The following is a 55,799-nucleotide window of genomic DNA, read 5'->3' as shown; positions in this document are numbered from 1 at the left end:
CGCAGAACAATGACGGCATTATAAAAACGCCCCGCCTGTCGGGGCGGCAGCGGCCACGCAGCTTCGGCCTTATCTCTCGTTATCCACCGTAGGCGGCGCGATGCTGGCCGGTGCGATGCCGGGCGGCGCCAGCGCGGGCGGGGTGAATTGCGGCAGACGGGGTGCGACGCTGGGGAAGCCGATGGCTCCGACCTGAGCGCCCTGCGGATCCATTTTGAGCTCCTCACGCACGCCGTCACGTTCCAGCCAGACCATTTTGTAGCCGGTGGCGCGCAAAATCACGCCCGGTGCGATGGCGTCTCCCACGCCGACGGCGCGGGGCGGTTGGCCGTCGATGCCAATCAGCGCCGAGCCGGTATCGCCCCCGGCAATCACCCCGTACAGCCGAAAGCGGCTGGGTGCGGCGGGGGCGCTGGCCGCGCCCACCGGTGTGGCGCCAAACAGGCGCGCGGCCTGCTGCGCGGCCTGCTCGGGCGACAGCGCGCCGATGAGTTGGGCATCAGCGGGAACCGTTTGCGGCGAGGCGACCAGTCGCAGCACCCAGGTCACTGCCAGCGCTGCGCAGGCGAAGGCGAGAACGACGCTCAGCAGCGCCGCGGCCCGGCGGCTGCCGCGGGTAGAAACGCCACTGGGCGCAGGGAATGAGGGTGAGGTGCGCAACATGAGACACTTATTATCCGCGCAGAACGTGTCTTCGCGCCGTCTTGTTGCAACGAGTCATCAGCAAGGCGGAAAAACCGAGGGCGCGCCCGGCGCTTTTCAAAAGGTGGAAGTCGATGAATGATGGTTTGAAGGGGGTTTCATCCGAGGTGCTGCGCGTGCCCGCGGCCCGTCGCAAAGCGCGCGGTTTCACGCTGATCGAGCTCATGGTGGTGCTGGTCATCATGGGCGTGCTGGCGGCGCTCATCGTGCCCAACATCATGGGCCGCACCGACGAGGCGCGGCAAACGGCCGCCAAGACGGATATCGCCACCATCATGCAGGCGCTCAAGTTGTACAAACTGGACAACGGCATTTACCCCACCCAGCAGCAGGGCTTGCAGGCGTTGGTGGTCAAGCCCACCACGCCGCCGATTCCCAACAACTGGAAGCCCTATCTCGAAAAGCTGCCGACCGATCCGTGGGGCAACCCCTATCAATATCTCAACCCGGGCGTGAAAGGTCCGGTGGATGTGTTCAGCTACGGCGCAGACGGCAAACCCGGCGGAGAAGGGGCAAATGCCGACATTGGCAGCTGGCAATAAGCCCGGCTGCGTCCTGAGGGCAAGGCCGCCGCGCCAGCGGCGAGCGTGGGGGTTCACCCTACTCGAAATGCTGGTGGCGCTGATCATCGTGGGCATGGTCACGGCGATGGCGGCTTTTGCCTTGCCGCCTTCCGAAAATGCGCAGATGCAGCGTGAAGCGCAGCGGCTGTCGGCTTTGTTCGACGCCGCACGTCAACACGCCGCCGAAACCGGCGTGCCCCTGGCCTGGGCCAGCGGGCCGAGGGGCTATGCCTTCGTGCAGATCGGGCCGCAGGGCTGGGAGCCGGTGGACTCCGATCTGCTGCGTCCGCGGCTCTGGCCCTGGGTGGGCGGCGGCCGCGAAATTCCCCCGCAGGATTGGCGCGCCGCGCTAGGCGGCGAGCCGCGCGAGGCAGCCTACTCGCCAGGTACGGTGTCGGTGAGTCTGAGCGAGGGTGGGGTGCGCAGTCTGGGCACGCCGCCGAGTTGGTTGCTGTTCGGCTCCGAGCCGGTGGGCGGCCCGATCCGCCTCGTGCTGTCTGATGGCGCAGAGCGCGACAGCATCGAAACCGACGGCTTTGCGCCTTTTGTCGTAAGTCGAAGCCGATCATGATGTGCGGACCCCTTCGCGTTCCAGCGCCCCCATTGAATAGGTCGGCCCAGCCACCGGGCCGCCCCAAGGCTGGGCCAGCCCCCTCGGGGGGCAGCGCCGCCGCGTCAGCGGCAAGCGTGGGGGCAAGTTCCCGCGGATTCACCCTGCTCGAAGTGTTGGTGGCTTTGGCGGTGGTGGCCATTGCGCTGCTGGCGGCCATGCGTGCCGCAGGCGGCGTGGCCGACAATGCGCAGCGCTATCGCATGACCGTTCTGGCCGAGCAGTGCGCGCAGAATTTTCTGGTCGATCAACGCCTGAGCAAGACCTTTCTCGCAGTGGGACAGAGCACCAGCGCCTGCACGCAGGCGAATGTGCCGTTCACCGTGGCGGTGGATGTGATGCCCACGCCCAACCCCAACTTCCGCCGCGTGCAGGTCAACGTGCTCGATGCCAGCGGCTGGAGCGCGTGGCAGGTGGTCACCATCATCGGGAATCTGTAAGTGAACCGGGCGCTTGTTTCGGCACAGCGGGGTTTCACCCTGATCGAGCTGCTGGTCGCGGTCACCATTCTCGCGGTGGTGGCGGTGCTGGGCTGGCGCGGGCTCGACGCGGTGGCGCGCAGCCGCGACGACGCCAACCGCGCGTTCACCACCAGTTCGCGTCTGGCCGACGGCATGCAGCAGCTGGGCGACGACCTGCGCCATGCGGTGTCGCAAGGGCCCGGACTGCCTGCGGTGAGCGTGCTCGGCGGCGGGCTGTTCATCGTGCGCCGTCCCGCGCAACCCTTGGGCGGCGATGTGCGCGCCGATGTCGGCGCGGGCGTCGGCCTGCCGCCGAATGCGGGCGAACTGCAGGTGGTGCGCTGGACGGTGCAGGACGGCGCGCTCAAGCGCAGTGCCAGCGCGCCCACCGATAGCCGCGCCGTCTTGCAGGCGGCCTTGCAAAACTCCACCGCGCCTTTGCTGACCATTCTGCCTGGCGTGGTGAGCATGCAGATCCAGTTCTATCGCTACGCCGGTATCGGGCTGCTGCAGCAATCGGGCGCCTGGGTCAATGCCGGTACGGCGGCCAATGCGGCTAACGCCAGCAGCAACACGCCGGCCGCATCGGCCAGCGCCGCGGCGGCCGCAGCCAACACGCTGGCCGCCAACGCGACGACCCCGGCGGCCGTGCGCCTGCAACTGCAGTTCGCCGACAAGCCGCTGACGGGCGATTTGCAGCGCGACTTTTTGCTGGATGACCGCGAATGAGCGCTCCGCACGGCCGCTCCGAAGGAGCGCTCAACTCCCTTGGGGAGTCGAGCCTAGCGAGGAGGGTGGTCCAGTGAGGCGCGCAACCCAGTATCAAGCCGGGCATCAAAGCGGCGCGGCGCTGATCACCGCCATGCTGATTGCCGCGCTGGCTGCGGTGATGGTCTCGGGCATGTTCTGGAGTCAGTGGAGCGCCATCGCCCGCGAGCAGACCGCGCGCGAACAGACGCAGGCGCGCTGGATTTTGCGCGGCTCGATCGACTGGGCGCGGCTGATTCTGCGCGAAGACGCCATGACCTCGACGGCCGATTACCTCGGCGAGCCCTGGTCGGTGCCGCTGGCCGAGGCGCGGCTGTCGACCTTTCTCGCCGCGCGCGGGCAAGACAGCGCGGGTCTGCCCGACGCCTGGCTCGAAGGGCGCATCGTCGATGCGCAAAGCCGTTTCAATCTGCGCGATCTGGCTCCGGCCGGGACGATCGATCCGCAGGCGCTGCTGGCCTTCCAGCGCCTGTGCGCCGCGTTGCAACTGCCGTCCAATGTGGCGGCCACCATCGCCAATGGCGTGGCGGCGAGCAACCCCATCGGCGCTGCGGCGCTGACAAATGTTGCAAATTCGCCACTGCCGCTGCAGCAATTGCAGGATTTGGCGCGGCTGGGCCCCACCGTGGCGCAGGCCCTGCCCAAGCTCGCCTCCGCCGTCACCCTGCTGCCGCAGGCCACGCCGGTCAACGCCAACACCGCCAGCCCGGAGGTGCTCGCTGCCGTGCTCGGGGTGAGTGCCGATACGGCGCAGGCCTTGGTCGAGGCGCGCAAGCGCGCGTATTTTCGCAATCTGGGCGATATTTCAACCCTGCTGCCGCAAGGCGCAACCGTCAATCCGCAACTGGTGAGCGTGGCCACCGGCTACTTCGACGCCATTGCCCGTGTGCGCATCGACAAGCTGGAATACGCCGAACGCGCGCTGATTCAGCGGGCCGGGGTGTTTTCGCAAGTGGTGCGCATCCAGCGCGTGCCCCCCTGGTTGGCGGCTGCCCCTGAGGTCGAACAGGGAGCAAACTGATTTCTCTCGCAAAACGCGATTGAAGAATGCATTCCAACATCGCGTATTTCCTGTACCTTTACTGCAACAAAGCCTCTCTACAATCGCCGCCATCATGCAAACCCTGGTTCTCCGCCTGCCGCCTCTGGCTACCGCGCACCCGCTGCCGGAGCTGGAGTACGTGCTGCTGAGCGCCAACGGCAAACTGCAATCGGCCGGCCGGGAGCAAGTTGCGCTGCTGCCGCGTGGCGCCCGGGTGGTAGCCGTGGTCGATGCGCTCGACGCCTCGGTCATGGCGGCGACGCTGCCCGCCATGGCGCCTTCCCGGCTGCAGGCCGCACTCAACGGGGCGCTCGAAGACCGTCTGCTGCAGGACGCGGGGCAACTGCATTTGAGTGTCGGGCCGCTCGCCGAAGACGGTAGCGTCACGCTGGCCTGTGCGGTGCAAAAGGCCGCGCTGCAGCAGGCGATTGCCGATCTCGCTCAGGCCGGGCAGGAGCCGGAGAAAATCGTTCCCGAAGCCGCCTTGCTGGCACCGGGCGACGCGCTGCTGCAAACTTCCGGGCAAGGCCCGCGTCTGCTGTGGCGCGACCTACAGGGCGAGGCGGCCTGGTTGCCTCTCATTCTCGCGGCTGACGCCGCCGCGCCGCAGGCGCTGCCACTGCCCGTCGCGCCCGAACATCTCTGGGTGCAAGATCAGGCGCAGCCCCAACTCAGCTGGCTCGATCTGCCGCCCGGACTCACACCGGCCACGCTCAGCGACGCCGGCTGGATGGCGCGGGCAGCGCAGTCGCCGTGGAATCTGCGGCAGTTCGACCTGGCGCCCAAACACGCGCTGTCGCGAGGTTGGGCCGGGGTGATGGAGCAACTCACCACACCCGCCTGGCGACGTGTCGGTGCCCTGCTGGGGCTGCTGGCGGTGGTGCAGTTGGTGGGCATGAATGCCGCCGCGTTCAAACTTTCACGGCAGGAAAGTCAGTTGCGACAAAAGCTCGACGCCACGGCGGCCGAGGCGCTGCCCGGTGTGCCCGCCATTCTCGATGCGCGCCTGCAGGTGCAGCGCGCGCTCAACGACGCGCGCCTGCGCACCGGCCGTCCCGGAGACGGCGATCTCGACGTGCTCATGGGGCGCGCCAGCGTGGTGGTGCCGCCGGGCATCGTGCCCACGGTGCTGAAATTCAGCCCGGGCCAGTTGCAGCTCAGTCTGCCGGGTGACGCGGCCGCGCAGGCGGCAGCAAGGTGCACTCCGGCCGGCCTGTCCTGCGTGGCGCAGGGCGATGTGCTGAGTGTGACGGGAGCGGCGCAATGAGCGCGACGCAAGGCGGCCGCATGGCGACGTTGTCGGGGCTCTGGTACCGGGGCCTTCCTCAGACGGTGGCGCTCGGGCGTCAGCGCTGGGCCGCCATGTCGCCGCGCGAGCGCGTGCTGATCGGCTCTGCCGCAGTGCTGGTGCTGGTTGCGCTGCTGTGGCTGCTGGCGATCAAACCCGCTTGGCATACCCTGCAAACCGCGCCGCAGCGCATCGTCAGCCTGCAGCAGCAGTTGCAAACCCTGCAGCAGGACGGTCAGCAGATCGCCGCTCTGCGCAGTGCGCCTTCCGCCCCGGCATTCAGCGGCGATCTGCAGGCGGCCATCGTGGCCTGGTTCAAGCGTGTCGATCCGGGCGCCAAGGTTCAGGCGCAGGTGCTGCCAGGCGAGGTGACTCTGGATCTTTCGGCATTGCGACCAGCCACTCTGGCGGCACTCGCGCAAACGGCGCGACGCGACTGGTCGGCACAGGTGGACGGCGCCGATCTCAAGCGCGGCCAGGACGGCGCGCTCAGCGGCACGGTGCATCTGTCGCGGCAAGGATCGGGTGGCGGATGAATGGCCAGCGCACCCAAATCCACCGACCCGGCGCGCGCTGCGGCGTCTTCCGGCAAACGCTCGTCCAAGTCATTGTCACGCGGGCGTTCATCATCCCGCAAACCGGTCAAACGCCAACGCGCCTTCAGCCGCCGCTGGTTGTGGCTGGCGGCTTTGCTCGGCGTGCTGTGGGCGCTGCTGTGGCAGGCACCGGCCAGCTGGCTGAGCGCGGCGGTGTGGAAGGCCAGCGGTCAGCACGTCTTGCTCGCTCAGGCGCAAGGCACCTGGCGCGACGGCTCGGCGCTGCTGGTGCTCGAAGGCGGGGCGGGCAGCCGCGGCGCCACCGTGCTGCCCGGCACCTTGCACTGGAGCATCGGTCTGGGCAATCTCTGGCGCGGCCGACTGCTGGCGCAGATCGACTGGCCCAAGGTCTCGCCGCAGCCGCTGCAGATCAGCACCCAGCTCGGCTGGTCGCAGACCACCGTGGCGCTGCGCCCGGCGGGCGGCGCGCCGGATGCCCCCTGGCAGGGCATGCTGCCGCTATCGGTGCTCGACGGGCTGGGCACTCCCTGGAATACCGTTGCGCTACGGGGACAGGCGCAATTCACCTTGCGTGGCCTGCTCCTAGAATCGGTCGCCGGGCGGATGCGGATCGGGGGGCAGGTGCAGATCGATCTGCCGGATGTGGCATCCCGCCTGAGTGTGGTGGCGCCCATCGGCAGCTATACCCTGAGCATCACCGGGCAGGGCGCCGATGCGCAAGTCGAGTTGCGCAGCGACAAAGGGCCCCTGCTGTTGCAGGGCAAAGGGGTCTGGAACGGTCAGGCCCTGCAGTTTCTCGGCACCGGCCGGGCGGCGCCCGGCAACGAAGCGGCGATGGCGAATTTGCTGTCGCTCCTCGGACGTCGCGAGGGTGACCATGTGCGAATCGCCATTTGAATTCGACTGAATTCGACGACACTCCGACCGCCACAGAACACGACAAGAATCAAGGAACGCCGTGATGCATCCCGACTTGAACCCCAACTCTCATGCCCGCAGCGGGATCAGCCGCAGGATCGGCCGCGCGGTGGCCTTGCTGCTCGTTCCTTTGCTCATGCTGCAACCGGTGATGGCGCAGGCGCCCTCGGGCATGGCGGGCAAGACCGATCAAGCCAAACGCAGCGCCAATGGGGATCTCACCATCAACCTGGTCAACGCCGACATCGCCAGCGCGGTGCAGGCGGTGGCCGCGGCAACCGGGCGCAACTTCATCGTCGATCCGCGGGTGAAGGGCCAGGTCACTATTCAATTCGAAAAACCGGTGCCGCCGCAGAAAGTCTTCCAGGCGCTGCTCACGCAGTTGCGCCTGGCCGGCTTTGCCGTGGTGGAGCATGACGGCGTGTTTCAGGTCGTGCCCGAGGCCGACGCCAAGCTGCAGAGCGGGCCGGTGGGCGTCGGGCTGGCGCCTTCTCACATTCCCGGTCGTGGCGATCAGGTGGTCACGCAGATCTTCCAGTTGCGCAATGCCTCGGCCAGCAGCCTGCTGCCCGTGTTGCGGCCGCTGATCTCGCCCAACAACACCATCAACGTCAGCCCCTCCGGCAATGCGCTGGTCGTGACCGACTATGCCGACAACCTCAAGCGCATCGCGCGCATCATCGCCGCGCTCGACGTGCCCACCGGCACCGAAGTCACCGTCGTGCCGCTGACCTACGCGGTGGCCAGCGATCTGGCGCCCACGTTGCAAAAGCTCATCGACATGCAGACGGTCACCTCGAGCGGCCCGGGCACCCCCGGTGTGCAGGCAGCCGTCGCTGGCAGCGGGGCCATGCGCGCAGTCATCCTGCCCGAGTCGGCCAGCAACTCGCTGATCGTGCGGGCCACCAATGGCGCGCAACTCGCCGAGATCGAGCAGATGATCCGCCGCCTCGACCGGCCGCAAAATGATCAGGACAACATCCATGTGGTCTATCTGCGCAATGCCAATGCGGCCGATCTGGCGCGCACCCTGCGCGGGGTGCTGGCCGCGCAAGGCACGGGCAGCGCCGCGGGCGGGCAGTCGCAGACCAAGCCGCAGGGGGGATCGCAGTCGATGAGTGGCGGCAGCAACAACAGCAACTCATCTTCTTATGGGTCGTCCGGCGCCACCAGCCCGGGGCTGGGCCAGGCGCCGGAATTCGCCGCCACCAGCAACGACTCGACGGTGACCTTGCCGCAGGGCGGCACGGTTTATGCCGACAACTCGCTCAATGCCCTCATCATCAACGCGCCGCAGCCGGTTTACATGCAATTGCGCCGGGTGATCGAGCGGCTCGACGTGCGCCGGGCGCAAGTTTATGTCGAGGCGCTGATCGCCGAGGTCGACGCCAACAAGGCGGCGCAACTCGGTATTCAGTGGCAGGCCATCGCCGGCAGCGCGGGCAATCAGAATGCCATCATCGGCGGCAGCAATTACGGCACTGGCGGCTCGAACATCATCAATCTGCAGGCGGCCATTTCCGGCGGCGGCAGTTCGGCGGCAACGGCGCTCGCCAGCGGTTCGCTGGCCATCCCCAATGGTCTGAACATCGGCATTCTGCACAACGTGGCGGGCATGGCCACGCTGGGTCTGCTGGCGAACTTTCTGCAGACGCAGGACGGCGCCAACATTCTTTCCGCGCCCAACCTGATGACCCTCGACAACGAAGAGGCCAAGATCGTTGTCGGCCAGAACGTGCCCTTCGTCACCGGCCAGTATGCGCAAACCGGATCGAGCGCCACCGTCACGCCGTTCCAGACCATCGAGCGCAAAGACGTCGGCCTGACCTTGAAAGTGCGGCCGCAGATCACCGCGGGCGGCGCGATCAAGATGGATGTCTATCAGGAGGTGTCGAGCATTTCCAGCACCACCAACGCGGCGGGCATCATCACCAACAAGCGCTCCATCCAGACCGCCGTGCTGGTCAACGACGGCCAGACCATCGTGCTCGGGGGGCTGATGCAGGACAACGTGAGCCAGAACAACAGCAAGATTCCGGGTCTGGGCGACATTCCCGGGCTGGGCGCGCTGTTCCGCTCCAATTCGCGCACGGCGCAGAAGACCGATCTGATGGTGTTCCTGCGGCCTATCGTGGTGCGCACCGAAGATCAGGGCAACGCGCTGAGCCAGCAACGCTACGACACCATGCGCGGCATGCAGGACAGGGCGCAACTGCCCGCGCAGTTCGGCATGCCCGAGATGCCGGGGCCGGTGCTGCCGTCCCTTCAAGGCGATACGGGGGCAGCGCCCACGCCCCCCATGTCGCTGGGCGCAGCCAGCAGCGCTGCTGCGGCGCCCTCTACCTCTACCTCGCCCACGTCCCTCGCCATGCCACCCGCTGCGCCCGGTGCAGCCAATGCCCTGCAGAGCCTTCAGGCGAAGAGCAAGGCTGACGCGACCGTGGTGGAACTCGGCTTTTCTCAGCCCCTGGCCGCCCCGCCCACCGCATTCACCTTGAGCGATCCGATTCGGCTGGTGCTCGATTTTCAGGGCGCCCATTCGCAGCTCAGCAGCAAGAGCCAGAGCTTTGATCTGGGGCCGCTGCAGTCTGCCAGCGTGGTTGATGACCAGGGCAAGACCCGGGTGATTTTCAACCTGACTCAGACCACGCGCTACGTCACCGAGGTGCAGGGCAAGCAACTGCGCGTCATCCTCACGCCGCAGCACTGAACGACCGCTCGCCATGTCCGTGCGTCATCCCTTGCCCTATACCTTCTGCCGCGACCAGGCGGTGCTGGCCGAAGACGACGGCCAGGGCGTCGAACTCTGGATGTGCGAGGCCACGCGGCCCGCGGCGCTGGCCGAGGTGCAGCGCCAGCATGTGCTGTGCGCGGTGCACCGCACCACCGCTGAAGACCTGCAGGCGCGCATCGGCGCGGCCTACGCCGCCCGCGATGGCAGCGCCGCCTCGGTCATCAGCGAAGTGGAGGGCGACGTCGATCTAGGCCGGCTGATGCAGGACATTCCCGCGGTGGAAGACTTGCTCGAAGCCGCCGACGACGCGCCCATCATCCGCATGCTCAATGTGCTGTTCACTCAGGCCGCGCGCGAAGGGGCTTCCGACATTCACATCGAGCCCTATGAAACCGCTTCGGTGGTGCGCTTTCGCGTGGACGGCACGCTGCGCGAAGTGGTGCGGCCCAACAAGGCGCTGCACGGCGCGCTGATTTCGCGCATCAAGATTCTTTCGCAGCTCGACATCGCCGAAAAGCGTCTGCCGCAGGACGGCCGCATCGCCCTGCGCATCGGCGGCCGCACCCTCGATGTGCGCGTGTCCACCCTGCCTTGCGCGCATGGCGAACGCGCCGTGCTGCGCTTGCTCGACAAATCGGCGGCGCGGCTGAATCTGCGCGCCGTGGGCATGGCGCCCGATATGCTCGACCACTTCGATGCCCTCATTCGCGCGCCGCACGGCATTTTGCTGGTCACCGGCCCGACCGGCAGCGGCAAGACCACCACGCTTTACTCGGCGCTGAGCCGGCTCGATGCCAGCACCACCAGCATCATGACGGTGGAAGACCCGATCGAGTACGACCTGCCTGGCATCGGCCAGACGCAGGTCAACGCCCGCATCGACCTCACTTTTGCCCGCGCTCTGCGCGCCATCCTGCGGCAAGATCCCGACGTGGTGATGATCGGCGAAATCCGCGATTTCGAAACCGCGCAGATCGCCATTCAGGCCTCGCTCACCGGCCACCTGGTGCTCGCCACTCTGCACACCAACGACTCCGTCTCGGCCGTCACCCGCCTAACGGACATGGGCGTCGAGCCCTTTCTGCTTGCCTCTTCGCTGCTGGGCGTGTTGGCGCAGCGGCTGGTGCGCCAGCTCTGCCCGGCCTGCAAAGTGCCGTCGCCTGATGGCCAGGGTTTCGTGCCCGTGGGTTGCCCCGCGTGCAATCACACCGGCTACACCGGGCGTACCGGCGTGTTCGAGCTGTTCGAAGTGGACGACGGTCTGCGCGCCGCCATTCACGCCCGCGCCTCCGAGGCCGAGTTGCGGCGCCTGGCCCAGGCCACGGGGATGCGCAATATGCGCCAGGACGGGCAACGCTATATCGACACCAGCATCACCAGCCTGGCCGAGTTGCTGCGCGTGACGCGTGATTGAATTTCTGCTCCACCATGCCCGCCTACCGTTTCACCGCCCTTGACACCGCAGGCGCCGAACAGTCCGGCGTGCTCGAATCCGACAGTGCCCGCGGCGCCCGCACCCTGTTGCGCAGCCGCGGGCTCATTCCGTTGCAGGTCGAAGGCATTCACGAAGAAGCGGCGCAGGCCAGCGGCCGCCGGTTTGCGCGCCGGGTGTTCAACAACCAGGAACGCACCCTGTTCACCCGCCAGATCGCGGGCCTGTTGGTGTCTGGCCTGCCGGTGGAAAAAGCCCTTGCCGCCCTGGCCGAAGATGCTGACCGAGCCGAAATCGGCAATCTGCTTTCCAACCTCAAAAGCGAAGTCTCCGCCGGACACAGCCTGGGCGACGCGCTGGCTCAGTATCCGCGTGAATTCAAGCCCATCTACCGCGCGCTGGTGAGTGCTGGTGAAGACAGTGGCGACCTGGGTCTGGTGATGGAGCGGCTGTCCGACTACCTCGAAGACCAGCAGGCGCTGCGCGGCAAGCTGGTGCAGGCCTTTGCCTATCCGGCCATCGTGGTGCTGGTGGCCGTCACCGTGGTGGTGCTGCTGCTCACCTACGTCGTGCCGCAGGTGGTCGGCGTGTTTCAGGGCGCGCACCAGAAGTTGCCGCTGCTCACCCTCGGCCTCATCGCCGTGTCCGATTTCATGCGGGCATGGGGCTGGCTGATTTTGATCGTGCTCGCGGTTGGCGCCGTCGTGTTCGCGCAGGCCATGAAGCTGCCGGGACCGCGTCTGGCGTTCGACGCCATGATGCTGCGCAGCCCGCTGTTCGGACGGCTGATCCGCGGCATCAACACCGCGCGTTTCGCCAGCACCTTGGGCATTCTGGGTGCGGCGGGCGTGCCCATCCTGCGCGCGCTGCAGGCCGCTGCAGACACGCTGAGCAACAGCCTGCTCAAGGCCGACGCCGAAGAGGCCATCGCCCTGGTGCGCGAGGGCGCAACGCTGGCGCAGTCGCTGGCGCTGCACAAGCGCTTTCCGCCCGTGCTCATCACCTTCATCCGATTGGGCGAGCAGACCGGCACGCTGCCGCAGATGCTCGACCGCGCCGCCGTGCAGCATGCGCAGGAAGTGCAGCGCCGCGCCATGACCCTGACCACCATTCTGGAGCCGCTGCTCATTCTGGTGATGGGCGGCATGGTGCTGCTCATCGTGCTGGCCGTGATGATGCCCATCATCCAGATGAACAACCTGGTGAAATAAGTCATGCCTGCCGATTTGAACGACCGCCTGGTGGTGGCGATTTCCTCCCGCGCCCTGTTCGATTTCGAGGAGGAGAACCGCGTGTTCGAGCAGGCCGACGACGCCGCCTACATGCGGCTGCAGCTCGACCGGCTGGAGCGCCCGGCGCAGCCCGGCGTGGCGTTCCAACTGGTACGCAAGCTGCTGGCCTTCAACACCAGCGACGCCCAGCGCGACCGGGTGGAAGTGGTGCTGCTGTCGCGTAACGACCCGGTGTCCGGGTTGCGGGTGTTCAATTCCGCCAAACACCACGGCACGCCCATCGAGCGCGGCGTATTCACGCGGGGCCGCGCGCCCTATCAATATCTACACGCTTTGCAGGCCCATCTGTTTCTGTCGGCCGAGCCAGACGATGTTCGCGCTGCGCTGCACGCCGGGTATCCGGCGGCGCAGGTTTACCCCGAGTCGGCGCGTGCGTCCGAGGCGCATCCCGATGAAGTGCGCATCGCCTTCGACGGTGACGCGGTGCTGTTTTCAGACGAAGCCGAGCGTGTTTTCCAGACCGAAGGTCTGCCCGCCTTCCAGCAGCACGAAGCCCGCAAGGCCGCGCTGCCGCTGCCGCCGGGGCCATTCAAGCCTCTGCTCGAAGCCCTGCACCGCCTGCAAAGGGCCAGCGCCGATGGCTCCACCCCCATGCGCCTGCGCACCGCGCTGGTCACCGCGCGCAGCGCTCCGGCGCACGAGCGCGCCGTCCGCACCCTGATGCACTGGAACATCACCATCGATGAAGCCATGTTTCTCGGCGGGCTGGATAAGGGGCCGTTCCTGCGCGAGTTTCAGCCCGATTTTTTCTTCGACGACCAAGCTGGGCATGTGCAATCCGCCGCGCGTCATGTGCCCTCGGGGCAGGTGCACGCCGCAGTCACGCGCAAGTCCTGAAGACCGCTCGGCCCGAGCAGCCGCCGCCTGAAAAAAAGTCGCTGCGCCTCTACCATGCCAAGCTCTGTCACTCGCTGACGACACCTCGAAGGAGACTCGCATGGCCACCACCCATCTGCAGGGCAACCCCGTTCCCACCAGCGGCGAATTGCCCGCCAAAGGCAGCAAAGCCCCCGATTTCCGCCTGACCGACAAAGACCTGGCCGACCGCACCCTGGCCGACTTCGCGGGCAAGCGCAAGGTGCTCAACATCTTCCCGTCCATCGATACGCCCACTTGCGCGCAGTCGGTGCGCACCTTCAATGCACGGGCTAGCGACAAGGCCGACACTGTGGTGCTGTGCATTTCGGCCGATCTGCCCTTCGCCCAGGCCCGCTTCTGCGGCGCCGAGGGGCTGGACAAGGTGGTCAACCTCTCGGAAATGCGTGACCGCAGTTTCGCCCAGGCCTACGGCGTGGGCATCGCTGGCGGCCCGCTTGCCGGGCTGTGCGCCCGCGCCGTGGTCGTGCTCGACAAGGACAACACCGTACTGCACACCGAGCTGGTGAACGAAATCGCCCACGAGCCCAACTACGACGCGGCGTTGGCGGCGCTGTAAGGCAGCCGACTCCGCGTGGCGTGTGTTTGCCGCGCGGAGTTTCTAGAATGGTTCTTTTATTCTGCGGAGACAACACATCATGGTCATGCCCACATCCATGTCGGATCGCGACGGAAAAATCTGGATGGACGGCCAGTTGGTGGAGTGGCGTGATGCCAAAGTCCACGTTCTGACCCACACCCTGCACTACGGCTGCGGCGCCTTCGAGGGCGTGCGGGCTTACAAGACCGACAAGGGCACGGCCATCTTCCGCCTGCGCGATCACACCGAGCGCCTGTTCAACAGCGCCAAGATTCTGCGCATGGAGATTCCTTTCACCATCGAGCAGGCTATGCAAGCCCAGATCGACGTGGTCAAGGCCAACGGTTTCGACTCCTGCTACATCCGCCCGCTGACCTGGATCGGCGACAAGAAGCTGGGCGTTTCGCCGCGCGGCAACACCATTCATCTGATGATCGCAGCGTGGCCGTGGGGCGCCTATCTCGGCGAAGAGGGGCTCAAGCGCGGCATTCGCGTCAAGACCAGCAGTTACACCCGCCACCATGTGAACATCACCATGTGCAACGCCAAGGCGGTGAGCAATTACACCAACTCCATTCTGGCGAATCTGGAGGTCACGGGCGACGGCTACGACGAAGCGCTACTGCTCGACCCGCAGGGCTTTGTGAGCGAGGGCGCGGGCGAGAATATTTTCGTCGTGCGCGAAGGCGTGCTCTACACCCCCGATTTGTCTTCGGGCGCGCTCAACGGCATCACGCGCAAAACCGTGTTCGCCATCTGCGAAGACCTTGGCCTGACCATCAAGGAAAAGCGCATCACCCGCGACGAGGTTTACATCGCCGACGAAGCCTTCTTTACCGGCACGGCGGCCGAGGTCACCCCCATCCGCGAGCTCGACGGCATCACCCTCGGCCCCGGGTATCGCGGCCCGATCACCGAGCGCATCCAGAATGCTTTCTTCGACATTGTCGGCGGCCGCAATCCCAAGTACGCAGGCTGGCTGTCTGCGGTTTGACGACGCAATCCCTCACTGATCGAGACCCGCCTATGAGCGCCATTCCCAAGCCCGACATGCCCGTGGTCGAACTCAAGGCCAAGGACCTGCCCGCGTATTGCCCCAACCCCAATATGCCGATCTGGAGCAGCCATCCGCGCGTATTCATCGACGTGACGCACGGCGAAGCGGCCTGCCCTTACTGCGGCACCCGCTACCGTCTGGCCGAAGGCGAAGTGGTGCACGGCCATTGAGTGCGCATCCGGCATGACCCGTGTTCTGCTGATCGCCCCGCAGTGGATCGGCGACGCGGTGATGGCCCAGCCCTTAGTGGCTTTGCTGGCCGCCCGAGGCGAAGAGATTAGCGCGCTAGGGCTGCCCGGCGTGGCTCCGGTATTGCGGGCCATGCCGGGGGTGAGCGAGGTCATCGAGGCGCCGTTCGCGCATGGTCAGCTCGATTTCGCGCTACGCAGGCGCATCGCAAAGCCATTGCGTGGTGCGGGTTTCCAGCGGGCCTACATCCTCGGCAACAACCTCAAGTCGCGCCTGGTGCCGTGGCTGGCACGCATACCGCAGCGCATTGGCTATACCGGCGAAGCGCGCGGACTGCTACTGACCGATCGGGTTGAGGCTGACGAGCCGGCTCGGTTGAGGCCAGTCTCCGAGCCAATGGCGCTGTCGCCCGTGTCCTGCCGCGTTCCCCGGCCGCAGAGTCAGGGCCGACCGGACATGCGCCAACATTACGCCGCGCTGGCGCAGGTTGACGGCGCGTCCAGCCCGGTTTCGATTCCAGAGCCGACCCTGCACATTTCTCCCGACGAGGCCGAGGCGGCGCGCCGCCGGTTCGGTCTGCCGCCGCGCTGGATTGCCCTCTGCCCCGGCGCGGAATACGGCCCGGCCAAGCAATGGCCGGTCGCGCACTATGCCGCCCTGGCCATCCAGGCGCAACAAGCCGGTTATGCCGTTGCCGTGCTTGGCGCCCCGCGGGATGCTGCGGCCGGAGCCGAGATTGCCGCGCAGGCGCCGGGCAGCGTGAATCTTTGCGGCGCCACGCGGCTGGCAGACGCCATTGCCCTGCTTGCCAGTTGCAGCGGTGCGGTGAGTAACGATTCCGGTTTGATGCATGTGGCCGCCGCACTGCAGCGCCCGACCGTGGGGGTGTACGGCTCGACCGATCCGCGCCACACGCCTCCTGCGGCACATCACAGTGCAACGCTCTGGCTGCACCTCGATTGCAGTCCGTGTTTTCAACGCACCTGCCCGCTTGGGCATCTGGACTGCCTCAATCACATCTCGCCCGATGCGGTCTGGTGTGAGCTGGCGCGACTGATGTCTGCTGCCGCACCCCATTGAGCGCTCAGGCGCTCAATGCCAGAGCAGCACAACCGCAATCGCAATCCAGCCCAGCGTAAAGTTGAACACCACCAAGGGGTGAATCTGCTCCAGCGCGCGGCCCAGCGCGGGCCAGTCCTGATGGGAGGAGGCCCGGCGTGCGCGGCGGAACGGTGCAAAGTAAATATGCGCAAAGACCGCCATCATCACCAGGCCGATGCCCAGCATCGCATGCCAGCCCACGGGCGCCTGGGCGAAACCGACCTGCAGCATGATGATCAATCCCGAAATCAAAATCACCGCGATGCTGAGCCAGACGAGAGGGAAGAAGCGCTGCAGCGTCGCCAGCATGAACTGCGGGCGCACAGGCGGTTGAAGCAGGGCGAAAGCGGCGGGCCGCATGGCAAACAGAATGAACGCCATACCACCCATCCAGATGACCGCGGCGACAAGATGTAAAAAGACCAGCAGAGCCGTCATGAAAGTTCCCGAAATTGGATGAAATGCGCGTTTGCACAAATTGAGGTCAGTGGCGACGCGGCTGTCAAGCGAAATGACAGAACGTTGACTCGACACAATGTTAGATGCAGCCGCACGAAAAAAGCTGGTGCTGTATCGACTTTCCCCTATACTTTCGCCGTTTGACCTTCACGCCAATTGTTACCCGTCGCAACAACCGCCGCTGCAATCCGCAGCGGGCTGCGCAGATTGGTGGAAGCGTTTTAACCCAAGTTCAACTCGTGGACTGGCGATACGGCCGTCCACAAAGCTGACCAGAGTGTTTTTGCCTTGAACCCAACTGTGCCATCCATAGACCCCTGGAAAGACGAGCAAGACGTGCCGTCGGCTGCGCCCATGACGCGCGCCGAAGTGCAGAGCTTGCTTCTGCGCAAGCCGCAGGTGTCCGTTTGGCGCGTGGTGGCGCTGCAGGCCGTGGTCGGCCTGGCCGTGGCCTTGGTGAGCGGGTTTTTTGCGGCGGGCAAGCTCTCGGTCGTGTGGTCTGCGCTGTATGGCGCGGCCATCATCGCCGTGCCCTCCGCGTTGTTCGCACTGTCCATCCAGCTCTGGCTGTCCAAATTGAAGCCCGGCGTGGCGGTTTACGGTTTTGCGCTGGGTGAGTTGTTGAAAATCGGTTTGACCATCGTGCTTCTGTTTTTTGCGCCGCGTATCGTGCAGCCCCTCAGTTGGGCCGCGATGCTGATCGCCGTCGTCGTGACCTTGCAGGTGTACTGGGTCGCCCTGATTCTGCGCGGCAAGAAATCGAGTTGCGCAGCCTGATCCATTCCAGTCGTGCCGCGCAGGCGGCCTTCCTCAAAATAGTCGACCATGTCCGCAGAACAACACACCATCACCGCAGGCGAGTACATCGTTCACCACCTGACGCAATGGACCAGTGGTCCGCGTACCGGGGTGGTTGACTTTGGCATCGTCGACATCGATTCCCTTTTCTTCTCCGTGCTGCTGGGCGTGATTGCGTGCTACGTGCTTTGGCGCGTCGCAAAAAACATGACCAGCGGCAAACCGGGCAGGCTTCAGGCTGCGGTCGAATTTCTGGTTGAGTTCGTCGACGAGCAGGCGCGCGGCATTGTGCGCAATGCCAAGTCGCGCGAATTCGTGGCTCCGCTGGCGTTCATCTCGTTCGTCTGGATCGTGATGATGAACCTCATGGATCTGCTGCCCGTCGATCTGTTGCCCCGCCTCTGGCAAACCGCGGGCGCCGCGACCGGCCACGACCCGGAGCATATGTATTTGCGTGTGGTGCCTACGGCCGACCTGTCGATCGCCCTGGGCATGTCGATCACCATTTTGTTGCTGAGCCTGTACTACGGCATCAAGGTCAAGGGCATTGGCGGCTGGGTGCATGAGTTGTTCACCGCGCCGTTTGGCAACCATTTCCTGCTCTGGCCGCTGAACTTCGCCATGCAGTTGCTCGAATATCTGGCGAAAACCCTCTCGCACGGCATGCGGTTGTTCGGCAACCTTTACGCCGAAGAAATTCTGTTCATGATCATCGCGCTCATGGGGGCTGCCGGCCTGAGCAGCCTGACGGGTTGGGCACTGTTCTTCGGCAACATCGCAGCCGGTCTGGCCTGGTCGATCTTCAGTCTGCTGGTCATCGTGCTGCAGGGTTTCATTTTCATGATGCTGACTCTGGTTTACATCGGTCAGGCGCATGATCACCATTGATCGGTTTTGATCACTTTCGTTTTTTTCTGATTTCTTTTTTCTTCACCACTTCAACTCACTAGGAGCAAGCATGGAACACGTTCTCGGATATGTCGCACTGGCCGCGGGTCTGATCATTGGTCTGGGCGCCAACGGCGCTTGTATCGGCATCGGCATCATGGGCAGCAAATATCTCGAATCCGCCGCACGTCAGCCCGAGCTGATGAACGAACTGCAAACCAAGATGTTCCTGCTGGCCGGTCTGATCGACGCGGCCTTCCTGATCGGTGTCGGTCTGGCCATGATGTTCACCTTCGCCAACCCGTTCGTACTGAAGTAAGCCACGCTTGACTCCAGCAACGATCTGTTCACCCATCTGAAGCAAAGGTTAGCGCCATGCATCTGGACGCAACACTCATTGCGCAGATCATCGTTTTCTTGCTGCTGGCGTGGTTCACGAAGAAATTCGTGTGGCCCCCCATCACCAAGGCCCTCGATGAACGCGCAACAAAAATCGCCGACGGTCTGGCTGCCGCCGATCGCGCCAAGTCTGAACTCGCCTCGGCCAATCGCAAGGTCGAGGAAGAACTTGCCCGCTCGCATCAAGAGAGCGCGGGACGCCTGGCTGACGCCGAGCGTCGTGCGCAGGCCGTGATCGAAGAGGCGCGCAAGAAGGCCGAGGAGGTCGCAGCCAACATCGTGGCGCAGGCCAAGTCAGAGGCTGATCAGCAAGCGGTCAAGGCGCGCGAGCAATTGCGTGACCAGGTGGCAGCGCTGGCAGTCAAGGGTGCCGAGGCCATTCTGCATCGCGAGATCAATCCGCAGGTGCATGCCGATCTGCTGAACCGGCTCAAGGCCGAGCTGTAATCGGAGTGCGCCATGGCTGAACTCGCCACTATTGCCCGTCCTTACGCCGAAGCCGCTTTTGCCGCTGTGCGCGAATCCGGTACTCCGCCCGCGCAAGCGGCAGACGCCCTGGACCAGATTGCCCAGATTGCTGCAGATCCCGCTTTGCGCGAGGTGATGGGCAGTCCGAAAGTTTCCGCACGGCAACTTGCTGATCTGGTTCTGGGTGCTCTGCCGGGAACCGTTGCTCCGGTGCTGAAAAATCTGGTCGAGATGCTCGCCGAAAACCGGCGTTTCGCCGCAGTCGGGCAGATCGCCGAGCAGTTCCGTGTGCTCAAGGACGAGGCCGAAGGCAAGGTCGAGGCCGTGGTGTCCAGTGCGTTCCCGCTGGAAGGCGAGGCGCTCGAAAGCTTGCTGCAGGCGCTCGAACGCAAATACGGCCGCAAGCTGCACGCCACTGTGGAAATCGATCCGTCGCTCATCGGGGGGGTGCGTGTCGCTGTAGGCGACGAAGTGCTCGACACCTCGGTTCGCGCCCGGCTGGAGCAGATGAAAGTCGCTCTCACCGCTTAAAGTCTTAGAGGCTCCCATGCAACTCAATCCCGCAGAAATTTCCGAACTCATCAAGAGCCGCATCGAAGGTCTGGGCGCCAGCGCCAATATCCGCAACGAGGGCACGGTCGTGTCCCTCACCGACGGTATTGCGCGGGTGCACGGCCTGTCCGACGTGATGCAGGGCGAAATGCTCGAATTCCCGAACAACACCTTTGGCCTGGCGCTCAACCTCGAGCGTGATTCGGTCGGGGTGGTGATTCTGGGCCCTTACGAGCAAATCTCAGAAGGTGACACCGTCAAGTGCACCGGCGAAATTCTTTCCGTGCCCGTCGGCCCCGAGCTCATCGGCCGCGTGGTCAACACCCTGGGTGTGCCCATCGACGGCAAGGGCCCGGTGGAAACCAAGCAACTCGATCCGATCGAAAAGATCGCCCCTGGTGTGATCTGGCGGCAATCCGTGTCGCAGCCGGTGCAGACGGGTATCAAGGCGATCGACGCCATGGTGCCCGTCGGTCGCGGCCAGCGCGAGCTGATCATCGGCGACCGCCAGACCGGCAAGACCGCGGTGGCCGTCGACTCGATCATCAGCCAGAAGGGCAAAGACCTGATCTGTATCTACGTGGCGATCGGCCAGAAGGCCTCGACCATCGCCAACGTAGTGCGCAAGCTGCAAGAGTTCGGCGCGATGGAATACACCATCGTCGTCGCGGCCTCCGCCTCGGACTCCGCCGCCATGCAGTACCTGGCGCCTTACGCCGGCTGCACCATGGGCGAATACTTCCGCGACCGCGGTCAGGACGCGCTGGTGATCTATGACGATCTGACCAAGCAGGCCTGGGCCTATCGCCAGATCTCGCTGCTGCTGCGCCGTCCGCCGGGCCGTGAAGCCTACCCTGGCGACGTGTTCTACCTGCACAGCCGCCTGCTGGAACGCGCCGCCCGCGTCAGCGAGGCGTATGTCGAGAAGTTCACCAACGGCGCGGTCAAGGGCAAGACGGGTTCGCTCACCGCTTTGCCCATCATCGAAACCCAGGCTGGCGACGTGTCCGCCTTCGTGCCGACCAATGTGATTTCGATTACCGACGGCCAGATCTTCCTCGAAACCGATCTGTTCAACGCCGGTGTGCGTCCCGCCATCAACGCGGGTGTATCGGTGTCGCGGGTGGGTGGTGCGGCGCAGACCAAGATCATCAAGAAGCTCTCGGGCGGTATTCGTACTGACCTGGCCCAGTACCGTGAACTGGCTGCGTTCGCGCAGTTTGCTTCCGACCTAGACGAAGCGACCCGCAAGCAGCTCGAGCGCGGCCGCCGAGTGGTCGAATTGCTGAAGCAGCCTCAGTATCAGCCGGCGCAGGTCTGGCAGATGGCGGCATCGCTCTACGCGGTGAACAACGGCTATCTTGACGACATCGAAGTCAAGCAGGTTCTGCCGTTTGAAAAGGGCCTGCACGATCATCTGCAGACCAAGCACGCCGCCTTGGTGCAAAGCATCGAATCTTCCAAGGATCTGTCCAAGGATGATGAAGCCAAGCTCAAGGAAGCGATCGCCGAATTCAAGAAAAACGGTGCGTACTAATTCATTCCACGAAAACGGACGGAGCTGGGCAAGGATGTTTTGCCCAGACTGACCCAGGAGTAATTCAATGGCTGGAATGAAAGAAGTACGCGTCAAGATCAAGAGCGTGCAAAACACGCGCAAGATCACCAAGGCGATGGAAATGGTGGCGGCCTCCAAGATGCGCAAGGCGCAGGAGCGCATGCGCGCAGCCCGCCCGTATGGAGACACGGTGCGTGTCATCGCGGGTCACCTGCGGCAGGCGAATCCGGAATACACCCATCCTTTCCTGATCAAACGTGAGCCGATCAAGCGCGTGGGTTTGATTTTGGTGACCACCGACAAGGGTCTGTGCGGAGGGCTGAACACGAATATCACCCGCATGGCTCTGGGCAAAATCAAGGAATGGCAGGCCGATGGCGTGCAGATCGAGTGCTGCGCCATTGGCAACAAGGGCCTGCAATTCCTGCAGCGTTTAGGCATGAATCTCACGTCGCACGCGGTACAGCTTGGCGACAAGCCGCATCTTGAAAAGTTGATCGGCCCCGTAAAAATCATGCTCGACGCCTACCAAGACGGCAAACTCGACGCGGTGTATCTGGGCTTCAGCCGCTTCGTCAACACCATGAAGCAGGCGCCGGAAATCGAGCCGCTCGTACCGCTCCCCGCGCATGCGCTGACGGCCAAGGCTGGAGATGAAAAGTCCCATAGCTGGGATTACATCTACGAGCCCGACGCCAAGCCGGTGATCGATGCGCTGTTGGTGCGCTATATCGAGGCACTGATTTATCAGGCGGTGGCAGAGAACATGGCGTGCGAGCAGTCCGCCCGCATGGTGGCGATGAAGTCCGCCTCGGACAACGCCAAGAGCGTGATCGGTGAGTTGCAGCTCGTCTACAACAAGAGCCGACAGGCAGCCATTACCAAAGAACTTTCGGAAATCGTGAGCGGAGCCGCCGCGGTGTGAACCCCGGCTAACCGAATTGAAACCATTGGAGAGCAATATGACGACGGCTCAAGCGCAAGGCAAAATCGTTCAGTGCATCGGCGCTGTGATCGATATCGAATTTCCCCGCAATGCCATTCCCAAGGTGTACGACGCCTTGGTGCTGGCGGACAACAACGCCAGCAGTCTGGCAGAAAGCGGCCTCACTTTCGAGGTGCAGCAGCAGATCGGCGACGGCGTGGTGCGCACCATTGCCATGGGCTCCAGCGATGGCCTGCGTCGGGGCATGCTGGTCAACAACACCGGCCATTCCATTCAGGTCCCGGTGGGGCCGGCGGTGCTGGGTCGCATCATGGACGTGCTGGGCCGCCCCATCGACGAAGCCGGCCCCATCGCCACCGACGAGCGCCGCTCGATTCACCAGTCGGCGCCGAAGTTCGATGATCTGTCTCCTTCGGTCGATCTGCTCGAAACCGGCATCAAGGTGATCGACCTGGTCTGCCCGTTCGCCAAGGGCGGCAAGGTCGGCCTGTTCGGCGGCGCCGGCGTGGGCAAGACCGTGAACATGATGGAGCTCATCAACAACATCGCCAAGCAGCATAGCGGCCTGTCGGTGTTCGCCGGTGTGGGTGAGCGCACCCGCGAAGGCAATGACTTCTATCACGAAATGAAGGACTCCAACGTCCTAGACAAGGTGGGCATGGTGTTCGGTCAGATGAACGAACCCCCGGGCAACCGCCTGCGTGTGGCGCTGACCGGCCTGACCATGGCCGAGCGTTTCCGCGATGAGGGCCGTGACATTCTGTTCTTTGTGGACAACATCTACCGCTACACCCTGGCGGGTACCGAAGTGTCCGCGCTGCTGGGTCGTATGCCGTCTGCCGTGGGCTACCAGCCGACGCTGGCCGACGAAATGGGCAAGCTGCAAGAGCGCATCACCTCCACCAAAACCGGCTCCATCACCTCCATCCAGGCCGTGTACGTGCCGGCGGACGATTTGACCGACCCGTCGCCCGCAACCACCTTCAACCACCTCGACGCCACCGTGGTGCTGAGCCGCGACATCGCCTCGCTGGGCATCTACCCGGCGGTCGATCCGCTGGATTCCACCAGCCGTCAGATCGACCCCAACGTCATCGGCGAAGAGCACTACTCCACCACCCGCGCGGTGCAGGGCATTCTGCAACGCTACAAGGAACTGCGCGACATCATCGCCATTCTGGGCATGGACGAACTCTCGCCGGAAGACAAGCAGGCTGTGGCCCGCGCCCGCAAAATCCAGCGTTTCCTGTCGCAGCCCTTCCACGTGGCCGAAGTGTTTACCGGTTCGCCGGGCAAGTATGTGCCGCTGAAGGAAACCATCCGCGGCTTCAAGATGATCGTCAACGGCGAATGCGACGCCCTGCCCGAGCAGGCGTTCTACATGGTCGGCACCATCGACGAAGTCTTCGAGAAGGCCAAGAAACTCAACTAAGCCAGCGAGCTTGAAGCGATCCAATCCGGCCGATGACGCAAAAGACCGTCGGCTGGAGCCTGAAACCGCATCACGTTCCGGATTGAAGCCATGAACACCATCCATGTCGACGTCGTCAGCGCCGAAGAATCCATCTTCTCCGGTGAAGCCCGTTTCGTCGCCCTTCCGGGCGAGTCAGGTGAACTGGGCATTCTGCCCGGCCACACCCCCTTGATCACCCGCATCAAGCCGGGCTCGGTGCGAATCGAGTTGGCCGAAGCCAACGCCACAGGCGGCAAGGAAGAGTTCATCTTTGTCGCAGGCGGCATTCTTGAAGTGCAGCCCAAGAGGGTGACCGTGCTCGCGGACACCGCCATTCGGGGAAAAGATCTCGACGAGGCCAAGGCCAACGAGGCGCTCAAGGCCGCGCAAGACGCGCGCGCGCATGCCAAAGAAGTGCAAGACGTCGCTGTGGTGGAGGGTGAACTCGCCATGCTGGCCGCCCAGCTTGCGGCGATCCGCAGGCTTCGCGGCCGAGCGCACTGAGAGCCCCCAGGGCCGGGCTGCGCCCAGCCCGCCCCCCGTGGGGGGGTCAAGGAAACTTGAGACTGCCCTACGTTTCCTTGAGTTCTCTTGGGTCAACCGTTGCAAAAGAACAGCCCGCTCTTGCGGGCTGTTTTGTTTTGCGCTTCGCCGCCGTTACGATGAACTGGACGTGAGCAATGTGGAGTCGGTGAATGAGCGCAGGTGGGGGCGTATGGACGACAGCCCAAGGAGGTCGGGACAGCAGGCAGCGCCTGCCAGGATCTGCGCTCGCCGTTGCACTGTTGCTGGGTTTGGCCTTAGGGGGCTGCGCCAGTGCGCCGCAGCGCAGCGCCACAAGCGGGGCGCCGGTCAATGCGCAAGAGGGGTGCCACGCGCCACCGCCCAATCTGCGTGCAGCCTACAACCGCCCTTATACCGTGCGGGGCCGCAGCTACAGCCCCTTGCGCAACGCTGACGGTTACGACGAAGTAGGCATCGCCTCCTGGTACGGCTGGGAGTCGGGCACCACCACGTCGATGGGCACGCGTTTCAACCCGCGAGACTTTTCGGCCGCCAGCCGCGTCTTGCCGCTGCCAACCTGCGTTCAGGTGACCAATCTCGACAACGGTCTGAGCGCCCTGGTGCTGGTCAATGATCGGGGTCCGTTTGTCAGCGGACGTTTGCTCGATTTGTCGATGGGCGCAGCGCAGGCTCTGGGCGTGACCCGAACGGGCACGGCGCGCGTGCGCATCGTGGCCCTGCCCGAGGGGGCCAACGCCCCCTTGCAAATCGCGCAGGCGGCCACGCCGCAGCCGTCGCCGCAAACCGGGTCGGCGCCTGTCGTGAGCCAGCCGTCTACTTCCTTGTCGGATCAGCCCGCGTTTGCGCCGCAGCAGTTCGCTGCGGCGCCCGTCACGCAGGTGCCGTCGATGCCAACGCCCGGGGCGAGCTTGCCCCCGCAGGCGCCAGAGCCTGCGCCCATCGAAGTGCAGACGCTGCCGCCGCTTACGCCCGCCTCATTGTCAACCTCTGTGCCGGCCGTCTCTGACCCACAGGCTGCGTTGCCTGCCGCTGCTGCCAGCACTCAGCCGCCAATGCCGCAGCCCGCGTTGAACCTGCCCGCAAACTCCGCCTCACCGCAAAACTATGTGCAGACTGGCGCATTCACGCTGCAAGCCAATGCCGAGGCGGAAAAAGCGCGTCTGCAGGCCGCAGGCATCGACGACGTATTGGTGGTGCCCGGCTATATCCGGGGTCAGACGTTCTACCGTGTGCAGATCGGACCGATCACAGGCGCCGCACCGGATGCCACGCTAGTGCAGAAATTACAGGGACTGGGATTGAGCGGCTACTCCGTGGTGCAGCAGTAGCGACACACTTCCTGCCTCCAAGACCACAAATGAAAAACGCACCCGAAGGTGCGTGCAAACCGCGTGCAAGCGTTTGAATTACTTCTTGCGCAGGCATTCGCTCATGAATTTTTTACGCTCTTCGCCTTTCATGCCTTTGGCCTTGGCATCTTTGCTGCAGAACGACATCTTCTCTTGCTGCGGGGTCAGCTTCTTTTCGCCGGCAGCGGCTTTTTGTTCTGTCTTGCGTTCGGGCTTGGCGGCTTCTTTGCTAGCAGGCTTGGCAGTTTCGGCCGCTGCGGCGGGCTTGCTGGCCAGGCACTCTTTCATGAAGGTCTTGCGGGCCTCGCCGGTCTTGCCGGTGGCTTCCTTGTTGCATTGGGCCATGCGGCTTTGCTGCGGTGTGCCTTGCGCTTGAGACAGCACAGGCAGGGCCATCAGGCCCAGGGCGAGACCGAGGGTGGCGATCAGTTTTTTCATCATTCCTCCAAGTTGTGTTGTGACCGGACCGCAGTAGGCGGTTGTGCGATCAAGCCGTGCAACGAAAGGTTGCAAACCGGCAATTCATTACACCATAGGGTTGTGCGGGCGCGAAGAACGGCAACAGACCCATAAAATGCCGACTTTGCGTCTTCACAACATTCCCATAATGATCGAATTCACCGCGCGGTTGACCACGGCGCTGCAACAAGCGGCAACGGCCTTGCAGCCCGAGTTTTCAGGCTCTATCGAACTCAGCCGTCCGCGCAGCGACGATCATGGCGAATTGGCCAGCAATCTGGCGATGCAACTGGCCAAACCGCTCAAACGCAATCCGCGCGATGTCGCTCAGCAAATCATCGATGCGTTGAGCACAAATGCTGACTTGGCCGAGGGCATCGCCCGCACTGAAATCGCCGGGCCCGGATTCATCAACTTTCACCTTCATCCTGCGGTGCTGCAGCAGGTGATTGTGGAAGTCGAGCAGGGTGCGGCGAAGTTCGGGCATTCCCGTGCGGGGCGCGAGCAGCCCATGCTGGTGGAGTTTGTTTCGGCCAATCCGACCGGGCCGTTGCATGTGGGACATGGTCGCCAGGGGGCGTTGGGCGATGCCATTGCCGCCGTCTTGACCACTCAAGGCTGGGCGGTGCAGCGCGAGTTTTATTACAACGACGCCGGGGTACAGATCCAGACGCTCGCGCTGTCGGTTCAGGCCAGGGCGCGTGGGTACAAGCCGGGCGATGCGCAATGGCCCGAGTCGGCCTACAACGGCGACTACATCGCCGATATCGCGCGGGACTTTCTGGCGTGTGAATCGGTACCAGACGACCAGGGTCAGCCCATCGTGGCCAATGGTCAAGCCGACGATCTGGACAATATCCGCCGTTTTGCCGTGGCCTACCTGCGCCGCGAGCAGGATCTCGATCTCAAGACTTTCGGCATTCGGTTCGACAACTATTACCTCGAATCCAGCCTCTACACCGATGGCCGGGTGGAAGACGCGGTGCAGCGCTTGCAGGCCTCGGGCCACACCTACGAGCAGGACGGCGCGCTGTGGCTGCGCACGACGCAATACGGTGACGACAAGGACCGCGTGATGCGCAAGTCCGACGGCACCTACACCTATTTCGTTCCCGATGTGGCCTACCACCTGGCCAAATGGCAGCGCGGGTTTCATCGCGCGGTGAATATTCAGGGCTCGGATCATCATGGCACCATCGCGCGGGTGCGCGCCGGGCTGCAGGCGCTCGACCTCGGCATACCCACCGGCTATCCCGACTATGTGCTGCACAAAATGGTCACGGTGATGCGGGGCGGGCAGGAGGTGAAAATCTCCAAGCGCGCAGGCAGCTATGTGACCGTGCGCGACCTGATTGAATGGTCGGGCGGCGTGCGCGACGACATGAACGACGACGAGCGCCAGGCGGCTTTGCAGCGAGGGCGAGACGCCGTGCGCTTTTTTCTGGTCTCGCGCAAAGCCGATACCGAATTCGTGTTCGATGTCGATCTGGCCCTGGCGCAAAGCGACGAAAACCCGGTTTACTACGTGCAATATGCCCACGCCCGGGTGAACTCGGTGTTCGAACAATGGGCCGCCCGAGCCCCGCAAGAGGCCGCGCAGCCCGCGCTCATCGAGCAAGCCGACTTGTCACTGCTGATCGCCCCGCGCGAACGAGCGCTGCAACTCACGGTGGCGCGCTATCCGCAAGTCCTGGTCGCAGCGGCACAGGAACTGGCGCCGCATCAGGTGGCCTTCTATCTGCGCGATCTGGCTGCCGATTTCCACGCTTTCTACAACGCCGAACGCGTGCTGGTCGACGAACTTCCCCTGCGGCATGCGCGCCTGCGGCTGCTGCGTGCCGTGCGTCAGGTGATGCACAATGCACTGGCCGTGCTCGGCGTGAGCGCGCCGCAGCGCATGTAAGCGCACGGCGCGTCCGCAGGGCTCCATCGACAACGCACACTTCTGTCTTCCATGTCTAAACGCACCACACTCCGCGGCCAGTTCGGCGGCACCGTGATCGGCCTGATCGTCGGCCTGGTCATCGGCCTGGGTATCGCCCTCGGCGTTGCCCTCTACATCACCAAGGCGCCGCTGCCCTTCATGAATCGATTCCAGGAGCGCCCCGCCAGTGCGGCTTCCGGGGCCAGCAACTGGAATCCCAATCAGGGCTTGAGCGGTGCAACCGCAGCGCCGCCTGCGGGCAGCGGTTCCATGCCCGTGACGGTGGCGAGCAAGCCGCTGTCTCCTCAGGCGCTGGCCAAACTGGGGCAGCCCGCTGCGGGGGCCTCACAGGCGGCACTCGCGCCGACGACGGGAGGCGCGACAACTCCGGCCGCCCCAACCAAACCGGCCGCCCAAGGCCCCGTGCAGTATGTGCTGCAGGTCGGGGCGTACAGCACGCGCGAAGACGCCGAGCGTCAGCGCGCCAAGGTGGCTCTGATCGGTCAGGAGGCGCATGTGGATGAGCGCGTTGTCAACGGGCGCACCCTCTATCGCGTTCGAGTGGGGCCATTCACCTCGGCGCAGCAGGCCGAGCAGACGCAGAAACTTCTGGGCGATAACGGGGTTCAAACCGCCCTGATGCGCACCGGTTCATAAAACCCTATTCAGATCTTCAAACCAAAGGACGACTCATGTTTCAACGCTGGCTTACCGTGGTGTTCATGGTGTTTTCAATGGGCTTTCTTGCCGCGGGCGCGCAGGCGCAGACGCCCGCCAAGAGCAGCCCCTTCAACGAGGGTTTTGCCTACAACCGCCTGGCCGTGCCGCAGCCGGTAAGCCCGTCGGACAAAATCGTGGTGTACGAGTTTTTCTGGTACGACTGCCCGCACTGCGCCGACTTCGACCCCCTGCTCGAAGCCTGGCAGAAAAAACTGCCCGCCGGAGTGGTGCTCGAGCGCGTGCCCGTCGCTTTTTCTCCTCAGTTCGTGCCGCAACAGCACCTCTACTACGCACTGAAGGCGCTGGGCAAGCTCGACGATGCGATGCAGGCCAAGATTTTCAATGCCATCCACAAACAGCACATTCCTCTGGGCACGGCCGATCAGATGGCCAACTGGCTGGCACAGCAGGGCATTCCCAAAAAAGCGTTCCTGGATGCCTACAACTCGTTCGGCGTGAATGCGCAAGTCCGGCAGGCCACGCAAATGGTGACGGACTATCAGATCAGCGGGGTGCCGACCATGGCGGTTCAGGGCACCTACACCACTTCTGCGGCGCTGCCTGAAGCCAACAACAACAAGAAGGTGCTCGAGGTCGTGGACTACCTGATCAAGAAGGTGCAGGCGGAGAAGAAGTAAGCGCGTTGCCCTTCCACATCTCAACACTGCCCGCATACCGCGGGCAGTGTTTTTTGAGCCCCGCAAAATTGCTGCGAAATCGCCTGAACTGGCCCTAGAATGGCCCGACTAAAGCAAAACCCATGCCGATGAAACGAGTGGCCCGAATCCTGTTGTTGACCCTGCTGTGTGCGCCGAGCTTGGCGCTGCCCGTGCTTGCGGCGAAGACCGACCGGAACCAGCCGATTCACATCGAGGCCGACGCCATGCGCTACGACGACGTGCACCAGACCAGTGTGTTCACCGGCAACGTGGTTGTCACCAAGGGTTCTCTGGTGCTGCGCGCCGCCACGGTCGATGTGCGCCAGGCGCCGGACGGCTATCAGTACGCGACGGCGATCGCCGCGCCGGGCCAGTTGGCTACCTTCCAGCAACAACTCGATACCGCGCCCGGCCAGCCCACGCAAACCATGGACGGCGCCGCGCAGCGCATCGAATACGACGGCAAGACCGATGTAGTGACGCTGCGTGGCCAAGCCATGCTCAGCCGACTGATCGACGGCAAGCTGGCCGACCGCAGCCAGGGCAATGTGATTGCCTACAACCAGATCACCGATGTGTTCACCGTCGAAGGCGGTGCGCAGGGCGCCACGGCCACCAATCCTGGAGGGCGGGTGCGGGTGATGTTGACGCCGCAGCCCGCCGCCCCATCTGCGCCGACGGCGCCCAAATCGCCTCCCGCGCTCAAAGTCGCCCCGAAGCTGGGGACGCAGCCTTGAGCGTCCAGCCGCATTCCGCTGGGCAGACCGTGGTGCGGGGTGGCCTGGAGCCCGTCGCCCCGGCGGAAGCCGCGCGCGCGCCTTCAACTCCGTCGTCCCGCGCGGCAACGGGCCCGGAGCTCGACGTTCAGCATTTGCAGAAACGCTATGCCGGTCGGCAGGTGGTGCGCGACGTCAGCTTCAGCGTGCGCTGCGGCGAGGTGGTCGGCCTGCTGGGGCCGAACGGCGCGGGCAAGACCACGTCGTTCTACATGATCGTCGGCCTGGTGCGGCCCGACGCGGGGCGCATCCACATCGACGGCCAGGACGTGAGCGATTCTCCGATGCATCGCCGTGCGCGCATGGGGCTGTCGTATCTGCCGCAGGAGGCGTCGATCTTCCGCCGCATGACGGTGGCCGAGAACGTGAGGGCGGTGCTGGAGTTGCAGCGCGACGCGCAAGGGCGCCGCCTGGGCAAGGCCGAAATCCGCGAACGCGAAGATCATCTGCTGCGCGAACTGCACGTCGAACATCTGCGCGACAGCCCCGCCCCCGCGCTTTCGGGCGGCGAGCGGCGGCGGGTGGAAATCGCCCGCGCGCTGGCCACGCAACCGCGCTTCATCCTGCTCGACGAGCCGTTTGCCGGCATCGATCCAATTGCGGTCATCGAGATTCAGCGCATCGTGCAGTTCCTGAAAGAGCAGGGCATCGGCGTGCTGATCACCGACCACAATGTGCGTGAAACGCTGGGCATCTGCGACCGGGCCTGCATCATCAGCGAAGGGCAGGTGCTGGCGCAGGGCGATCCGCAATCCATCATCGACAACCCCGCGGTACGCAAGGTGTACCTCGGCGAAAACTTCCGCATGTAAGCCGCGATGAAGCCGTCGCTGAACCTGCGCCTGTCCCAGCATCTCGCACTCACGCCGCAGTTGCAGCAGTCCATCCGGCTGCTGCAACTCTCCACTCTCGAACTCACGCAGGAAATCGAGGGCCTGCTCGAATCCAATCCCTTCCTCGAACCTGAAGAAGAGCAAGAGGCGCCCGCTGCCGCGCCGACATCCGAGTCGCCACCGCCTTTGGCGCTCGACCCGTCTCAGACATCGGTCGAAGGGCATGACGCAGCCGCCGAGCCCGCCGCTGAGTTGCAACTCGACACGCAGGACTGGACGGCCAGCAGCGGCGAAACCGATCACGGTGCGGATACCGATGCCGACGCCGACTCCTGGGTCAGCTCAGGCCAGTCCGCCAGCGGGGGTGACGACGACGAATTCAGCGCGCTCGACATTGCCTCCGAACACCTCGATCTGCGCGACCACCTGCGCGGTCAGTTGGCCGGGCTTGCGCTGAGCGCCACCGACCGCGCGGCTGCCGAAGCCATCATCGACTCGCTCGACGAAGACGGCTATCTGCCTGACACCCCGCTGGAACTGGCGCAGGCCCTCGCCCCCGCGGCAGACGCCGAGCAGCTCGAAGATCTGGCCGATGCGCTGAACACGGCCATGCGCCTGATTCAGAGCTTCGACCCGGCCGGTGTTGCCGCCCACGATTTGCCCGACTGTCTCTGCCTGCAGCTTCAGCGCCAGGCGTCTTGTCCCGTGCGCGAACTCGCCCTGCAGATTTGCCGCGGCGGTCATCTCGATCTGCTGGCCAAGCGCGACTGGCGCAAGCTCGAACGCCAGCTCGAAGCCGATGAAGCCGCGCTGCGCCTGGCGCAGCAACGCATCGCCCAACTCGACCCCCATCCAGGCAGCGCCTTTCGCCGCGATGCCGCGCAGGCCGTGACCCCCGATGTCATCGCCCGCAAGACCCCGCAAGGCTGGGTGGCGCAGCTCAACCCCGAGGTCATGCCCCGGCTGCGCGTGAACCAGATCTATGCCGACGCCATGCGCCGCGCCCGCGACAGCGGCGGCGCCATGCAGGGACAGCTTCAGGAGGCGCGCTGGTTCGTGAAAAACGTGCAGCAGCGTTTCGAGACCATTCAGCGCGTGTCGCAGACCATCGTCGAGCGCCAGCAGCGTTTTTTCGACTTCGGCCCCGTGGCCATGCGGCCCATGGTGCTGCGCGAAATCGCCGACGAACTCGGCCTGCACGAATCGACCATTTCGCGCGTGACCACGCAGAAATTCATGCTCACGCCCTTCGGCACTGTCGAGCTGAAGTATTTTTTCGGCTCTGGCCTGAGCACCGAGGCAGGGGGCAATACCTCATCCACCGCGGTACGCGAACTCATCCGCCGCCTGGTGGCTGAAGAAGACAGCGCCAAACCCCTGTCGGACAGCGAACTCGCCGAACGCCTCACGCAGCAAGGCGTGCAGGTGGCGCGGCGCACCGTGGCCAAATACCGCGAAGCGCTGCGCATCGCCCCGGCGAATCTGCGCAAGAGCGGCTGAGGGCCCGCAGCCGCAAGCGGAGCCAGTCGCTCACCTTGCGCTAAGTCGTCCTCTCCAGAATGCCGGGGTCGCGCCGTACGCGACGCCACAACAACGCAAACGGTATTCAGGGAGTTCATCATGCAAAACGCAGTAAAAGCCGCGCAGCCCGGTTGGGCGCTGGCGGTCAAGGTTCCGGTCGTCATCACGCTTTACTTCTGGCTGATCAAAATCATGGCCACCACGGTGGGCGAAACCGCCGCAGACTATCTGGCGGTGGATCTGCATCTGGGCCTGGTCGCCACCAGCGCGGTGATGACCCTCTTGTTCATCGGTGTGTTGGCGGCGCAGATGCGCGCCAGCCGTTACGTTCCCTGGCTTTACTGGTTGACGGTTACGCTCATCAGCGTCGTGGGCACCTTGCTGACCGACAATCTGACCGATCAGTTGGGTGTGCCGCTGCCGGTGAGCACCGCCTTGTTTGCGGTGGCCTTGCTGGCGACGTTTGCGATCTGGTGGGGTAGCGAGCGCAATCTGTCCATCCACAGCATTGCCACGCCAAAACGAGAAGGGTTTTACTGGGCGACGATTCTGTTCACCTTTGCGCTGGGTACTGCTGGAGGCGATCTGGCCGCTGAGCGGCTGCAGCTCGGCTATGCCTTGTCGGCCTTGCTGTTTGGCGGCGCCATTGCGCTGACGGCAGCGGCCTACTACCTCTTCAAGGCCAGTGCCGTGACCACGTTCTGGATCGCTTACATCCTCACCCGCCCGCTGGGTGCGACCTTGGGCGACTGGTTGTCCAAACCCGGTTCCGAAGGAGGGCTCGGTCTGGGAACCATGGGCACCAGTGCCCTGTTCCTGGTCACGATTCTGGCCCTGGTGATTTACCTCACTGCGACACGGCGGGACCAGTTGCAGAAGAGTTCAAGCCCAGGTTCAACCGCAAGTTCAACGCTCTCCTGACTTCCCGCGGGCGGCTTGGAGCGCGCGCTGCAAGCCGGTGCGGGCCTGCTTGAAGGCATCGTGCATGGCCTGTTCGCTGAACGCGTTGGGCTGTGACGGCGGAGTGCTTGGGTCGCTGATCATCCAACGCGCCAGCCGGTGGGTGTCGAGCGCTTTGCCCAGGTCGGTTTGCAGGGCGCTGGTGAGTTTGAGCCAGGCTTTGCCTTCGTCGCCCAGCGACTGGCCGATCCAGGGGGCCAGCCATTCCAGCGCATAACGCAATTGCTTGGCGCGCAGGCGCAGGGCGTGCAGCGCGCTCCAGGGGGCGTCGATCGGTGTCGCGGCGAGGCCGTCCCAGATGGCCAGCAGTTCGCCCCAGCGCTGCGGGTGCAAATGCAGGTCGTCGCGGTGCAAGCGCAGCAGCCTGCGGGCCAGTTGTTCGGTGGACATCTCGGCGGCAATGATCTGGCTGCCGCTCCAGCACTCGGCCCAGCGCGTCTGCGCCAGCAGTACGCGGCCGAAGCGGGCGCTGCGCAGATAGGTCAGCAAGGCTTGAAGACGCGCCTCGCGGCGTTGGGCGAGACCGTCGCTTATGGTGGCGTGTGTGCTGTCGGGCACGCTGGCCTGTTCAAGGCAGACGTCGACATCGCGCACCGCGCCCAGCAGTTGTCCGGCCCAGCGCCATTCGTCGCGCAGCCAGCGGCAGGCCGCGCGTTGCGACTTCGGTCCCGTGGTCTGAAGCAGCCGCAGCAGCACCCGCAGTCGGCGCAACTGCAGCCGCATCTGGTGCACGGTTTCGGGCAGGGCTTTGTCGTGCAACAGATCGGCGCCGACGGCAATGACGGCGGTTGCCTGCTGCAGCACGTCGGCCACGGCCTGCCCGCCCTGTTCATGCGGCGGCAGTTCGCGGGCGAGCGCGGGCAGTTGCAGCGTGGCGGCGCCTGGGGCAATCGCTGCGAGCTGAACTTTGCTGATGGGCGAGATCAGCAGCGGCAGGTCTTGCGCCAGCGTCCACGCAAGGTCGAAAGCGTGGAGCCAATGGCCGCTGATGAACTCGATCTCCAGTTCGCTGATCAAGAGGCTGGGCGCGAGTGGGGTGACGCCGCCCAGCGCCTGGCCGTGATCGAGGCAGACCTCGAGTTGCGAGCCTTCCCAATCGACCAACCATAGGGTGCGCTGCACCCGTGTGCCGAGCACCGCCTGCAACTGGCTGGCGAGCGCATCAAGGTCGCCCAGGCGGGCCAGCGGCGTCTCGCTCAGGCGTTGCAGCGACGCGGCGTCGGGCGTGTCGGCGTCGATATCGAACTCCCATTCGCCGCGCGCGAGTTGCAGGCCCTGCGCGCGGCTGCTCTTGAGGGTGAGAATGCGCCGTCCGTCCCCCGGGTGCCGTACCCGCAAGGCCAGGCCCGCCTCGCGCAGGGCGTGCGCTGGGGTATCGAAGTACCAGGTTTGCAGCGCCTGAACCCGGGGCGGCTGCGCCATCGATTGCAAGACCGGATGGCGGCGCACGGCGTCATGCAGGGCGGGATCGAGTCGGAATTTGAGTTCGCGTTCCTGGCTCATGGCGAGGGGGGTTCGAGGGAATGAAGTTGTCATTTGACCCGCTCACTAGATGTGAAACAAGTCGCAGCGTCAATTGGGTAGCGATATTTTTTCCGTGACGTTCACCAGATTGACACATTGAAGCTATGCAATGCGCGACATGGTGATCCAAACCCTGTCCCGAATGATGCGCAGCAGTGCCGTGATTCCGCAAGACCGCGCCACGGCGGAAACCCTGCGCGCGGCAGCTCATATCGACGCCCCGCAAGCTGGCGGTGAGGGCGAGCCGGAGTTGAAATGGCGCACCCTGTGGCTGTCCGACATTCATCTCGGGACGCGCGACTGCAAGGCGCCGCAGCTGCTCGAATTTCTGCGGCATTGCAGCGCCGACACCATTTATCTGGTGGGCGACATCATCGACGGCTGGCAGCTCAAGAAAAAGGGCATCTACTGGCCGCAGGCTCACAACGACGTGGTGCAAAAGCTGTTGCGCAAGGCGCGCAAGGGCACGCGGGTGGTGTTCGTGCCGGGCAACCATGACGAGTTCGCGCGGCCCTACGACGGGCTGCATTTCGGCGGCATCGAGGTCATCAATCAGGTGCGGCATGTCACCGCCGATGGCCGCACCCTGCTTATCGTGCACGGCGATCTGTTCGACAGCGTGGTGCTCTATGCCAAGTGGCTGGCGCATCTGGGCGACGCCGCCTACATGTTCACCCTCAAGCTCAATCGCTGGCTCAACCATGCGCGGCTCAAGCTCGGTCTGCCGTACTGGTCGCTGTCGCAATACCTCAAACACAAGGTCAAGGCAGCGGTGAACACCATCTCGAGTTTCGAAACGCTGCTCAGCGACGAAGCGCGACGCCAGCAGTGCGACGGCGTGGTCTGCGGTCATATTCACCGCGCCGAGCTGCGCAGCGAAGACCGGCAGATCTACGCCAACTGCGGCGATTGGGTGGAGAGCCTGACCGCGCTGGCTGAAGACTTCGACGGCCGCCTCAAGCTGCTGCACTGGAACGCCGGGCTGCAGGTGCTGGCGGAGCTGGCGCCGCAGACTGCAACGCATCCCGCCCCTTTACATCCCGCACCCACACAACCCGTCCACGCATGATCGCCTCCGCAGTCGCTCCTCAAGTGGCCGCCGCGGCCGAAAAGCCCTGGCCCCCCGCCGCCGGCACGCCGCCGCTGCGCATTCTCATCGTCACCGACGCCTGGGAGCCGCAGGTCAACGGCGTGGTGCGCACTCTCAAGACCACCATCGGGCAGCTGCGCGACATGGGGCAAGTGGTCGAGGTGGTGGAGCCGGGCAGTTTTCGCACCATTCCCTGCCCGACCTATCCCGAAATCCGCCTCAGCCTGCGGCCGCGTTCGCGCATCATGCAGCGGGTGACCGAGTTCATGCCCGACGTGGTGCATGTGGCCACTGAAGGGCCGCTGGGCCAGGCCGCGCGGCGCATCGCGCAGCGTCTGGACATTCCGCTGACCACGGCGTACCACACCCGCTTTCCCGAATACGTCCAGGCCCGCTTTCGTGTGCCGCTGGGGTGGACTTATGCCTATCTGCGGCGCTTTCACAACGCCGGCCGCGCGGTGCTGGTGCCCACGCAAGTGGTGCAGCGCGATTTGCAGGAGCATGGTTTTCGCAATGTGCGGCTTTGGTCGCGCGGGGTGGATCACCGCATGTTCTACCCGCGCGAAGGCGAACGGCTCGACGGCAAGCCGCCCATCTTTCTGTACGTTGGCCGGGTGGCGGTGGAAAAGAACATCGACGCTTTCCTGCAGCTCGACCTGCCGGGCACCAAGTGGGTGGTGGGCGAAGGGCCGGAGCTTGAACGCATCCGCAAGCAGTATCCCGGCGTGCGCTTTCTTGGCGTGCTCACGCAGGACGAGCTCGCCAAGGTTTATTCCGGCGCCGATGTGTTCGTGTTTCCGAGCAAGACCGACACCTTCGGGCTGGTGCTGATCGAAGCGATGGCCTGCGGCTGCCCGGTGGCGGCTTATCCCGTGACCGGCCCGCTGGACGTGATCGGCGAAAGCCCGGCCGGTGCGCTCGACAACGACCTCAAGGCCGCCTGCCTGCGCGCCCTGCAGATTCCGCGCAGCGTGGCGCTGGCGCATGCGCGCAAATTCACCTGGGAAGCGGCCTCGCGGCAGTTTCTCGATCATTTGCGCAAGGCCGTGCGTGAGAGTAGTGCGGCTAATAGTGCGACGCAAACGACGCACTGAACCCATGGCCCAGCAGCGCGAACGCGCGCCCCTGCCCAAGCCGGAGGCGGCGCCCAATCCCTACAAAACCCGCACCGGGCTTTCGCGCGTGTATCACGCGGGCATCAACTCCATGAGCGGTTTGCGCGCTGCGTGGCAGACCGAGTCGGCGTTCCGCCAGGAGCTCACGCTGGCCCTCATCCTGCTGCCGCTGGCGCTGTGGCTCGGTCGCACCTGGACCGAGCGGGCCGTACTCGCAGGCAGCGTGCTGCTGGTGCTCATTGTCGAGCTGCTCAACACCGCCATCGAGTACACCGTCGATCGCGTTTCGCTGGAGCGGCACGACCTGAGCAAGACCGCCAAAGACCTGGGCAGTGCCGCCGTGCTGCTCACCCTGCTGCTGTGCGTGCTGATCTGGGCGGCTGTGCTGCTGCCGCGCATCTGAGTCCAGCGCGGCGTCGCGCTGCTGCATAAGATGCACATCATGGAAATCGACGCTGCCTCCTCTGCTTTGCACCGCATTGCCCGCGTGTTTGAACAACTGCGCGCCGACCAGCTCGACGTGCTGACGCAGGTTTACGCCCCGCAGGCCACGTTTCAAGACCCGTTCAATCGCGTGCAGGGCTTGCCCGCCATCACGGCGCAGTTTGCACATATGTACGCCAAACTGCATGCGCCGCGTTTTGTGGTGACCGAGGTCACCGGGCAGGGCAATGTGGGGTGGATGACCTGGGATTTCCACTTTGCTCTGCGCAAGGGCGCGTCTGCGCAAGTCGTGGCCGGCGCGACGCGCTTCGTGCTCGATGCGCAGGGGCTGGTGATGGATCACCGCGACTATTGGGACGCCTGCGATTTCTACGCCACGGTGCCGGTGCTCGGCGCCGTGGTACGGCGACTGAAACGCGCTGCCGCAGCCGGCTGAACAGGCTCTAATCGAGCCAGCCCTTTTTGCGGAAAAACCAGAACGGCGCGATGACGGTGAGCACCATCAGCCCCAGGGCGAAGGGGTAGCCGAGGGGCCAGTCGAGCTCGGGCATGTGTTTGAAGTTCATGCCGTAAATGCTGGCGATCAGCGTGGGCGGCAGCATGGCGACGGCAGCGACGGAAAAAATCTTGATGACCTTGTTCTGGTTGATGTTGATGAAGCCGACGGTGACGTCCATCAGGAAGTTGATCTTGTCGAACAGAAAGGCGGTGTGGCCGTCGAGCGAGTCGAGGTCGCGCAGGATCTGCCGCGCCTCTTGCGACTGATCGGCGCTGAGATGGCGGCTGCGCAACAGAAAGCTCAGCGCGCGGCGGGTGTCCATCACATTGCGGCGGATGCGTCCGTTCAGGTCTTCCTGCTGCGCGATGCCGGTGAGCGCCTCCGAGGCGTCCTGGTCGCTGGGGCGCGGCTTAAGGATGTGCGCGCCGATGGCCTCCAGATCGTCGTAAATGCCTTCAAGGGTATCGGCCGAATATTCGGCGTCGGTGAGGTAGAGCGCGAGCAGTACGTCGGTAGCGTTTTCAATCAACCCGGGCATGCGACGCGCCCGCAGCCGCAGCAGGCGAAAGACGATGAGGTCGTGCGTGTGGATGGAGAACAGCACGTTGCCGTGAACGATGAAGGCCACGCGCTCGTTGCGCGGACGCTCTTCGTCACTGATGAGAAAGTCGGTGCGCAGATGCAACTGCCCGTCTTCTTCCTCCTCGTAAAACCGCGCGGATTCCTCCAGATCCTGATCGAGGACGTCGGCGGGGATGGTCAGGCCGAAGCGGGCTTCGACCCAGCCGAGCTCGCGTGGATCGGCCGATTCGAGATCGACCCAGACGGGCTGCAGCCCCGCGAGGGTTTGCGGGTCGCCGACCTCCTGCTGCACCAGGCGACCATTCTTGAGGGTGAACACATTGAGCATAGGGCTGCATTATGCGCAATGCGGGTCGGGCGCGGTGAGGTTGAAAAACGCCGTGATCGCATCGCGCTGCGCCAGCGCATCGGCCCGGCCGAGTTCGACCAAGGCGGAGAGGTAATCCGGCGTGAACAGCAGATAACTGGCCAGCGCAGATCCTCGGCCGGTACCCATGCCCACCGATTGCAGCAGCAGCCGCGCGCCACGGGGCATGCTGTGCCAGTGCCGCGCTGCAATGGCGTCGATCGAGGTGGAGGGCAGCAGGGTCAGCGTGGGCAGGGGGCGGTAAGGCAGATCGGCACGCACCTCGGGCGGCAGATCCGCCAACATGCGGTTGATGCGCCCGGCCTGCTGCGCATCGGCGCGCAGGGTGTCGAGAAACACGCTGGACATGGCGTGCGCCGCAATCTCCGCCACGCTGGGGTAGGGCGGCAGATGCCGGCGCATTTGCCCCGCCTCGGGATGCGGCTCGGCTACGCCGATGGCCAGTGCGCGTTCTGCACCCAGATGAATGGCGGGCGCCAGCGGGGCGAGCTGGCGCATGGCGCCGTCGCCAAAGTATTCCGGCCCGACTTCGCCATACAGCGGCGTGGCCGGAAACACGAAGGGCAGGGCGCTGGAGGCCAGCAGATGCTCGACGCCGATGGGCTGCGCAATGCCCCACAGCCCAGGCCGCCGCCAGGGCTGCACCTCGGGGCGGGCCTGGAAGAAGGTGATGTGCCGCCCGCTGGTATAGCTTGAAGTGGCCACAGATAGCGCGCGTAAGGCGCCGCTCTGAATCGCGGCGTCCACCGCATCGAAGTGCACCCGCCGACCCAGGGTGTCGGCCAGCGGGGTGTTGTCGAGCAGGGCGCGCGGGTTCTGCTTCCACAGCCAGCCGAATGCCATCAGCCCGAGCCAGCGCGCGCCGCCGCGCAGCAGTTGCCCTGTGCCGACCTCGAAGACCTCGTGCGCCTGCAGGGTGCTCCAAAGCGTTTGCAGTTCATGCAGGGCGGCTGGCCATTCGGCGCAGCGGCTGGCGAAATACGCCGCATTGATCGCCCCGGCCGAGGTGCCGCAAACCACGGGAAACGGGTTGCGCTGCGTGGGCCAGCCCTGCGCCTGCAGAATCTCGCCCACACCGCCGAGCACTCCGGCCTGATAGGCCGTGCGCGCCCCGCCGCCCAGCAGCACCAAGGCCGCGTTTTGCGGCGGTAGGTTGTCGGCGGCAGTCGTGTTGTCGGGCATGGCGGCGTTGAAAATATCACTGCGCCGCGGCAGTAGAAATGCGGGTTAGCGCACGAAACGATAGACCCCGCCGTCTTCCAGGCGGCGCAACTGCCCATCGAACCACAGCTTGTGCAGATGGGCGATGGACTCGCCCATGGCGAAGGTGATCTGGTGCACGTCCAGCGGGCGTTTGAACAGCACGGGCAGCAGGTCGGCCGCGGTTTGCGGCGTGGCGCAGGCCTGTATCACCTCGGCCAGACGCTCGTGGTGATGCTGCTGCAACTGCGCGATGCGGGCCAGGGCGCCGCGGAAGGGCAGGCCGTGCGAGGGGAAGATCAGCGTGTCGTCCGACAGCAAGGCGCTAAAGCGCGCCAGGCTGTCGAGAAATTGTTGCAAAGGATTGGACAGCGGTTCGTTGTCGTTCACGCTGATGTTGGTGGAGATGCGAGGCAGCAGCATGTCACCCGCGATGAACAGCGCGTCGGCCTCGCTGTATAGGCTGATGTGTTCCGGCGCATGGCCGTAGCCCGCGACGCAGCGCCAGTCGCGCTCTCCGATGCGCAGCACGTCGCCGTCCTGCAGGCGCACGAAACGCGTGGGCATGGCGGGCACCAGGCCGCTGTAGTAGTCGGTGCGCTTGCGGATGGCGGCCAGAGTCTGCGGGTCGGCCAGGCCATGCGCGGCGTAGTGCGCCGCCATCGGCTCGCCGCCAATGGTCATGCAGCCGCGCGCGGCCATGCACGAGACGGCATAGTCGGTGGCGCTCATCCACAGCAGGCAATTCCAGCGCGCGGTGAGCCAGTGAGCCAGCCCGACGTGGTCTGGGTGCATGTGCGTGACCACCACGCGCAGCACCGGCAGGCCGCCCAGTTGCGTGGCGAACACCTGCTCCCATGCCGCGCGGGTGGGCGGGGAGTCGATGCCGCAATCCACAATCGTCCAGCCGCGCACGCCGTCGAGGGTGTCTTCCAGCAGCCAGAGGTTGATGTGGTTCAGCGCGAAAGGCAGCCCCATGCGCAGCCAGCGCAGCCCCGGCGCCAGCTCGATGCTTTCTCCCAGTGCGGGCGTCGTTTCTCCAAAGGGGTAGCGGATGGCATCAAAGGCGGGCTGGGCGGACATGGCGAGCGGATTCAAAAGGTTGGAAGCGTGATGGCGCAAACTACACTTGACGTTAACGTCAACTGGAGCCGAGTATAGGCACGCATGAAAAAAGCCGCTGCTGCACCTGCCGCCCCTACTTTCACCATTGGTGAACTCGCCCGCGAGTTCGACCTCACCACCCGCGCCATCCGCTTTTACGAAGAAGCCGGCTTGCTCTGCCCGCGGCGCCAGGGCCGCGCGCGTGTCTATACGCAGGGCGACCGCACGCGGCTCAAACTCACCCAGCGGGGCAAACGGCTGGGCCTGAGCCTGGCCGAGATCAAGGAACTGGTGATGATGTACGAGTCGCCGCGCGACACCGCACCGCAACTGCGCCGCTACCTGGAAGTGCTGGCCGAGCACCGCGCCGACATCGAAGGCCGCATGGCCGATCTCAAGGCGACGCTGGAGGAGATTCGCGCCTACGAGACCGAGGCGCGGGGGCTACTCAAGAAGCAGGGCGGGTGAGGGGAGCGCTGGTTCTGGAGAATTGCTGGAGGAGTGACTATTCACGTTGACGTAAACGGAAGGTAAGATCACCGGAAATCTGCCAGCAGAGCAGCCCCCACGGAGACTTGCCACCATGACCACCGCCCCCGCCGTTCTATCGCCTGCGCAGGAGGCGGCTATTCGCCAGAGTTTTGCCCGCCAAGGCTTGATGGCCGCGTTGGGCGTGGAGATGGTGCGGTTGGAGCCGGGGCGGGCGGAACTACGGCTGCCGCATTCAGAAGGGATCAGCCAGCAGCAGGGCGGTTTCCACGGTGGGGCCATTGGCGCGCTGGCCGACGTGGCCGGTGGCTATGCGGCGATGACTCTGGCGCCCGAAGGCGACGAAGTCACCACGGTGGAGTACAAAATCAACTTTCTAGCGGCCTTTTCGGGCGGTGAACTGCGCGCCTACGGGCGGGTAATCCGGGCTGGCAAGCGGCTGATCGTCACCACCGCCGAAGTGATGCACCGCGATGAGGACGGCGCTGAGACAGTTTGCGCGGTGATGCAGCAGACCATCGCGCCAGTGCCCAAGCGGTATTGAAATTACGTCGAAACAACGCATCGAAACAAACAAGCGAGGAGACCCCATGCAACTACCCGGACTGGACTTCCAACTCGGCGAAGACATCGCTGCTCTGCGCGAGGCCGTGCGCGACTTTGCCGAGCAAGAAATTGCCCCGCGAGCCGCCGAAATCGACCGCACCGATCAGTTTCCGATGGATCTGTGGCGCAAGTTCGGCGACCTGGGCCTGCTGGGCGTCACCGTGCCCGAGGCCGATGGCGGCACGGGCATGGGCTATCTGGCGCATATGGTGGCGTTGGAAGAAATCTCCCGCGCCAGCGCCTCGGTGGGCTTGAGCTACGGCGCGCATTCCAACCTCTGCGTCAACCAGATCCGCCGCAACGGCAGCGCCGCGCAGAAGGCGAAGTACCTGCCCAAACTGATCAGCGGCGAGCATGTGGGCGCGCTGGCGATGAGCGAGCCGGGCGCGGGCAGCGATGTGGTGAGCATGAAGCTGCGAGCTGACCGGCGAGGTGATGGGTTCGTGCTCAACGGCAGCAAGATGTGGATCACCAACGGGCCGGACGCCGACGTGCTGGTGGTCTACGCCAAGACCGATCCGGCCGCAAGTTCCAAGGGCATCACCGCCTTCCTGGTGGAGAAGGGCTTCAAGGGCTTTTCGGTGGCGCAGAAGCTCGACAAGCTGGGCATGCGCGGCAGCCATACCGGCGAGCTGGTGTTTCAGGATTGCGAGGTGCCCGCAGAGAACGTGCTGGGCGAATTGAACGGCGGCGTCAAGGTGCTGATGAGCGGCCTGGATTACGAGCGCGCGGTGCTCGCCGCCGGGCCAGTGGGCATCATGCAGGCGGTGATGGACAGCGTGGTGCCCTATGTGCACGAGCGCAAGCAATTCGGCCAGAGCATTGGCGAGTTCCAGCTCATCCAGGGCAAGCTGGCCGATATGTACACCGTGCTGCAGGCCGCCCGCAGCCTGCTTTACACCGTGGGCAAAAACCTCGACGCACTGGGCGACGGCCATGCCCGCTCGGTGCGAAAAGACTGCGCGGCCGTGATTCTGTGGTGCGCCGAAAAGGCCACCTGGATGGCGGGTGAGGGCATCCAGATTTTTGGCGGCAACGGCTATATCAACGACTACCCGCTGGGCCGACTGTGGCGCGACGCCAAGCTGTACGAGATTGGCGCGGGCACATCCGAAATCCGCCGCATGCTGATCGGCCGGGAACTGTTCGCGCAAACGGCGTGAAGCCGTGAAGCTGGGTAGCGAACAGGGCTGAGCGACTGATGCGGCGGGTGATTCAATTACCGAGGCGCTTACCGAGGCGGCTACCGATGCGCTTTTTCCGGCAGGTGCAAACCCACGGCGTCGAGCGCCGCGTCCAGCCGCTGCACGGCGGCAGGCACGTCCTTCCATTTGTCCAGCCCGAACAGGCCGAGGCGAAAGCTCATGTAGTCGGCCGGTTCGTCGCAGGCCAGCGGCACACCGGCGGCAATCTGCATGCCCTGTGCCACAAACTTCTTGCCGTTCTGAATGTCGGGATCACGGGTGTAGCTCACCACCACGCCCGGCGCCTGAAAACCGGGCGCCGCCACGCTCTTGACACCGCGCCGCTCCAACGAAGCGCGCGCTGCGCGACCCAGTTCCATCTGCGCGGCCTTGAGCGCGGGCAGGCCGTAGCTGAACGCCTCGCGCATCTGGTCGCGTACTCCGGCCAGGGTGTCGGTGGGCATGGTGGCGTGATAGGCATGCGTGCCTTTTTCATACGCCTGCATGATCTGATGCCACTTTTTCAGATCGCAGGAAAAGCTGTCGCTCGTGGTCGTCTCCAGCCGTTGCAAAGCCCGCTCGGACAGCATGGCGAAGCCGCAGCAGGGCTGGCCGCTCCAGCCTTTTTGCGGTGCGCTGACCAGCACGTCCACGCCGGTGGCCTGCATGTCCACCCACATCGCACCCGAGGCGATGCAGTCGAGCACGAACAGGCCGCCCACCGCATGCACCGCGTCGGCGACAGCGCGCAGATAGTCGTCGGGCAGCATCATGCCGGCGGAGGTTTCCACATGCGGGGCGAACACCACGGCGGGCTTTTCGCGGGCGATGGTGGCGACCACCTCGGCTATGGGCGCGGGCATGAAGGGCGACTCGGACGCATCGGCCACGCGCCGGGCCTTGAGTACCGTGACTTTGTCCGACAAATGCCCGGTCTCGATGATCTGGCTCCAGCGATAACTGAACCAGCCGTTGCGCACGATGAGCACCTGCGCGCCCTGCACGAATTGCCGCGCCACAGCCTCCATGGCAAACGTGCCGCTACCCGGCACGATGACCGCTGCCTGCGCGTTGTAGGCTTGTTTGAGCATGGACGACAGATCACGCATGACCTGCTGGAACTTGGCCGACATGTGGTTGAGCGAGCGGTCGGTGTAAACCACCGAATACTCCAGCAGTCCATCGGGATCGACATTGGGCAGCAAGGCGGGCATCAGAATTCTCCTAGTCTTATGGTTCGAAAAAGTCGGCGCGGTGTCTATGCCGACCGCCTGAAAAGCCTAGCACGCAGCGGCGTCAAGCGCTGGGCGCTTTGCCTTGCCAGCGTCGCGGGCTTACAGTGGGCAGGGTGTTTTCGTATTGCCAATGCCCGATGAACCAATTCCCGCCCCGCCTCGATTCCCCCGTGGCTTTTGCCATGGCGCGCACCATGCTCGAAGGCTTCAATCGCCACTACCGCCTGTTCCGCCAAGTAAGCGCCGCGGCCAAGCAGAGGTTCGAGCGCGCCGATTGGGCTGGACAGCAGGCAGCGCAGCGCGAGCGCATCGCGTTTTACGACCAGCGGGTGGACGAAGCCACTGAGCGGCTGCAGAACGAACTCGATGCCGGCAACCAGCCCATGGAAATCTGGCAGCAGGCCAAGCTGCACTACATCGGCTTGCTGACCAATCACCACCAGCCCGAACTGGCCGAGACGTTTTTCAACTCGGTGACGACCAAGATTCTGCGGCGTGAGCATTTCAACAACGAGTTTCTGTTCGTGCGCCCGGCGCTGTCCACCGAGTACATCGAGAACGAGGAGCCGGCCGCCAAGCCGACCTTCCGCGTGTATTACCCGCACACCCACGAGGCGCTGCACGCCTGTCTGCGCCGCGCCATCGAGAACTTTCAGCTTGCGCTGCCGTTCGAAGATCTGGACCGCGACGTGCGCCAGGTGCTGGCCGCCGTGCGCCAGCGGTTCGGCAGCGATGTGCGCCTGCGCGCCAACTTCCAGATTCAGATGCTCGACTCGCTGTTCTACCGCAACAAGGGCGCGTATGCGGTGGGCAAGGTGATCAACGGCTTCACCGAATTTCCGCTGGCGCTGCCCATTCTGCACAACGAGCGCGGCCAGCTCTTTATCGACACGGTGCTGCTCACCGAAGACGATCTGCTGCTGCTGTTCTCCTTCGCCCGCGCCTATTTCATGGTCGATATGGAAATCCCGTCGGCCTATGTGCAGTTTTTGCGCAGCCTCATGGCGCGCAAGCCGCGCGCCGAGCTGTACAACGCGCTGGGTTTGGCCAAGCAGGGCAAGACGCTGTTCTACCGCGACTTTCTCTATCACCTGCGGCATTCGAGCGATCAGTTCATCGTGGCGCCGGGCATCAAGGGCATGGTGATGGTGGTGTTCACCCTGCCGTCCTTTCCCTTTGTGTTCAAAGTCATCAAAGACTTCTATCCGCCGCAGAAAGACACTACCCGCGACAAGATCAAGGGCAAGTACCTGCTGGTGAAACAGCATGACCGCGTGGGCCGCATGGCCGAGACGCTGGAATACTCCAACGTGGCCTTCGAGCGAGCCCGTTTCTCGCCCGAGCTGATTCAGGAAATCGAAACCTTCTGCCCCTCGCAACTCGAATACGACGGCGACACCATCATCATCCGGCACTGCTACATCGAGCGGCGCATGATTCCGCTCAACATCTATCTGCAAGAGGCTGACGACGCCCAGCTCGACGCCGCCGTCATCGAATACGGCAATGCCATCAAGGACATGGTGGCGGCCAATATCTTTCCCGGCGACATGCTGTGGAAGAACTTCGGCATCACCCGCCACGGCAAGGTGGTGTTCTACGACTACGACGAGATCGAGTACATCACCGACTGCAACTTCCGCCGCGTGCCCGCGCCGCGCAACGAAGAAGACGAAATGGCCGCCGAGCCCTGGTACGCCGTGGGCCCGCACGATGTCTTTCCCGAGACCTTCGGCCAGTTTTTGCTCGGCAACCCCAAGGTGCGCGCCGTGTTCATGAAGCACCACGCCGACCTGCTCGACGCTGCGTTCTGGCAGGAGCACCAGAGCCGCATCCGCGAGGGCCATCTGTACGACGTGTTCACTTATGACGCCACCCGCCGCTTCGCCCGCGAGGGCGCTCTTGCGGCATCCAACCCACCCGTTCAACCTGTTCAGGAGACTTCGACATGACTGATTCCATTGTGATGGTTTCTGCCGCGCGCACGCCCATCGGCGGCCTGCTCGGCGACTTTGCTGCCGTGCCCGCCTGGGAGCTCGGCGCTACCGCCATCGCTGCTGCCGTGCAACGCGCGGGCATCGCGGGTGACGCCGTGGATGAAGTGCTCATGGGCAACTGCCTGATGGCCGGGCAGGGCCAGGCCCCCGCGCGCCAGGCCGCACTCAAGGCCGGGCTGCCGCAATCGGCGGGCGCGGTCACGCTGTCCAAAATGTGCGGCTCGGGCATGCGGGCGATGATGTTCGCCCACGACATGCTCGCTGTGGGCTCGGCCGATGTGATGGTGGCTGGCGGCATGGAAAGCATGACCAATGCGCCGCATCTGGCCTTTGTGCGCAAGGGCGTGAAATACGGCGCTACCGCCTTCTACGACCACATGGCGCTTGACGGTCTGGAAGACGCCTACGACCGCGGCAAGGCCATGGGCGTGTTCGCTGAAAGCTGCGTGAGCAAATACGCCTTCAGTCGCGAGGAGATGGACGCCTTCGCCATTGCCTCGACTGAGCGCAGCAAAAAAGCCAACGAAGACGGCAGCTTCGAGTGGGAGATGGCGCCCGTCACGGTGGCGGGTCGGGGCGGCGAGGCGAAAATCGCCCGCGACGAGCAGCCGTTCAAGGCCAAGCTCGACAAGATTCCTACGCTCAAGCCCGCGTTCAAGAAAGACGGGGCCATCACCGCCGCCACCTCGTCGAGCATTTCCGACGGCGCTGCCGCGCTGGTGCTGATGCGCCAGTCCACCGCTGACAAGCTGGGCTGCGCGCCGATCGCTCGCATTCGCGCCCATGCGGTGCATGCGCAGGCGCCCGAGTGGTTCACCACGGCGCCCGTGGGGGCCATTCAAAAGGTGCTCGACAAAACCGGCTGGAAGGCGGCCGATGTGGACCTGTGGGAAGTCAACGAAGCCTTCGCCGCCGTCACCATGGCGGCCATGCGCGAATACAAGCTGCCGCATGAGATCGTCAACGTGCACGGCGGCGCGGTGGCGCTGGGCCACCCCATCGGCGCGTCGGGCGCGCGCATCGTCGTGACCTTGCTGGGCGCGCTGCGGCAACGCGGGCTCAAGAAGGGCGTCGCCGCGCTGTGCATCGGCGGCGGCGAGGCCACGGCAATGGCTGTTGAACTGCTCTGAATCGTCATGCTGCTTTCTGACGATCACCGCATGATCCGCGACGCGGTGCGCGATTTTGCCCAAGCCGAAATCGCCCCGCATGCGGCCGACTGGGCGCGCGAGGCCCGCTTTCCGCGCGAGGCGTTGCAGGGCTTGGCGGCGTTGGGGTGCTTGGGCATCGCCGTGCCCGCGGAATGGGACGGCGCCGGGCTCGACTACCTGTCTCTCGCGCTGGCCGTCGAGGAGATCGCCGCGGCCGACGGCGCGACCAGCACCATCGTGAGCGTGAACAACTGCCCGGTGTGCTCCATTCTGATGGCCTGGGGCAGCGATGCGCAGAAAGACCAGTGGCTGCGCCCGGTGGCGCGCGGCGAGTGGATCGGCGCGTTCGCGCTGACCGAACCGCAGGCCGGGTCGGACGCCTCCAACCTGCGCACCACGGCAAGGTTGGAGGGTGACCACTACGTCCTTGACGGCGTCAAGCAGTTCATCACCAGCGGCAAGAACGGACAGGTCGCCATCGTGCTGGCCGCAACCGACCGGGCCGTGGGCAAGAAAGGCATCAGCGCCTTCCTCGTGCCCACCGACACGCCGGGCTAGGCGAGGGCTACAAGATTGCGCTGTCCGGCCTGGAAGGTGGGCGCATCGGCATTGCGGCGCAGTCGGTCGGCATGGCGCGCGCGGCGTTCGAAGCGGCGCTGCGTTATGCGCGCGAGCGCACTGCCTTTGGCAAGCCGATTGCCGAGCATCAGGCAGTGCAATTCCGCTTGGCCGAGATGGCGATGCAGATCGAAGCGGCGCGGCAGTTGCTGTGGCACGCCGCCAGCCTGAAGGATGCGGGCCAGCCCTGTCTGAAGGAAGCCGCCATGGCCAAACTGATGGCCAGCGAAATGGCCGAGCGGGTGTGCAGCGCGGCGCTGCAGATCCACGGCGGTTACGGTTATGTGGCTGACTTTCCCGTCGAGCGCATCTGGCGCGATGTGCGGGTTTGCCAGATTTACGAAGGCACCAGCGATGTGCAGAAAATGCTCATTGCCCGTGCGCTGTAAAACCAGATTCACTGGAGACTCCCATGCCCGTCAGCCCGATTACTTTTTTCTTCGATTTTTCGTCGCCCTACGCCTACCTGGCGAGCACGCAGATCGAGGCTATTGCCGCGCGCCATCTGCGCGATATCGAATGGGTGCCGATGCTGCTCGGGCCGGTGTTCCAGACGACAGGATCGAAGCCGCTGATCGACCAGCCGCTCAAGGGCGACTACGCCCGCATCGACATTCCGCGCTCGGCGCGCTTTCTGGGCGTGCCTTTTGTACAGCCGGAGCCATTTCCCATTGCCACTTATCAGGCCGCACGGGTGCTCATCGGCCTGCAACGCGACTTGCCCGCGCAGGCTGCGCCGTGGCTGCATCGCTGTTTTTCGGCCTATTTCGTGCAGAACCGCAACATCGCCGAATTGCCCGTACTTGAAGCCCTTGCCGCCGAGCAGGGGCTGGCGAGCGACGCGGTGGCGCGCTATACCGCCGATCCCGCCATCAAAGCCCAGCTCAAGGCCAACTGCGACCGCGCGCTGCAGCAAGGCATGTGCGGCGCGCCCTTTATGGTGGTGGACGATCAACCCTTCTGGGGCGCAGACCGGCTGCCGCAGCTCGAACATTGGCTGCAAACCGGCGGGTTTTGAAGTTGCCAAAAATGAACACCGGAGAATCATCATGACCGAACCAACCCCGCTGGTGCAGGCCTATGCCTGCGGCGCCACCGACCAGCCGCTGCTGACGCAGACCATAGGCGATTTTTTCGACGCCATGGCCGAGCGCCAAGGCCTGCAAGAGGCGCTGGTTTCGCGCCACCAGAACATTCGCCTGAGCTATGCCGAGCTCAAGCGCGAGGTGGATCGTCTGGGCAGCGCCTTGTTGCGCAGCGGTTTGCGCAAGGGCGACCGCGTGGGCATCTGGGCGCACAACAGCGTGGAATGGGTGCTGATGCAACTGGCGACGGCCAAGGTCGGCCTGATTCTGGTGAACATCAACCCGGCCTATCGCACCTCCGAGGTGGAGTACGCGCTCAACAAGGTGGCTTGCAAGGCGCTGGTCACCATGACCTCGTTCAAGACCAGCGACTACCTCGCCATGCTGCGCGAACTCGCGCCGGAGCTGGCGACCTGCGCGCCGGGTGAACTGCGCGCCGCGCGCCTGCCCGATCTCAAACTGGTGGTGCATCTGGGCGAGGCCGATGAACCCGGCATGCTGCGCTTTGGCGACTGGATCGCCCGCGGCAGCGCCGACGACCCGGCGGTCGCCGAGGCCGCGGCAACGCTGCACGCGCACGAACCCATCAACATCCAGTTCACCAGCGGCACCACCGGCTTTCCCAAGGGCGCCACGCTCACGCACAGCAATATCCTGAACAACGGTTTTTTTATTGGTGAGGCGATGAAGCTCACTGCCGAAGACCGGCTGTGCATTCCGGTGCCGCTGTACCACTGCTTCGGCATGGTGCTGGGCAACCTGGCGTGTCTGACGCACGGCGCCACCATCGTCTATCCCAACGACGGCTTCGATCCGCTGCTCACCTTGGAGTGCGTGCAGGACGAAGCCTGCACCGGGCTGCACGGCGTGCCGACCATGTTCATCGCCATGCTCGATCATCCGCGCTTTGCCGAGTTCGATCTGAGCACCTTGCGTACCGGCATCATGGCCGGCAGCCCTTGCCCCATCGAGGTGATGAAGCGGGTGGTGCGCGACATGCATCTGTCTGAGATCACTATCGCCTACGGCATGACCGAGACCGCGCCGGTGAGCTGCCAAAGCTCCACCGACACCCCGCTGGACAAGCGGGTGAGTACGGTGGGGCAGGTGCAGCCGCATTTGCAGGTGAAGATCGTCGATCCGCAAAGCGGCGAAACTGTCGCGCCCGGCGAAACCGGCGAGCTTTGCACCAAGGGCTATTCGGTGATGCACGGCTACTGGGGCGACGCGGAGAAGACGCATGAGGCCATTGACGCCGAGGGCTGGATGCATACCGGCGACCTGGCGGTGATGGACAGCGAGGGTTATGTGAACATCGTCGGCCGCATCAAAGATATGGTGATTCGCGGCGGCGAGAACATCTACCCGCGCGAGGTCGAGGAATTCCTCTACCGCCATCCGCAGGTGCAGGACGTGCAGGTGGTCGGCGTGCCCGACCCGAAGTACGGCGAAGAGCTGTGCGCCTGGATCATCCCCAAGGCCGACGCCGCGCCGACCGAAGACGACATCCGCGATTTCTGCAAAGGGAGAATCGCGCACTACAAGATTCCGCGCTACATCCGTTTTGTGCAGAGCTTTCCACTGACCATTACCGGCAAGGTGCAGAAGTTCAAAATCCGCGAAACCATGCAGCAAGAACTCGGGCTCCACCCCGACCGCACCGCCTGAAGACCCCCATGCCCATTCTTGATACCCGACTCAACCCGCGCAGCGCCGAGTTCACCGCCAACGCCGCCGCCCTGCGGGCCCTGGTGGACGACCTGCGCGCGCGCCAGGCCCGCGTGGCCGAGGGCGGCGGCGAGGCTGCTCGCGCCAAACACGTCGCCCGCGGCAAGCTGCTGCCGCGCGAACGCGTGGCGGCGCTGCTCGACCCCGGCTCACCTTTCCTGGAGTTTTCTCCACTGGCTGCGCACGGTCTGTACGACAACGCGGCGCCCGGCGCCGGGATCATCACCGGCATCGGGCGCGTCAGCGGGCGCGAATGCGTGATCGTCTGCAACGACGCCACGGTGAAGGGTGGCACCTATTACCCGATGACTGTCAAGAAGCACCTTCGGGCGCAGGAGATTGCGCGCGAGAACCGCTTGCCCTGCATCTACCTCGTCGATTCGGGCGGCGCCAATCTACCCAACCAGGACGAGGTGTTTCCCGACCGCGACCACTTCGGCCGCATTTTCTACAACCAGGCGACGCTGAGCGCCGAGGGCATTGCGCAGATCGCGGTGGTCATGGGCTCGTGCACCGCGGGCGGCGCCTATGTGCCGGCCATGAGCGACGAGTCGATCATTGTCGCCAATCAAGGCACCATTTTCCTCGGCGGCCCGCCGCTGGTGAAGGCCGCCACTGGCGAGGAGGTGAGCGCCGAAGACTTGGGCGGCGGCGACGTTCACACCCGGCTGTCGGGCGTGGCCGACCATCTGGCGCGCAACGATGCGCATGCGCTCGACATCGCTCGCCGCATCGTCTCGCGGCTGCGCCCGGCCGAGCGCGCGGCGGTGGATTTGCGCCCGCCGCGCGAGCCGCTGTATGCAGCCAGCGAGCTGTACGGCTGCATTCCCACCGATGCGCGCAAGCCCTTCGACATCCGCGAGATCATCGCCCGCATCGTGGATGGTTCCGAGCTCGACGAGTTCAAGGCCCGCTTCGGCGCCACGCTGGTGTGCGGCTTTGCGCATCTGCACGGCATACCCGTGGGCATTTTGGCGAACAACGGCATCCTGTTTTCGGACAGTGCGGTCAAGGGTGCGCACTTCATCGAGCTGTGCTGCCAGCGCCGCATTCCGCTGCTGTTCCTGCAGAACATCACCGGCTTCATGGTCGGCCGCAAGGCCGAGAACGAAGCTGTGGATGTGGCCCAACGCGCGCATCAGCGTGATGGGCGGTGAACAGGCGGCCAGCGTGCTCGCCACCGTGCGGCGCGACGGCATCGAGGCCAAGGGCGGCAGCTGGAGCGCGGAAGAAGAGGAAGCCTTCAAGGCGCCCGTCCGCACTCAATATGAAGCGCAGGGCCACCCGTATTACGCCACCGCGCGACTGTGGGACGACGGCGTCATCGACCCGGCCGATACTCGTCGCGTGCTGGCGCTGGGCTTGAGTGCCGCGCTCAACGCGCCAATTCCAGACGCCCGCTTCGGCGTGTTCCGCATGTGATTGTCGTCCCCTACAATGTGCATCATTCATTGACTTGGTACACATCATGCGCACAAACATCGAGATCGACGACGAGCTCATGGACGCCGCCATGCGCGCCGGCCCGTTCAAGACCAAAAAGGAGGCGGTCGAGGAGGGGCTCAAGCTCTTGCGCCGCCGCGCCGCCTACCGCGATTTGCTCGCCCTGCGCGGCAAGCTGCATTGGGAAGACCCCTTGGCCGAGGGCGCCGCGCCGCCCATGGTGCAGGAGCGACGCGCGCCTTACAGCGCGGCTAACTCCCCTGCCAAGGCTGGGCGCAAGGCAGCCGTCCGCAAAGCGCCCGTCCCCAAAGCGCCCGCCAACAAGGAGTAGCCGCATGATCCTGGTCGACAGCTCGGTGTGGATCGATTTTTTCAATGGCCGTGCCACCCCGTGTGTTGCGAATCTGGCGCTCCTGCTCGACGATATGGCGCCGGTGGCGGTGGCCGATCTGGTGCTGTTCGAGGTGTTGCGTGGCTTCCGTCATGAACGCGACTATCTGGCCGCGCGCAAGACCCTGACTGCGCTCACCGTGGTTGAAATCGGCGGAGAAGACAACGCTCTGCAGGCCGCGCAACACGACCGCCTGCTGCGCGCCATGGGCTACACCATCCGCAGCGCGGTGGACGTGCTCCAGGCCGCTTACTGCATCGAACACGACTACGCCCTGCTGCACAACGATGCTGACTTCGACGTCATGGAAGATCTGCGCGGCCTGAAGGTCTGGCGGCATTGACTGCAAGCTCTCCCCGGCGAATTTCCCGATGACACTCCGAGACCATTTCCGCACCCTGGCGCGCTATCACGTCTGGGCCACGCATCGCTTGCTCGACGAGCACGTCGCGCTGCTCCCCGAAGCCGATTACCGCCGCGATTGCGGGCTGTTTTTCAACAGCGTTCACGGCACCCTCAATCATCTGCTGGTGGGCGAAGGCTTGCTATGGCAGCGACGCTTCCTTGAGGGCGTGTCGCCCGCGGGCTTGAAGCTCGACGACGAGGCCGAGCCCGACCGCGCCAGACTGGCGCAACGGCTGAAGCAGAGCGCGCGGGCCTGGCAGCCCTATGTCGAGCGCTTGAGCGAGGCCGATTTCGATCGGCCCTTCCACTACGCCACCAGCAAGGGCGAGCCGATGAGCGCACCGTTCGCGGCCACGCTGGCGCATGTGTTCAACCACGCCACGCATCACCGCGGGCAGATCACCGCAGCGCTCACCGCCATGGGGCATCCCTCTCCCGTGCTCGATCTGATCTACATGCTGCGTGACGAAGCGACAGCCTCATCCAAGCCATGAGCGAATCCCCCGTCCTCATCGACCGCGGAGGGGCCGTCGCGACGGTCACCCTTTATCGCCCCGAAGTGCGCAACGCCTTCGACGCCGCCACCATCGCTGCACTGCATACCGCCTTCGTCGAACTCGGTCAGGAGGCCGAAGTGCGTTGTGTGGTGCTTGCCGCGCAAGGCCCTGCGTTCTGCGCCGGCGCCGATCTGCGCTACATGCAACAGTTGGCGACTTACACCGATGCGCAAAACCGCGACGATGCCTTGCAGCTCGCTCGCATGCTGCGCGCCGTGGCCGAATGTCCCAAGCCCGTGATCGCGCGGGTGCAGGGCGACGCGTTCGCCGGTGGCTTCGGTCTGGTGGCGGCCTGCGATCTGGCCGTGGCGGTGCAGACCGCGCGCTTCTGTCTGAGCGAGGTCAAGCTCGGTCTGATCCCCGCCATCATCATGCCGCATGTGCTGCGCGCCATCGGCGCGCGCGCGGCGCAGCGCTACACCTTGACCGCCGAAGTGCTCGACGCGGCCACCGCGCAGGCCATCGGTCTGGTGCATGAAGTGGCCGAAGACGCTGCCGCGCTCGACGCGCAGGTGCAGCGCTGGTGCGCCGCGTTGCAAAATGCGTCACCGCAAGCGCTAGCCGCGGCCAAGCGGCTGCTGGCCGAAGTGGCGCATCGCCCGCTGGGCGATGCCTTGCTGGCCGACACCGCCGAGCGCATCGCCGTGGCTCGGGCTAGCACCGACGGACGCGAGGGCATCGCCGCCTTTCTCGCCAAACGCAAGCCGAACTGGATCGACCCCGAGGCGCGTTGACTGCGTCCTCCATCTCCCCTCCATCTCCCCTTATGCCATGACCCCGAAACCTTCCGACGTCTGGACGCCAGAGCGCATCGAAGCCCTGCTCGATCTGCCTTTGCCCGAACTGCTCTGGCAAGCCCAGCAGATCCACCGCGCGCACTTCGACCCCACCGACATTCAGCTCTCGTCGCTGCTGTCGATCAAGACCGGCGGCTGTGCCGAAGACTGCGGCTACTGCCCGCAATCGGCGCATCATGATGTCGGGCTGAAGGCGGGCAAGCTGATGGACCTTGAGCTCGTGCTGGCCAACGCCCGAGCGGCCAAAGAGGCGGGCGCGGCACGCTTTTGCATGGGCGCGGCCTGGCGCGAGCCGAAAGACCGCGATCTCGACGCCGTGGCTGCCATGGTCGAAGGCGTCAAGGCCCTCGGGCTGGAAACCTGCATGACTTTGGGCATGTTGCAGCCCGCGCAGGCGCAGCGCCTGGCCGATGCCGGGCTCGATTACTACAACCACAACCTCGATACCTCGCCCGAGTTCTACGGCCAGATCATCACCACCCGCACCTACCAAGAGCGCCTGGACACGCTGCAGGCCGTGCGCGAAGCCGGCATGGCGGTGTGCTGCGGCGGCATCGTCGGCATGGGCGAGACACGGCGCGACCGCGCGGGTCTGTTGGCGGAGCTGGCCGGGCTCGATCCCCACCCCGAATCGGTGCCCATCAACGCACTTGTACGGGTGGCAGGAACGCCGCTCGAACACGCACCGGATCTCGACCCCTTCGAGTTCGTGCGCACCGTGGCTGCGGCGCGCATCACCATGCCCACGGCGCGGGTGCGGCTGTCCGCCGG

The 55,799-nt window shown here is 64.7% G+C and carries 57 protein-coding genes and 2 pseudogenes; 51 read left to right on the top strand and 8 right to left on the bottom strand.

Translation table 11 applies throughout. The features are described from left to right. Positions 1-69 precede the first annotated feature (69 nt). Positions 70-663 (bottom strand): type II secretion system protein N, encoded by a 594-nt coding sequence (locus tag B7X30_RS02795; protein WP_286728872.1) that lies wholly within the window; start codon positions 661-663, stop codon positions 70-72. A gap of 113 nt (positions 664-776) precedes the next feature. Between B7X30_RS02795 and gspG the strand changes: the two genes are divergently transcribed. The 16 genes from gspG to waaF all read left to right on the top strand — a co-directional run bounded on the left by gspG (position 777) and on the right by waaF (position 16,149). Next, positions 777-1,244 carry a type II secretion system major pseudopilin GspG gene (gene gspG / locus B7X30_RS02790; RefSeq protein ID WP_286728871.1) on the top strand — a complete coding sequence of 156 codons (468 nt, stop codon included), beginning with the start codon at positions 777-779 and terminating at the stop codon, positions 1,242-1,244. Next, positions 1,219-1,836, top strand: coding sequence for a pilus assembly FimT family protein (locus tag B7X30_RS02785; protein WP_286728870.1), 618 nt, complete (start codon positions 1,219-1,221; stop codon positions 1,834-1,836). The genes gspG and B7X30_RS02785 overlap by 26 nt, the downstream gene beginning before the upstream one ends. A 116-nt stretch (positions 1,837-1,952) precedes the next feature. Beyond that, on the top strand, positions 1,953-2,315 hold the full coding sequence (gspI, locus tag B7X30_RS02780) for a type II secretion system minor pseudopilin GspI (RefSeq protein WP_321164557.1): 363 nt from the start codon (positions 1,953-1,955) through the stop codon (positions 2,313-2,315). Next, entirely contained in the window at positions 2,316-3,065 is a 750-nt protein-coding gene (locus tag B7X30_RS02775) for a PulJ/GspJ family protein (protein WP_286728869.1), read from the top strand. Between the two features lie 73 nt (positions 3,066-3,138). Beyond that, entirely contained in the window at positions 3,139-4,125 is a 987-nt protein-coding gene (gspK, locus tag B7X30_RS02770; protein WP_286728868.1) for a type II secretion system minor pseudopilin GspK, read from the top strand. Positions 4,126-4,219: 94 nt separating this feature from the next. Continuing rightward, entirely contained in the window at positions 4,220-5,413 is a 1,194-nt protein-coding gene (gene gspL / locus B7X30_RS02765) for a type II secretion system protein GspL (RefSeq protein ID WP_286728867.1), read from the top strand. Then, positions 5,410-5,970, top strand: a complete 561-nt coding sequence (locus B7X30_RS02760; RefSeq protein ID WP_286728866.1) for a type II secretion system protein M — start codon at positions 5,410-5,412, stop codon at positions 5,968-5,970. The genes gspL and B7X30_RS02760 overlap by 4 nt, the downstream gene beginning before the upstream one ends. Further along, positions 5,971-6,888: a type II secretion system protein N gene (gene gspN / locus B7X30_RS02755; RefSeq protein WP_286728865.1), complete on the top strand. Its 918-nt coding sequence runs from the start codon at positions 5,971-5,973 to the stop codon at positions 6,886-6,888. A 64-nt stretch (positions 6,889-6,952) separates the two neighbouring features. Next, positions 6,953-9,619, top strand: a complete 2,667-nt coding sequence (gene gspD / locus B7X30_RS02750) for a type II secretion system secretin GspD (RefSeq protein ID WP_286728864.1) — start codon at positions 6,953-6,955, stop codon at positions 9,617-9,619. 13 nt (positions 9,620-9,632) lie between these two features. Further along, a complete protein-coding gene (gene gspE, locus B7X30_RS02745) occupies positions 9,633-11,057 on the top strand; it encodes a type II secretion system ATPase GspE (RefSeq protein WP_013107166.1) in 1,425 nt (474 codons plus the stop codon). A 14-nt stretch (positions 11,058-11,071) separates the two neighbouring features. Further along, the gene (gene gspF / locus B7X30_RS02740; protein ID WP_286728863.1) at positions 11,072-12,286 is read left to right on the top strand and encodes a type II secretion system inner membrane protein GspF; all 1,215 of its coding nucleotides are present in this window, start codon (positions 11,072-11,074) and stop codon (positions 12,284-12,286) included. Positions 12,287-12,289: 3 nt separating this feature from the next. Further along, entirely contained in the window at positions 12,290-13,204 is a 915-nt protein-coding gene (locus tag B7X30_RS02735; RefSeq protein ID WP_286728862.1) for a 5'-nucleotidase, read from the top strand. Between the two features lie 100 nt (positions 13,205-13,304). Next, positions 13,305-13,802, top strand: a complete 498-nt coding sequence (gene tpx, locus B7X30_RS02730) for a thiol peroxidase (protein WP_156053557.1) — start codon at positions 13,305-13,307, stop codon at positions 13,800-13,802. A 79-nt stretch (positions 13,803-13,881) separates the two neighbouring features. Continuing rightward, complete coding sequence (locus B7X30_RS02725) at positions 13,882-14,817, top strand: branched-chain amino acid transaminase (protein ID WP_276705899.1); 936 nt, start codon at positions 13,882-13,884, stop codon at positions 14,815-14,817. A 32-nt stretch (positions 14,818-14,849) separates the two neighbouring features. Next, positions 14,850-15,050, top strand: a complete 201-nt coding sequence (locus tag B7X30_RS02720) for a zinc-finger domain-containing protein (RefSeq protein ID WP_286728861.1) — start codon at positions 14,850-14,852, stop codon at positions 15,048-15,050. A 13-nt stretch (positions 15,051-15,063) separates the two neighbouring features. Then, positions 15,064-16,149: a lipopolysaccharide heptosyltransferase II gene (gene waaF / locus B7X30_RS02715; RefSeq protein ID WP_286728860.1), complete on the top strand. Its 1,086-nt coding sequence runs from the start codon at positions 15,064-15,066 to the stop codon at positions 16,147-16,149. Positions 16,150-16,161: 12 nt separating this feature from the next. On the opposite strand, the gene B7X30_RS02710 is transcribed toward waaF, so the two are convergent. Beyond that, positions 16,162-16,608 (bottom strand): CopD family protein, encoded by a 447-nt coding sequence (locus tag B7X30_RS02710; protein WP_286728859.1) that lies wholly within the window; start codon positions 16,606-16,608, stop codon positions 16,162-16,164. Positions 16,609-16,929: 321 nt separating this feature from the next. On the opposite strand from B7X30_RS02710, the gene B7X30_RS02705 reads away from it, so the two are divergent. The 10 genes from B7X30_RS02705 to B7X30_RS02660 all read left to right on the top strand — a co-directional run bounded on the left by B7X30_RS02705 (position 16,930) and on the right by B7X30_RS02660 (position 25,544). Beyond that, the gene (locus B7X30_RS02705; RefSeq protein ID WP_232054208.1) at positions 16,930-17,406 is read left to right on the top strand and encodes an ATP synthase subunit I; all 477 of its coding nucleotides are present in this window, start codon (positions 16,930-16,932) and stop codon (positions 17,404-17,406) included. A 48-nt stretch (positions 17,407-17,454) separates the two neighbouring features. Beyond that, the gene (gene atpB, locus B7X30_RS02700; RefSeq protein WP_286728858.1) at positions 17,455-18,315 is read left to right on the top strand and encodes a F0F1 ATP synthase subunit A; all 861 of its coding nucleotides are present in this window, start codon (positions 17,455-17,457) and stop codon (positions 18,313-18,315) included. 70 nt (positions 18,316-18,385) lie between these two features. Then, the gene (gene atpE, locus B7X30_RS02695; protein ID WP_013107156.1) at positions 18,386-18,634 is read left to right on the top strand and encodes a F0F1 ATP synthase subunit C; all 249 of its coding nucleotides are present in this window, start codon (positions 18,386-18,388) and stop codon (positions 18,632-18,634) included. A 56-nt stretch (positions 18,635-18,690) separates the two neighbouring features. Next, positions 18,691-19,161, top strand: coding sequence for a F0F1 ATP synthase subunit B (locus B7X30_RS02690; protein ID WP_013107155.1), 471 nt, complete (start codon positions 18,691-18,693; stop codon positions 19,159-19,161). A 12-nt stretch (positions 19,162-19,173) separates the two neighbouring features. After that, on the top strand, positions 19,174-19,713 hold the full coding sequence (locus B7X30_RS02685; protein ID WP_286728857.1) for a F0F1 ATP synthase subunit delta: 540 nt from the start codon (positions 19,174-19,176) through the stop codon (positions 19,711-19,713). 16 nt (positions 19,714-19,729) lie between these two features. Continuing rightward, positions 19,730-21,271, top strand: a complete 1,542-nt coding sequence (atpA, locus tag B7X30_RS02680; RefSeq protein ID WP_013107153.1) for a F0F1 ATP synthase subunit alpha — start codon at positions 19,730-19,732, stop codon at positions 21,269-21,271. Between the two features lie 67 nt (positions 21,272-21,338). Beyond that, positions 21,339-22,217 (top strand): F0F1 ATP synthase subunit gamma, encoded by an 879-nt coding sequence (gene atpG / locus B7X30_RS02675; protein ID WP_013107152.1) that lies wholly within the window; start codon positions 21,339-21,341, stop codon positions 22,215-22,217. 37 nt (positions 22,218-22,254) lie between these two features. Next, a complete protein-coding gene (gene atpD / locus B7X30_RS02670; protein WP_156053552.1) occupies positions 22,255-23,670 on the top strand; it encodes a F0F1 ATP synthase subunit beta in 1,416 nt (471 codons plus the stop codon). 90 nt (positions 23,671-23,760) lie between these two features. Beyond that, positions 23,761-24,195, top strand: a complete 435-nt coding sequence (locus B7X30_RS02665; RefSeq protein WP_013107150.1) for a F0F1 ATP synthase subunit epsilon — start codon at positions 23,761-23,763, stop codon at positions 24,193-24,195. 281 nt (positions 24,196-24,476) lie between these two features. Further along, entirely contained in the window at positions 24,477-25,544 is a 1,068-nt protein-coding gene (locus B7X30_RS02660) for a septal ring lytic transglycosylase RlpA family protein (RefSeq protein ID WP_286728856.1), read from the top strand. A gap of 78 nt (positions 25,545-25,622) precedes the next feature. Here B7X30_RS02660 and B7X30_RS02655 read toward each other — a convergent pair whose 3' ends face one another. After that, positions 25,623-26,003, bottom strand: coding sequence for a PsiF family protein (locus B7X30_RS02655; protein WP_013124219.1), 381 nt, complete (start codon positions 26,001-26,003; stop codon positions 25,623-25,625). A 169-nt stretch (positions 26,004-26,172) separates the two neighbouring features. On the opposite strand from B7X30_RS02655, the gene argS reads away from it, so the two are divergent. The 7 genes from argS to B7X30_RS02620 all read left to right on the top strand — a co-directional run bounded on the left by argS (position 26,173) and on the right by B7X30_RS02620 (position 33,378). Beyond that, a complete protein-coding gene (gene argS / locus B7X30_RS02650) occupies positions 26,173-27,927 on the top strand; it encodes an arginine--tRNA ligase (RefSeq protein ID WP_286728855.1) in 1,755 nt (584 codons plus the stop codon). Positions 27,928-27,978: 51 nt separating this feature from the next. Further along, positions 27,979-28,605: an SPOR domain-containing protein gene (locus B7X30_RS02645; protein ID WP_013124217.1), complete on the top strand. Its 627-nt coding sequence runs from the start codon at positions 27,979-27,981 to the stop codon at positions 28,603-28,605. Positions 28,606-28,640: 35 nt separating this feature from the next. Further along, positions 28,641-29,306, top strand: coding sequence for a thiol:disulfide interchange protein DsbA/DsbL (locus B7X30_RS02640; RefSeq protein WP_013124216.1), 666 nt, complete (start codon positions 28,641-28,643; stop codon positions 29,304-29,306). Positions 29,307-29,428: 122 nt separating this feature from the next. Next, a complete protein-coding gene (gene lptA, locus B7X30_RS02635) occupies positions 29,429-30,064 on the top strand; it encodes a lipopolysaccharide transport periplasmic protein LptA (RefSeq protein ID WP_286728854.1) in 636 nt (211 codons plus the stop codon). Positions 30,065-30,108: 44 nt separating this feature from the next. After that, positions 30,109-30,915 (top strand): LPS export ABC transporter ATP-binding protein, encoded by an 807-nt coding sequence (gene lptB / locus B7X30_RS02630; protein ID WP_286728922.1) that lies wholly within the window; start codon positions 30,109-30,111, stop codon positions 30,913-30,915. A 6-nt stretch (positions 30,916-30,921) separates the two neighbouring features. Beyond that, the gene (locus B7X30_RS02625) at positions 30,922-32,436 is read left to right on the top strand and encodes an RNA polymerase factor sigma-54 (protein ID WP_286728853.1); all 1,515 of its coding nucleotides are present in this window, start codon (positions 30,922-30,924) and stop codon (positions 32,434-32,436) included. A 120-nt stretch (positions 32,437-32,556) separates the two neighbouring features. Next, complete coding sequence (locus B7X30_RS02620; protein WP_286728852.1) at positions 32,557-33,378, top strand: COG4705 family protein; 822 nt, start codon at positions 32,557-32,559, stop codon at positions 33,376-33,378. On the opposite strand, the gene B7X30_RS02615 is transcribed toward B7X30_RS02620, so the two are convergent. Then, positions 33,364-34,920, bottom strand: a complete 1,557-nt coding sequence (locus B7X30_RS02615; protein WP_286728851.1) for a CYTH and CHAD domain-containing protein — start codon at positions 34,918-34,920, stop codon at positions 33,364-33,366. The genes B7X30_RS02620 and B7X30_RS02615 overlap by 15 nt on opposite strands. Positions 34,921-35,050: 130 nt before the next feature. Here B7X30_RS02615 and B7X30_RS02610 point away from each other — a divergent pair, with 130 nt between their 5' ends. The 4 genes from B7X30_RS02610 (at position 35,051) to B7X30_RS02595 (ending at position 38,026) form a co-directional block, all read left to right on the top strand. Then, positions 35,051-36,010, top strand: a complete 960-nt coding sequence (locus tag B7X30_RS02610) for a UDP-2,3-diacylglucosamine diphosphatase (protein WP_286728850.1) — start codon at positions 35,051-35,053, stop codon at positions 36,008-36,010. Positions 36,011-36,084: 74 nt separating this feature from the next. Next, on the top strand, positions 36,085-37,125 hold the full coding sequence (locus B7X30_RS02605; protein ID WP_191088471.1) for a glycosyltransferase family 4 protein: 1,041 nt from the start codon (positions 36,085-36,087) through the stop codon (positions 37,123-37,125). Positions 37,126-37,129: 4 nt separating this feature from the next. Continuing rightward, the gene (locus B7X30_RS02600; protein ID WP_013124209.1) at positions 37,130-37,549 is read left to right on the top strand and encodes a diacylglycerol kinase; all 420 of its coding nucleotides are present in this window, start codon (positions 37,130-37,132) and stop codon (positions 37,547-37,549) included. Between the two features lie 39 nt (positions 37,550-37,588). Beyond that, positions 37,589-38,026 (top strand): nuclear transport factor 2 family protein, encoded by a 438-nt coding sequence (locus tag B7X30_RS02595; RefSeq protein ID WP_231836229.1) that lies wholly within the window; start codon positions 37,589-37,591, stop codon positions 38,024-38,026. A gap of 7 nt (positions 38,027-38,033) precedes the next feature. Here B7X30_RS02595 and corA read toward each other — a convergent pair whose 3' ends face one another. The 3 genes from corA to B7X30_RS02580 are packed head-to-tail and all read right to left on the bottom strand — an operon-like array spanning position 38,034 to position 41,321. Beyond that, a complete protein-coding gene (gene corA, locus B7X30_RS02590) occupies positions 38,034-38,999 on the bottom strand; it encodes a magnesium/cobalt transporter CorA (protein WP_013107135.1) in 966 nt (321 codons plus the stop codon). A 9-nt stretch (positions 39,000-39,008) separates the two neighbouring features. Beyond that, positions 39,009-40,220 carry a patatin-like phospholipase family protein gene (locus B7X30_RS02585; RefSeq protein ID WP_286728849.1) on the bottom strand — a complete coding sequence of 404 codons (1,212 nt, stop codon included), beginning with the start codon at positions 40,218-40,220 and terminating at the stop codon, positions 39,009-39,011. Positions 40,221-40,265: 45 nt separating this feature from the next. Further along, positions 40,266-41,321 carry an MBL fold metallo-hydrolase gene (locus B7X30_RS02580; RefSeq protein ID WP_286728848.1) on the bottom strand — a complete coding sequence of 352 codons (1,056 nt, stop codon included), beginning with the start codon at positions 41,319-41,321 and terminating at the stop codon, positions 40,266-40,268. A gap of 84 nt (positions 41,322-41,405) precedes the next feature. On the opposite strand from B7X30_RS02580, the gene B7X30_RS02575 reads away from it, so the two are divergent. The 3 genes from B7X30_RS02575 (at position 41,406) to B7X30_RS02565 (ending at position 43,600) form a co-directional block, all read left to right on the top strand. Further along, positions 41,406-41,810, top strand: coding sequence for a MerR family transcriptional regulator (locus B7X30_RS02575; protein ID WP_156053538.1), 405 nt, complete (start codon positions 41,406-41,408; stop codon positions 41,808-41,810). Positions 41,811-41,925: 115 nt separating this feature from the next. Continuing rightward, a complete protein-coding gene (locus B7X30_RS02570) occupies positions 41,926-42,375 on the top strand; it encodes a PaaI family thioesterase (protein ID WP_286728847.1) in 450 nt (149 codons plus the stop codon). Between the two features lie 46 nt (positions 42,376-42,421). Further along, positions 42,422-43,600 carry an isovaleryl-CoA dehydrogenase gene (locus tag B7X30_RS02565; RefSeq protein ID WP_286728846.1) on the top strand — a complete coding sequence of 393 codons (1,179 nt, stop codon included), beginning with the start codon at positions 42,422-42,424 and terminating at the stop codon, positions 43,598-43,600. An 80-nt stretch (positions 43,601-43,680) separates the two neighbouring features. Here the strand turns inward: B7X30_RS02565 and B7X30_RS02560 are convergent, their stop codons facing one another. Continuing rightward, positions 43,681-44,835 (bottom strand): aminotransferase class V-fold PLP-dependent enzyme, encoded by a 1,155-nt coding sequence (locus tag B7X30_RS02560; protein ID WP_286728845.1) that lies wholly within the window; start codon positions 44,833-44,835, stop codon positions 43,681-43,683. Positions 44,836-44,993: 158 nt separating this feature from the next. Here B7X30_RS02560 and aceK point away from each other — a divergent pair, with 158 nt between their 5' ends. The 11 genes and pseudogenes from aceK to bioB all read left to right on the top strand — a co-directional run. Next, entirely contained in the window at positions 44,994-46,808 is a 1,815-nt protein-coding gene (aceK, locus tag B7X30_RS02555) for a bifunctional isocitrate dehydrogenase kinase/phosphatase (protein ID WP_286728844.1), read from the top strand. After that, entirely contained in the window at positions 46,805-47,983 is a 1,179-nt protein-coding gene (locus B7X30_RS02550; RefSeq protein WP_286728843.1) for an acetyl-CoA C-acyltransferase, read from the top strand. The genes aceK and B7X30_RS02550 overlap by 4 nt, the downstream gene beginning before the upstream one ends. Before the next feature lie 6 nt (positions 47,984-47,989). Continuing rightward, positions 47,990-49,011, top strand: a pseudogene (locus B7X30_RS02545) (acyl-CoA dehydrogenase family protein). Between the two features lie 23 nt (positions 49,012-49,034). Next, on the top strand, positions 49,035-49,640 hold the full coding sequence (locus B7X30_RS02540) for a 2-hydroxychromene-2-carboxylate isomerase (RefSeq protein WP_286728842.1): 606 nt from the start codon (positions 49,035-49,037) through the stop codon (positions 49,638-49,640). A gap of 31 nt (positions 49,641-49,671) precedes the next feature. Continuing rightward, positions 49,672-51,375: an AMP-binding protein gene (locus B7X30_RS02535; protein WP_286728841.1), complete on the top strand. Its 1,704-nt coding sequence runs from the start codon at positions 49,672-49,674 to the stop codon at positions 51,373-51,375. 8 nt (positions 51,376-51,383) lie between these two features. Continuing rightward, a pseudogene (locus B7X30_RS02530) lies at positions 51,384-52,857 on the top strand (carboxyl transferase domain-containing protein). 46 nt (positions 52,858-52,903) lie between these two features. Then, a complete protein-coding gene (locus B7X30_RS02525) occupies positions 52,904-53,209 on the top strand; it encodes a type II toxin-antitoxin system VapB family antitoxin (protein ID WP_286728840.1) in 306 nt (101 codons plus the stop codon). Between the two features lie 4 nt (positions 53,210-53,213). After that, positions 53,214-53,612 carry a type II toxin-antitoxin system VapC family toxin gene (gene vapC, locus B7X30_RS02520; protein WP_286728839.1) on the top strand — a complete coding sequence of 133 codons (399 nt, stop codon included), beginning with the start codon at positions 53,214-53,216 and terminating at the stop codon, positions 53,610-53,612. Between the two features lie 28 nt (positions 53,613-53,640). Then, the gene (locus B7X30_RS02515; RefSeq protein WP_286728838.1) at positions 53,641-54,168 is read left to right on the top strand and encodes a DinB family protein; all 528 of its coding nucleotides are present in this window, start codon (positions 53,641-53,643) and stop codon (positions 54,166-54,168) included. Next, complete coding sequence (locus tag B7X30_RS02510) at positions 54,165-54,965, top strand: enoyl-CoA hydratase/isomerase family protein (RefSeq protein ID WP_286728837.1); 801 nt, start codon at positions 54,165-54,167, stop codon at positions 54,963-54,965. The genes B7X30_RS02515 and B7X30_RS02510 overlap by 4 nt, the downstream gene beginning before the upstream one ends. A 37-nt stretch (positions 54,966-55,002) precedes the next feature. Then, the coding region (gene bioB / locus B7X30_RS02505; protein WP_286728836.1) for a biotin synthase BioB at positions 55,003-55,799 on the top strand (797 nt) is incomplete at its 3' end.

Origin of the sequence: Thiomonas sp. 13-64-67 (genome assembly GCF_002282795.1) — a bacterium.
Taxonomy (GTDB): domain Bacteria; phylum Pseudomonadota; class Gammaproteobacteria; order Burkholderiales; family Burkholderiaceae_C; genus Thiomonas; species Thiomonas arsenitoxydans.
This window is presented reverse-complemented; position numbering and strand designations above follow the sequence as displayed.

Bases quoted from the DNA above. Each gene is read 5' to 3' on its own strand.
- atpD (WP_156053552.1), top strand. From the start codon at position 22,255: ATGACGACGGCTCAAGCGCAAGGCAAAATCGTTCAGTGCATCGGCGCT.
- B7X30_RS02610 (WP_286728850.1), top strand. From the start codon at position 35,051: ATGCGCGACATGGTGATCCAAACCCTGTCCCGAATGATGCGCAGCAGT.
- B7X30_RS02645 (WP_013124217.1), top strand. From the start codon at position 27,979: ATGTCTAAACGCACCACACTCCGCGGCCAGTTCGGCGGCACCGTGATC.
- B7X30_RS02665 (WP_013107150.1), top strand. From the start codon at position 23,761: ATGAACACCATCCATGTCGACGTCGTCAGCGCCGAAGAATCCATCTTC.
- B7X30_RS02585 (WP_286728849.1), bottom strand. From the start codon at position 40,220: ATGCCCGACAACACGACTGCCGCCGACAACCTACCGCCGCAAAACGCG.
- gspL (WP_286728867.1), top strand. From the start codon at position 4,220: ATGCAAACCCTGGTTCTCCGCCTGCCGCCTCTGGCTACCGCGCACCCG.
- B7X30_RS02600 (WP_013124209.1), top strand. From the start codon at position 37,130: ATGGCCCAGCAGCGCGAACGCGCGCCCCTGCCCAAGCCGGAGGCGGCG.
- B7X30_RS02575 (WP_156053538.1), top strand. From the start codon at position 41,406: ATGAAAAAAGCCGCTGCTGCACCTGCCGCCCCTACTTTCACCATTGGT.
- gspD (WP_286728864.1), top strand. From the start codon at position 6,953: ATGCATCCCGACTTGAACCCCAACTCTCATGCCCGCAGCGGGATCAGC.
- B7X30_RS02625 (WP_286728853.1), top strand. From the start codon at position 30,922: ATGAAGCCGTCGCTGAACCTGCGCCTGTCCCAGCATCTCGCACTCACG.
- B7X30_RS02570 (WP_286728847.1), top strand. From the start codon at position 41,926: ATGACCACCGCCCCCGCCGTTCTATCGCCTGCGCAGGAGGCGGCTATT.
- B7X30_RS02620 (WP_286728852.1), top strand. From the start codon at position 32,557: ATGCAAAACGCAGTAAAAGCCGCGCAGCCCGGTTGGGCGCTGGCGGTC.
- gspE (WP_013107166.1), top strand. From the start codon at position 9,633: ATGTCCGTGCGTCATCCCTTGCCCTATACCTTCTGCCGCGACCAGGCG.
- B7X30_RS02690 (WP_013107155.1), top strand. From the start codon at position 18,691: ATGCATCTGGACGCAACACTCATTGCGCAGATCATCGTTTTCTTGCTG.
- waaF (WP_286728860.1), top strand. From the start codon at position 15,064: ATGACCCGTGTTCTGCTGATCGCCCCGCAGTGGATCGGCGACGCGGTG.
- B7X30_RS02515 (WP_286728838.1), top strand. From the start codon at position 53,641: ATGACACTCCGAGACCATTTCCGCACCCTGGCGCGCTATCACGTCTGG.
- gspG (WP_286728871.1), top strand. From the start codon at position 777: ATGAATGATGGTTTGAAGGGGGTTTCATCCGAGGTGCTGCGCGTGCCC.
- B7X30_RS02640 (WP_013124216.1), top strand. From the start codon at position 28,641: ATGTTTCAACGCTGGCTTACCGTGGTGTTCATGGTGTTTTCAATGGGC.
- tpx (WP_156053557.1), top strand. From the start codon at position 13,305: ATGGCCACCACCCATCTGCAGGGCAACCCCGTTCCCACCAGCGGCGAA.
- corA (WP_013107135.1), bottom strand. From the start codon at position 38,999: ATGCTCAATGTGTTCACCCTCAAGAATGGTCGCCTGGTGCAGCAGGAG.
- argS (WP_286728855.1), top strand. From the start codon at position 26,173: ATGATCGAATTCACCGCGCGGTTGACCACGGCGCTGCAACAAGCGGCA.
- B7X30_RS02560 (WP_286728845.1), bottom strand. From the start codon at position 44,835: ATGCCCGCCTTGCTGCCCAATGTCGATCCCGATGGACTGCTGGAGTAT.
- atpE (WP_013107156.1), top strand. From the start codon at position 18,386: ATGGAACACGTTCTCGGATATGTCGCACTGGCCGCGGGTCTGATCATT.
- B7X30_RS02595 (WP_231836229.1), top strand. From the start codon at position 37,589: ATGGAAATCGACGCTGCCTCCTCTGCTTTGCACCGCATTGCCCGCGTG.
- B7X30_RS02735 (WP_286728862.1), top strand. From the start codon at position 12,290: ATGCCTGCCGATTTGAACGACCGCCTGGTGGTGGCGATTTCCTCCCGC.
- atpB (WP_286728858.1), top strand. From the start codon at position 17,455: ATGTCCGCAGAACAACACACCATCACCGCAGGCGAGTACATCGTTCAC.
- B7X30_RS02535 (WP_286728841.1), top strand. From the start codon at position 49,672: ATGACCGAACCAACCCCGCTGGTGCAGGCCTATGCCTGCGGCGCCACC.
- aceK (WP_286728844.1), top strand. From the start codon at position 44,994: ATGAACCAATTCCCGCCCCGCCTCGATTCCCCCGTGGCTTTTGCCATG.
- gspN (WP_286728865.1), top strand. From the start codon at position 5,971: ATGGCCAGCGCACCCAAATCCACCGACCCGGCGCGCGCTGCGGCGTCT.
- B7X30_RS02710 (WP_286728859.1), bottom strand. From the start codon at position 16,608: ATGACGGCTCTGCTGGTCTTTTTACATCTTGTCGCCGCGGTCATCTGG.
- gspF (WP_286728863.1), top strand. From the start codon at position 11,072: ATGCCCGCCTACCGTTTCACCGCCCTTGACACCGCAGGCGCCGAACAG.
- B7X30_RS02510 (WP_286728837.1), top strand. From the start codon at position 54,165: ATGAGCGAATCCCCCGTCCTCATCGACCGCGGAGGGGCCGTCGCGACG.
- lptA (WP_286728854.1), top strand. From the start codon at position 29,429: ATGCCGATGAAACGAGTGGCCCGAATCCTGTTGTTGACCCTGCTGTGT.
- B7X30_RS02565 (WP_286728846.1), top strand. From the start codon at position 42,422: ATGCAACTACCCGGACTGGACTTCCAACTCGGCGAAGACATCGCTGCT.
- atpA (WP_013107153.1), top strand. From the start codon at position 19,730: ATGCAACTCAATCCCGCAGAAATTTCCGAACTCATCAAGAGCCGCATC.
- B7X30_RS02615 (WP_286728851.1), bottom strand. From the start codon at position 34,920: ATGAGCCAGGAACGCGAACTCAAATTCCGACTCGATCCCGCCCTGCAT.
- B7X30_RS02760 (WP_286728866.1), top strand. From the start codon at position 5,410: ATGAGCGCGACGCAAGGCGGCCGCATGGCGACGTTGTCGGGGCTCTGG.
- B7X30_RS02525 (WP_286728840.1), top strand. From the start codon at position 52,904: ATGCGCACAAACATCGAGATCGACGACGAGCTCATGGACGCCGCCATG.
- B7X30_RS02795 (WP_286728872.1), bottom strand. From the start codon at position 663: ATGTTGCGCACCTCACCCTCATTCCCTGCGCCCAGTGGCGTTTCTACC.
- B7X30_RS02550 (WP_286728843.1), top strand. From the start codon at position 46,805: ATGACTGATTCCATTGTGATGGTTTCTGCCGCGCGCACGCCCATCGGC.
- B7X30_RS02725 (WP_276705899.1), top strand. From the start codon at position 13,882: ATGGTCATGCCCACATCCATGTCGGATCGCGACGGAAAAATCTGGATG.
- B7X30_RS02720 (WP_286728861.1), top strand. From the start codon at position 14,850: ATGAGCGCCATTCCCAAGCCCGACATGCCCGTGGTCGAACTCAAGGCC.
- B7X30_RS02540 (WP_286728842.1), top strand. From the start codon at position 49,035: ATGCCCGTCAGCCCGATTACTTTTTTCTTCGATTTTTCGTCGCCCTAC.
- B7X30_RS02655 (WP_013124219.1), bottom strand. From the start codon at position 26,003: ATGAAAAAACTGATCGCCACCCTCGGTCTCGCCCTGGGCCTGATGGCC.
- atpG (WP_013107152.1), top strand. From the start codon at position 21,339: ATGGCTGGAATGAAAGAAGTACGCGTCAAGATCAAGAGCGTGCAAAAC.
- B7X30_RS02685 (WP_286728857.1), top strand. From the start codon at position 19,174: ATGGCTGAACTCGCCACTATTGCCCGTCCTTACGCCGAAGCCGCTTTT.
- B7X30_RS02580 (WP_286728848.1), bottom strand. From the start codon at position 41,321: ATGTCCGCCCAGCCCGCCTTTGATGCCATCCGCTACCCCTTTGGAGAA.
- B7X30_RS02785 (WP_286728870.1), top strand. From the start codon at position 1,219: ATGCCGACATTGGCAGCTGGCAATAAGCCCGGCTGCGTCCTGAGGGCA.
- vapC (WP_286728839.1), top strand. From the start codon at position 53,214: ATGATCCTGGTCGACAGCTCGGTGTGGATCGATTTTTTCAATGGCCGT.